Origin of the sequence: Pseudoalteromonas luteoviolacea S2607, assembly GCF_001625575.1 — a bacterium.
Lineage (GTDB): Bacteria > Pseudomonadota > Gammaproteobacteria > Enterobacterales > Alteromonadaceae > Pseudoalteromonas > Pseudoalteromonas luteoviolacea_E.
The window spans coordinates 1-45,533 of sequence record NZ_AUXV01000028.1; the positions used below are offsets into that span (position 1 = coordinate 1).

Genomic DNA, 45,533 nt, shown 5'->3' on the forward strand with positions numbered 1-45,533 from the left:
CCTGTGCTGCTTCCCTATGCCTTCTTGGCTCCTCTCCACCTTATCCCTCGGCGCTCCTAATCCTATGACATTTCCTATGTCTGCACATCCTGTGCTATGTCCTACCTGCTTGGTTCCTCTTCACCTTGTCCCTTGGCGCTCCGAACTTCCCGTGTATGTCTGTATCCTACCCGCCTTCCTAGCGTTTGAGTCCTCTTGAGTCCATTCATCCTTCAACACGAATAAGTTTAAGTGAATTAGCCTGAATAAATAGGAGACATTCTCAATAAAAATTATTAAAAACTACTGAAACAAACAATATAACCATTTAAAAACAACAGGTTAAATTAAAAAACAAGCCAAAAACGAGATGTACTTCCCAATAATACTTACATCTATGTAGGAAAAGTCTCACAGTGTTTTTTCCAATTTGTCAGTTCGAGGCTTAAACAACAATTCTCCAGATGCTGATTTAAACGTCAGTTGCTCAATAAGTTGATAACCGTGGGCTTCAAAAAAGTTGACCTGGTTACCTCTGGTAACAAAAACAGCTAAGCCAGAAACTTCAAGGTTTTCATTAACCAAGGTATCCAATGCATTTAGTAAATAATGTCCATAACCTAAACCTTGATAATGCGGGTCTACGGCAATAAAGGACAAAAAGTAATAGCTTTCATGTACGCTCAGTTTTGATTTTATTGTGCGCTCCTTTTCCAATAGCTGCCGCGTCTGCAATCGGCCTGCAGCCATCATCAGACGTAACCGCCAATTCCACCCCCGTGTAGCATCAATTTCTGATTGAGAGATAAAAACGCACGCCACAGCCACCAAATTACCACCTACATATACGCCAATAATTGGTTGCCCAGCTTTGCTAAAACTAGAAAGCTCCTCTCTAATAAGGGCTCTTAATTTAGACTCGAATTTACTGTCATTAGGTTCATTTAAAATATTAATAAGTAAGGGATCTTCATGGTATGCCTGATAAAGTAAACTGCCGGCCACATGAATGTCTTCGGGCGCTAAGTATTTCACGCTAATTTCGGTGTTAGATACCAGCTCTTCTGTCGTTGTCATCTTTATATCCCTGTTATCAAGTAAGGTATGTTGCGCGAATTTATTACAAGGCTGTCTCTTTCTTATTATAAATTCCGTCTGCTTCTACTATAGTTGTTGTATATTTCTTGTTCAACGAGACCTGTATGGATACCAGTTACCACTCTTTGAAGTCATTATTTGCGCAGTTAGGGCTAGAAAACAGTGATGAGCAAATATCATTGTTTATCGATGGCAATAAGTTACAAAGCCATGTGCTTATCAAAGATGCTCCTTTTTGGAACGAAGGTCAGAAACACTTCATTGAAGAATCACTTAGAGAAGATGCAGATTGGAGTGAAGTTATCGACGAACTGGATGCACTATTACGCTAGCTGAAGATAACGCTACACTTAAAATAACAAACCACTGTTCAGCTACTTTAAGCCATTTGGCAATCAGGTTAAAATAGTAAAATAATTTTTAGTTATTGGTCGTTTGTTATGCACCCAGCAGTTCAAAAAGCCATCCGAGTATTAGTTTCGGAAGGTAAAACACCAACCGTTGCCACCGTAAAATCTAAACTAACAGAAGCTGTGCCCATGCCTGTGATTATTTCGGCGTTAAGTGCATATAAAAATGCACCGGAATCAATTGAAGCTGAAGTGCCTGAGCAAGAACAGTCAAAACCGCAAACTCACTCCCAACTTGATAGAATTGAAGCAAAGCTCGACAAGTTATTAGCCATGTTAGAAGAGCGCAATTAGCATGTTTGTTGTCGACCTCACATTTGATTGCTACCAAGATACAACTTTGGATATGGCTGAACAGGCGATAAACCGTTTGGTTAACGCGCTGCGATTTAACGGCCAGATTATCGGCGATGAGTTCCCTACTGTGCTAAAAGACGGTTACTTCATTACCCGTGTCATGTGTCCACTAGAAGACTCTTTACACCCACTGCACCATAGCCCTTTTGTCAAACATGCAATTGAGCAGCTGCAACAAGCAGGGTTATTAGCCCCAAAAGTAAAGGTCATTGGTCAAGATATTCATGCAAATGGTGCAGATCAATGCCAATCTCCTTCAAGCTATATTCTTTACACAACCTACGTGCATACTTGCAGCCCTTTATATTGCGGAGATGATTTTTTACCCGTGCCGCTTTACAACATTCCAGCAATTGCCAACGGTGATTACAAAGCATTAATAAAATGGCAAGAAGACTGGCAGGCGTGCGATCAAATACAAATAAATGGTGCAACTCGCTGTGAATTTGCTGCATTGGAAGAGATAAGCAGCCTTTCAAGTGACCTTACGCGTCGCGGACTAGATTTAAGCAAACGCATTCGCTACCTTACAAATAAGCCTGTTTACTATTATTTGTATCGCGTTGGCGGAGCTTGCGTTGAAGCAGAACGACAAAGAAAATGCCCAAGCTGCAACGGAGATTGGGCATTAGACGAGCCTTGGTTTGGTATTTTTGATTTTAAATGCGATAACTGCCAGCTCGTGTCGAATATATCTTGGGATTTTCAGTAATCAAAAGTTCAGGCTTTCTATAAATCCTTCTAGGTTAGCCGCCAAAACATGGTGCGGTGGCTTTCCAACGTATTCTAAACACACCTCGCCTGTTTTCAGTTTTACAGTGATCAACAAATCCTCTTTTTCAGTAAGGCCGATGAATATCGTATCGTCTTGTTTTAGCCGGCGCTTCATCAACACATGGCCCGTTATATTTTGTTGCAAGTTAATAAAATCTTCTTCATTCCACACCTGCAATAGCTCAACTTCATTACCATCAACCTGGGCGATAATATTCCCGCCAAACATCGCACCATAAAATGCGTGTAGAGCGGCAGGAAATTCAGTTTCAAGTGCGGTAGCTAAATCGTCTAAGTTTTCCGCAGGTGTCCTAGGTATTGCCTGCCACTGAATTTGACCCTGAGCATCAGGCTGGCCTATTTCACATGGGCTGGGGTAGTCAACGTCGTGCTGAATCAGTGGACGGTGACCTTGGTTTTGTTCGATTGCCGACGCATATTGCTTATGGAGCGTCTCCATCAAGTTTGTAAATGAAGCCATACTGCCAATCTCATTTTAATTCGCTATAATTCGGGCCATTGTAACCACTATTGGTGAAACATGACAGATTACAACAATGCACCTGAGCTAAAAGCGTCAGTGTTAGGTAAAACAACCGAATATGCATCTCAATATGATGCGACTCTTTTGCACCCAATTGCTCGTAAGTTAAATCGAGATCAAATTTCAGTAGATGAAAAAAACCTACCTTTTTTTGGTGAAGACACTTGGACAGGTTATGAGTTGTCTTGGCTAAATAACAAAGGAAAACCCCAAGTTGCCGTGGCGACATTTACGTTTCCATGCCAGAGTTCTCATATTATAGAATCAAAATCATTTAAACTGTATCTCAACAGTTTTAACCAAACGCGCTTTGACTCGCAACAAATGGTGCAACAACATCTGAGCGAAGACCTCAGTGCAGCAGCGCAGTGCCAAGTCATCGTAAAGCTTTACGGACCGGACGAATTTAACTGTTTGCCATTTACCGCACTTCCAGGCACTTGTATTGACGACTTAGATATTGACGTCGATACTTACAGCCCCTCTGAAGACATGCTTCGCACCGAAAGCGATGAATGTGTCAATGAAACACTGTATAGCCATCTGCTGAAATCAAATTGTCTTATTACTTCTCAGCCAGACTGGGCAAGTATCGTCATTAGTTACGAGGGCAAAAAGGTATGTCGAGAGTCTCTGTTAAAGTATTTAATTTCATTTAGAGACCATAACGAGTTTCACGAACAATGCGTAGAACGTATTTTTTGCGATATCAAGCGCACACTGAACCCAAGTAAATTAGAAGTTTATGCGCGTTATACGCGCCGTGGCGGACTGGATATCAACCCTTTTCGCTCAACAGAGCAAGACACAACAAGCTTTAATATTCGCATTAATCGCCAATAATAAAGTGCAGAATAAGTGCTGGATCGCACAGCACTTTTCTACAAAACTTTTCTTCGTGTCGGCACCGCTATTGAACAAACATCTGCGTAATTTGGCGTAAACTTAAACCACTTCTCAGGTCGATTAGTTCTTGCAGCTATAAGCTCTTCAAAAAGCGGTGTATTGGTGTCAAACACTTCAAACTGGACACTATCTTCAGCGGCAATATCTTGAAGCACATCCACTCGTAAAATAGGGTTATAATCACGCTCAGGTGTTGGGCTGCGCTGTAATTTAAGCACATGTTCCATGCCCTCTAAGACACGCCCAAATACCGTGATATTACGATCTAAGTAACGCTGTGGAGAGAGCGTAATATAAAACTCCGTGCCTCCACTGTTAATTGCATTGCCGCGCGCCATAGCAAAGGCACCTGCACAGTGAGTCATCCAAGTTTTGGTCGCACCGGGATTCTGTCCTACCGCAAAACCATCTAAGAAGCCCGCTCTAAATGCATAGCCGTCAGAGCCATCAAGCGCAGTAATCATCAGTCGAGAAGCTGTTTTATATGATAACTCTGCATCAATTCTTTTTTTGCCATGCTGCGGGATTTTAGTATCGGTATGATCTCCTCCCTGAGCAACAAACCCTTCTACAAAGCGATAAACACTGAGGCCATTGTAGAACTTTTCCCTCGCCAATAGTTTAATGTTAGCGACATGATTTGGCGCAAGTTGCTCATTGAGCTCAACGTAGACGTGACCGGTTTCCAATGTGATACGTAAAATGTTTTCTTTGTCCACCTGTCGCCAATTTGACTGCGGTGCCGAATTAATGATTTCGCTTGGAGCGCGAACCTTTATTTGCGATTTATCTGACTGTTGCATACAACCGCTCAACACAAGCAGAGCGGAAGCTAAAAATACGTTAGTTTTTTTCATTTTTTATTTCTTGTTGATACCAAAGGTGCTGATTTTCTAAAGGTGCACTTGGTGGCAAGCGACGGTTTTTTAATTCTATTAAAGTGCGCCTTTCCAAGGCTAATTCACTCACGAGTTCATGAAAATATTGCTTAAATAACTTCTCAAACCGGCCATCCTGCAAAGCTTTGTCTAAGCCGCTAGATAGCACACTATGCAGTGTCTGGTCGGATTTTTCAACAAACAGATACACCGCCGATGGGTAGTAAAGCAACAGTTTTTGCTCGGCATATGTCTGGTACCTTTTAACGAGATCAGGTAGTTCTAGTATACTGATGGGCACAGCATCAAAGCGATTAGACTTGAGCATATTCAACGCACCAGTAAACGTCTTAAACTCATTCACAGACAACTTATTATCTATAAAAATACTGTGATCGGGCCAATCATAGCGCAACCCAAAGTGAAACTTTTCGAGCTGAGATATATGATTTAACTGACTAAACTTTGCTTGATTCTCTTCGTTTATGACGAGGATCCGATACCCCAATAACCCTTTGACGATTGGGACTCGCACTGCACGAGCAATGTTTTCCCGCTCTGAACTGGTTACTGACCAAAAGATATCAATCCCATTATCTTTACCCAATAACCTAATTGCACGGCTTTGCGTTGGAATGTTGTCGATGTAACGGAGTTTGTACGACTCTTCTTGATATGACAGTGCCAACTTGATCAAATCTACAACATAAGGGTGTGCGCCCTGAGTAACTCTAACAACTTTGGCTTCTTTTGCGACCGCGGTATGACAAAAAATCATAACGAGCAAAAAGCTCAAATAGCGCATCAATCACCCCAATCAAATTTATACAACAAGTCTATACTATCGTAGAGACCACTCGTAGCTTCAATATAAAGCTTTGAAAATATTCGATAACGTACTGCTATTTCACTCAAAGATGCAAATACACCAACTCGGTAACTAACCTGTACACTAGGTGTAATGTACCCTGAAAGTTCCACTTGTGTATCATCTCCACTGCCTTTTGCTGCTAGATTGACATCCTTAAGACCCAATTTTTTTCCTGCTTTTGTAAACAATCCTTTACTTTTATCGATGCTTTTTGACAGTAAGAACTGCGCCAACATCGTATTGTTAGAACTTTCTCCTGCTCCCAATGCCTCTCCATTGAGCAAATATGCAAGCGCTTTAGCCTGATCCATTGCTGGCTCCGAAAAGATTGTCAGTTCAGGCGCAGCAATACTGCCTTGCACAGCGACGCCTGCTATCACGCCATTTGCGGTTGTATCAGGGTTACGAATAGCTCGAATATTCAAATAAGGTTTGTCTAGCGGCCCATTAAAACCGAGCTGGCCCGTTTCAATAAATAGATCCTGTCCAAAGGCAGTATATTTCCCCTCTCGCAAAGACACTTCACCTGCAGCCAAAATGGCAGTGTCTAGCTGCTTTTCTAAAGATAGCCCACCATTTAAATAAGCGTCTAGGCCCAAAGCCACAACACGCACGTCATCCAACAAGTTAATATCGATGTCCGCCTGAAAATCCATTATTGCAGATTTACTTTGGGGTTCCTGCGCACCAATTATCATCTGGTCTTCACTAACCAAAATGGCTTCTTCAGGCAGCTCACTCAAGGTAAATCGCGCGAATGGTACATTTACTTCGCCCATAATATTAAGCTGTTGTTGAGAAAGCTGGACATGTAAATCTGGAGAAAGGGCAACTTGCGCACCCGCCATCGGCGTCATAAACAAACGTTGCCCTTTTAGACTAAGCTCAGCTACCAAATCAGGATACAACGAGGCTGTACCATGAAAATCCGCCAAACCAGATTCTGGCGTGCGTAACTTACCATTCAAAGTCACCAAATCGTCTTTTACATCAAGATCTAGATTTAGCTCAGTCACTTGCATAGGCAAATAGCTAGACAGTACAGATAGCTGTGCGACTTTAAACTGTCCGAACACACTCGGGTGAGTGATATTACCCGCCAGCTCAACTCGACCATTCAATTGACCTGCTAAAGTCAGATCAGGCCAAGTTAGCACTCTAACGTAAGGAGTAAACTCGTCAAGTTGGATTGCACCAATATCGATAAAGCCATTTACATTATTGGTGTTTGCAATATCAGGAAAGTGCAATGAGCCATTAACCCCTCCGAGCTTATCGAGCTGCACCTGCCAATCAACATTAGCAGTATCCGCGTTGCCATTGAGATCAATATTAAAGGACTCAATCGTCAATGCTGTTGGCAGTGCGTCAGGGAACTCTTTTGTATTCTCATTTGATTGAGTGAGCGCTACTTTGCCATTGAGTAAGCTGATTTTACCAACTAGTGCACTGAGGCGGTTATCGGCCCAATGTAACTCGCTCTGACCTGTAAGCGCCCCCTCGGCGGATACTCCGTCTGGAAACCATGAAGATGCAGTATCAAGTGGTATATCAATCAAGTTTACTTTGGCTTCACCTTGCTTATTTTGCTGGTGCGCCCATAGACAAGCTTGGCCTGTAGATACTTGCCAGCAATGCTGTGAAATGGATAGATTAGTATCCGACACCAAAACTTCTATAGGGTCATTAAGTGCTAGCTTGAGCGACGCTATGTCAACATCCGTCTTGTTAACTTGCGCTGTCCATTTTTCACCTTCTAGCTGCCCTGTGATTGCCATATGGGCTGAGGCAAGTTGGCTATCAAGCTTTAAATCCATACTATGACTGCTTCGGCTTCCATTGGCATTGAATGTTAATTTTCCTTTTTCTACACCTGGAAAATCAGCTTCTGTGATTTCCATTGAAAGGTTGCCAGCAAAATCCTTCGCGAAGTCGATATCAGACAACAACTGGGCATTTTTCAGTGCAATGTCATTGTACCTAAACGTAGATATTGCACTATTCGCAACCACCTTTGGTGTTGAAGCAAGTCCAGTAATACCAATGTCTCCAAGCAAAGTAATATCTATAGGTATATCAGGTGTTGCCTGTTGGTTGATATCAAGTTTCGCTGTCAAATCTAGCTCTTTACCGAGCTCGCCTAAAATTTGTATGGAACTCGCCCCATACTCTAATTTAGCTTGCTCCAAATATCCGTGTAGTTGTTCATTTACCTCGCCTCGCACCATCAAAGACAGTGATTGTTCTGCAATTTCTCCATGTAATTTAAATTGCTCTACATGGGCTTTCCATGTACTGTCTAATTGCTCAAACTGCACTGCATATTCGCCAGATAAAACGCCAAGAGGCATATTGTTTACACTTTGCGCTCCAGCCAACCGCATATTAGGGATGGGTAAGTTTTCCAATTTGCCACTGGCATTGAGGTTTAGTCCATCTTGCCAATCAATTTTAGCGGATAGTTCGGTGAAGGCTTTATCCACTTGAATACGACTGTTTTTCATTTCTAAACTGGACAGAGTGCCGTTCATTGTTGCTTGGATATGGGCTGGCTGAATTTGCCCATAAGCGCGGTTTAAATCGGCAACACCTTGTATTGAAAGGGTGTAATCGTTTGCTTTCCCCTGCCCCGTTAACTTGACTTTAGACAGCTTCGCGACTTGTGCTATCTCTGCGCGGCCGATCTGTACATCCAAAGAAAATGGCCAATTTTGTGTCGTAGGAGATACCGATAGTACAGCTTGGGCATGTAAACTTCCGGATACGTTACTTTTAATTTTTAGGCTCTCTAACCCTCCTTGAATGACTGCTGAAAGCGCTCCTTTGTCCTGAGCGACTGCAAGGCTGGCATGAATTGAATTTGAGCGTAAATCGTAATCTAAGACCGCATATGCGCTATTTTGTAAGTAGTTAAAAGCCAGAGACTCTACGTGAACGGTGTGCGACGCAACTGACAGTGACAACTCAAAATCAGTAACTGACATAGGCGCTTGTTCAAATGGTTGATAAACAATATTTGAGATTTGTAGCGCTGGTAAATCAACGTCGATAGGAATGTACAAGTCTGGCATCACAACTGGCGCGAGATTATCTGGTACTTTACTCGCCTGTTCCTCGGGCAATCGCAATTGCTCAATATGAATTGCCTCACTTTGAAGATGAGTCACTTGTATAAGAGAGTCGTGAACTTCGGCGCTTACATTTAGATCAGAAAGCTTGATAAGGTGATTGCTGGCCTCTAACTGAAAGGAAGTCACATGTAATGAAGCTATGGCGAAGGAAATTGGCAGAGATATTTGTTCTTGGCCGTGTTTGTCAACTTCATCACCTGACACAGGCTCCTCTTCTGAGCTGGTTTTTGTCTGCAAAGAGTCAACCTTTAAGTTATCCACTTTCACTGATAGGCAAACCGTTGCGCAGTCAAACCAAGTCAAATTTATACGCGCTTTATTCACCGCGATGTTAACCGAAGGAGACTGAAATTGAATAGAAGCCAACCCACCAGAGAGTAATTTACCCTCTTGCAGTTCAATGTTTACCGGTGGCACCAAATAGTTGATGAGCCCCACAAGCATTCGGTTACCTGTATGAGTTACAAAAAGCAATGTAAACATGACAAGCACTGCACATACGCTCATCCACAAGCGTTTTTTAAAATCGAAACTCACAGACTCTCCTGCCATTATATCTCTGGCCCTATAACAATACTTAAACGCGTACTACGACTGGGTTTACTTAACCCCCACGCATGGTCAACCCGAACAGGCCCAACAGGGGTCAAATATCGAAAACCAAAGCCAGCTCCAAGTGCCCACTTTTCACTAAAATCATTCGTTGCTGTGCCCACATCTACAAATAGTGCAGCACGCCAATTTGGCAAAAATTGATAATTGTATTCAGAACTCGCAGTAACTAAATACTTGCCGCCTGTTAACTGGCCCAACTCCCCTCTTGGGGAGATAGATTGAAATGCAAACCCTCGTACGCTCTGATCTCCACCAGCAAAAAAGCGCATATTTAATGGAGTTTTATCAAAATCACTCACAGCCATCGCGCCGAGTTCAGCACGCAGCAACACCATGTGACGCTGTTGATATTGTCGTAACCAAGCTTGTTTCCAATGAATTTTAAACAGTGACGTTGATGAAATAATACTCTGATGAGCAGCTTCTAAGGTAATTAGTTGCTCACTTCCCCAATAGGGAGTCATACCACCTCGGCTTTGCTTCTTTGCGTAACTGATACCAGGGATCAACATTTCAGTATCTAGGTTCAGACCGACTTGTTCACTTTTTTCATGCTCTCGCTTAAGGAATGCGGTTCTGACCCAATTGCTTTTCAGCAACCATTGCCTTTGCAACTGAATATTCCAAGAGGAGCTTTTGACTCCTTCGGTAAGCTCATCTTGCAGTTGATACCCCCCCAGCACGCGGTAAATATCTGAATTGGGGTCGCTTACGGGTATGGTGTAGGCCGCCGTAACATCCTGCTGACGTTGGGATAAATTGAGATCTGACACAAAGGAGTGTCCACCATCACTTACCCACGGTTTGCTCCATTTTCCGCGAAATTTTGCTCCGAGATCCGTACTATACCCTCCGCCGACCTCGAAACTATTCTCTGGCTTGTCTGAAACCTCTACACGGATAGGGACTTCGAATGATTTGCGAGACTTTAATAGCGGATATACTTTTACACTCGCAAAATAAGGCGTTTCACTTAGTGCCAGACTGTATTCGCTTAACAGTTTTGCTTGATAAGGCGTGTTTGAGTTAAACGGGGCAAGTTCTTTAATAAATCGTCGGGCTTTTGATTGACCTGTAAACATCAGCTCACCAAATCGATAACGCGTTCCTGACTCAACAACAAGTAAAGCCTGAGCCCAGTTTTGCTGTGGATTGACTTCCAATTGACGCTGTTGCCATGTGTAATCAAAGTAGCCACGCTCTAGCAGAGCACTCTCAAGCTGTGCTTTTGCGGCACTGTAAGTGTCATGGCGCACAACAGTATTAACACGCAAAGGAGTAGACTCAATAACTTGCTGCAAATTCACATCGTCTTGTCCAGCCCCCACAATTCGAACTTCTATTTTTTGCCACAAAATAGGCGCTTTAAGATCAAGCGCAACGTTCAGAGCATTTTTGTCTGCCTCAAACTCAACCACACTGGAATAATTGTAAAATCCTACAGCCTGCAATGCTGAGCGAATGTCTTTTTCAATCGCTTTCTTGCGGCTGTGTGTATACGCGATATTTTGGTATTTTGACAGGTATTGAGTGACATTCTCTGTCGCTGTATCAACTTTTGACTCGACGTTAATTTCGTCAATTAACTGTTCCGTATTTGCCAATGCTGGCTGCAAGCATAAGCTTAACAATACGATAAAATAGATGATTTTTTGTGGCACTAATGGACTCTTTGGTTTCGCTTGATTGTTATTTTGCAGCGTATTGCGTTGAATGTGGGTAAAATTAACACACCGCAAGCGTATTTAACGACAAAAACTTTACAGTGATGCTTTTTATTTCATCTTGGATAACGGACAATATAGGCAATTCTACTAATTGAGTAATGATATGCAATTTCCAAATGATGACAATGGTCAGCTGTTATCTGAAATCGCTGCTGCGGGTGTCGATCTTACGCAAATGCAAAAAATTGATTTTTATATCCTGTTCGAACAAAAAGACAACGCAGAACGTTTTATTGACACTATCAGCAAAGACGAGTTAGCACCTCAAACCAAATTGGGAAAATGCCCAGATACTGGTGTATGGGAAGTGCTAACCACAGTCGCTATGGTACCTGGACACGAATTACTTAGCCAGACAGAACAGTACCTAGAGTCTATCGCCAATGGCCACGAAGGTTATGGGGATGGTTGGGGGCTCATGGCTGAGTAAACCCGTATTGCAGGTCTAAGCAAGCATCGCTTAGACCTATAACCCCTAACTTTTGTCTGCAACCCGATAACTTCCATCATAATCAAATAACTTGTCACTAATTTGCCACCCATACTTTTTGTGTTGTTTCGCAATCACAAAGTCAGGGGGAGACAAGAGCGTGATGTTTACCTCTTCGGCATTTTTCCACGCGCCAACAGCACTACCGTTTTTTAATCGCTTAGCAAAATTGCGATGGAAATAATAACGGCTACCTTTGTTCGTGAAGTCGTAAACCTCACTGACATCAGCACCATCTTCATCGAAATACGTGACCTTAAGCACTTGAGGTTTTATGACTTCAGCGGTCATCCCACAGCACCTCAGCACCAATGCACTTTTTAAGTTTAGGGCATCCCTAAGCTTGTCATCAGGATCTGCCATGATTTCACCGCAACTGTGACATTGCCGTGCGGCAATGTCATTTTCTGCACCGCAATGGCTACACTCTTTAAACTTGAAGCGGAAATCACATTGCATTGACTCACCATCGACTTCATCTGCCAATATCCCCTGACAGCGCCTACCATAATGCTCAATGACCTTTCCCTGCTCATCGAGTTTGCCCCAAAATGTGTTAGCAAACCCACATCCAGGGCATAAAACCTGTACAGGTTCACTGTCTGAGTTGGGCTTTTTAGCACCTACCTCAGGATGAAATAAATCAAAGTCATTGCCTGCATAGTCAATAATTAGGCAATCATCCTTCCCTTCATCCAAACGTAGACCTCGACCAACAATTTGTTGGTACAAGCTAACCGATTCTGTCGGCCTTAATATCGCAATAAAATCGACATGAGGTGCATCGAAACCAGTTGTGAGTACAGATACATTGACCAGAAATTTGATTTCCTTGCTCTTAAACCGGGCAATAATATTATCTCGTTGCTTATTTTCCGTATCACCAATAACCAATTCGGTTTCGTTTACAGGTAAATAACTTACAATTTCTTTTGCATGCATCACCGTGGCTGCAAATATCATTACCCCTCGTCTTGAATTCGCCTGAACTAATATATGTTCTATTATGCTTTTAGTCGCTCTGGTGTGGCTATTTAGTAGATTATTCATGTCGCTTTCACTGTAGCGACCTAAGCTATCAGTAGCTAAAGACGAGAAGTCATAATGTTCAATTGCTGGATCTAATTTATTAGGCGGCGTTAAATACTGGTTGCTAATCATATAACGCAACGGCAATTCATAAATACACTTTGCAAATGGACTTCCCTCTTCTCCTCGTATAAAGCCATGGTAATGTTCACGGTAAATCCAGCCATGTCCGAGTCGATAAGGCGTTGCTGTCAAGCCTAACAGCATGAGTTTTGGGTTATATCTTTTAAGGCAGGAAATGACCTTCATATACTGGCTGTCTTGTGCAGTACTCACACGATGGCACTCATCAATAATAACCAATGAATAAAAAGTATTTAGCTTGTCTAAATTGCGTGCTAACGATTGAACTGAAGCGAAAGTGACTTGCTGATCTATCTCTTTTTTATTTAACCCAGCCGAAAACACACTCGCAGTGAGTCCATAACTTTCATACTTTTGGGCATTTTGCTCTACCAGCTCTTTGACGTGGGTTAAAACCAAGATTTTACGTCGTGCAATACGCGCAAGCTCAGCAATGACTAGACTTTTTCCCGCACCAGTGGGTAATACAATGACCGCTGGGCTATTGGTTTTTTTAAAGTGGGCAACCGTATTTGCAACAGCTTCTTGTTGATAAGGTCTGAGCGTATAAATAGCAAACCTCTTAATCTAAGCTACATGTTCGACAGGTACAAAGTATAACACTTTGTACACCCTCCGTACTACAAAGCTTTTTCTGCCTCACTCCCAACACAGAATTACAAAAATGTTAAATTTAAAGTGACTAGATGATTAAAAAATCAATTGAATTTTTTCTAACTTAATTAGATGTAATTGAAAGCGAACTTCACTTTAAAATTAAATAAAATCTATAGTGGTATAGTTAATAAGATGAAGAAGACTTAAGAAGAGGCAATTTTTGTAGTGATTTTAAAAACAGGCGAGGTATTATTAGTACCTCACCATGTCAACCGAATAGTTCCTTTCGCTTTAGATTACGATTTAAAATATTTTATATTTATATCTTATAATCATCTAAATTTACATTTGCGAACGCCTTTGGTGTTTTACCACGGCCTGTCCACTCATGCACTTTACCATCGATCTCAATTCGATATTTTGGACTGACTTTGCTGCGCTTGTCCGTAGCACCAGAACCAACTAAGTCATCTAGCGTTAATCCCTTTTCTTTAATCAAAGCTAGCACTTCTACTTTTGCCTGTTCTTGCTCTTGTTGCTGAGCAATTGCTTCTTGTAGTAGCTCATGAGCTTTAGTTAGATCATTGAAGCTAGCAGTTTTAATAAAAGACTTTATTTCACGCATTAGATTTCTCTCACAAAATGTTGATTACAAATTTCATTGAAGTATTAAAAAGCTCTAATACTGAGAGTATATTATATTTATATAATTTCAAATTAATAGCCATTATTTTGCAGACTTTTAATATTATTTAAAATAGGTACAGATTAACTATTTACTTATATTGTATTAATACAAATAATGTAAGGTCTCATAAAAAATTAATAAACACATGTTTATTAAGGGAATTTTTATTGGTATGCAATCAAAAACCAATCTTAAACAGATTAAACCTTGATATTTAAGTAGCTAATCAAGCTTGAGCCTTAGTGGCATGCTGCGCAGTATTACAATAAATTTGACCTGCTTGCTGATTAAAAGCAACTTCTGCTCAGCAAGACTTATCCATTTTATCCACTTAAGAGCAATGAACATGATAAGTGCAAATGGGAAGAAAAAAGATAAAACTAGGTTTAATTAAGTGTACGGGTGAGAAGCCGCAAACCCATACACTAAATAAAGGCTGGTTAGTCCGCTACTTGCCAATCAATGGTTGCACCGGCCTTAATTGGTACCACATTTGTGTCGCCAAGGGGGTATGACTCTGGCACTTGCCATGCATTTCTTTGTAATGTAATGGTGTCTGAATTGCGCGGTAACCCATAGAAGTCAGGACCAAAGAAACTCGCAAAGCCTTCTAACTTGTCCAATGCACCGGCATCCTCAAATGCTTCTGCATAAAGCTCAATTGCAGCATGGGCAGTGTACGCACCAGCACACCCACAAGCAGCTTCTTTTTTGTCTTTCGCATGGGGGGCTGAATCTGTGCCTAAGAAGAACTTTTTACTGCCACTTGTTGCAGCGTCTATTAACGCTTGCTGGTGAATATTACGTTTCAATATAGGTAAACAGTAATAATGTGGCCTAATACCACCCGCTAGCATATGATTTCGGTTGTATAACAAGTGATGTGCTGTAATTGTTGCTGCAACATTATCTGGCGCAGATTGAACAAACTCAACCGCATCTTTCGTCGTGATGTGTTCTAAAACAATCTTTAGCTTAGGAAACGCGTCTACAATTTTGGCTAACTTAGTTTCAATAAAGACTTTTTCTCTATCAAAAATATCAATTGAAGAGTCTGTTACTTCACCGTGGATAAGTAATAGCATACCCACTTCTTGCATCGCTTCTAACGCTGGATACACATTTTCAATGTCAGTTACGCCTGAATCAGAATTGGTCGTTGCACCCGCTGGGTAAAGTTTGGCAGCAAAGATATGGCCACTGGCTTTGGCTTTTCTAATTTCCTCAGGAGATGTGTTATCGGTAAGATATAACACCATCAACGGTTCGAAGCCCGCTTTAGGCCCAGCTGCCATAATTCGGTCTCGATACGCAAGCGCAGTGTCCGTACAAGTAGCTGGAGGTACAAGGTTTGGCATTATGATCGCGCGTCTCATATATCGACTAATATCACGAACGGTGTCTTTTAGAACATCACCATCTCTCAAATGAACGTGCCAATCATCTGGTCGAGTAATAGTAAGGGTCTGATTACTTGTCATTGCTATTTTCCACTGCTGAATTTGCCCGATCATAGGCCCTGCAAGGCGGATAGTAAAGTAATTCGGGTTATTTTATATATCTAATAGAGGCCTTGAGCCGCTTGGCGATGGCGAACCACTTGCACTTTAGTTGCAACAAGGTAAAGCTCTTAATTTATTTTAATTGTGCAACCTACCCTGACCACCTAATTTCAAAGTTTGGCTGTTGCAAAGCCCACTGTTGTCTTGTGCTATTTTTTTTACAGTTTGATGAAAGTTAATTTTCGACAATATTTGAGATTATTACTCTATCTAGGATAACGTGTGTCTATTGTACAACCGAGTCATGCCTATGCTGTCTGAAAAAAAACTAGAATCAAAAACCGAACAGTTAAGCATTATTAATCAGTTTTCATCCTCGCTATTGCAAATCACCCACTTAGACGAGCTGTTTGACTATGTCACCTCGCAAGTGGTTAAACGCTTAGGGTTTGTAGACTGTGTGATATACCTTACAGATCCAAACCAAAACCGGCTTGAAGCCGTCGCCTATATGGGAGTTGCTCAAGACACTGAACGTTACGAAGTCCTACAACAAAAAATCCCCATAGAAGCCGGGATCACAGGACATGTCGCACGTACCAAGAAGCCTTTTATTTCAGGTGATGTGTCTAAAGAGCCCATGTATATAGCAGACTCTCGACCTGCACTCTCTGAGCTGTGCGTACCTTTAGTGTATAAAGAGCACCTCATTGGTGTCATTGATTGTGAGCATCCAGAAAAAGATTACTTTAGTGCCAACCATTTGCAAATACTATCAACCGTTGCGCATTTACTTAGTGCCAAAATCCATCAAGTGAGAACTGTTGATCACTTAACCGCAACCGTCTCTCAGCTCAACGATGCGCAACTAATTGAAAAATGTATACTAAAAATTGCCAACATTACTTATCACTCCCGAGAATTAGACACTTTTTACGATGAGCTGTACCAAATAATCTATACGCTGCTGCCTGCCGAGAACTTTTTTATCGGTATATATGATACCAAGCAGGACATGCTAGAAATCGAGTACTTAATTGAGGGAGGTACGAAGTGCCCTGCCCAACAAAAAGTATCGAAATCTCAGCTGAAGCAAACAGCTTCTTACTATGTGATCCGTACTCAGTCCGCCTTATTATGCAATGGAGAGCAGTTTCAAAGCCATATCGACAAGGGTGATTTCAATATGGTGGGCCGTTCTCCACACGCTTGGCTTGGCGTGCCATTTGTCGTCAATGATCAATATCAAGGTGTCATCGTATTACAGAGTTATGAAGAAGAAGACACCTTTAGTAGCCAACACTACTCTATTTTGACTTATATTAGTCGCCAAATCAGTATGGCCATAGACCGTCGGCTGGCTAAACAGGCATTAGAACATCGCGCCTTGCATGACGAATTAACGGGCCTGGCCAATCGATATCTGTTAATTGAGCGTATGAAACACGCCATTTTGTCTTTAGGTAGAAGCCAAACAGCCAAATTGCACTGTCTAATATATTTAGATCTGGATAGGTTTAAGAGTATCAATGACTCTTTGGGTCATGAGGTCGGTGACAAATTCCTTATTGCTATTGTCGAGGCTATACAAACCTGTATTCGCAAAACAGACACATTTGCGCGCCTTGGTGGCGACGAATTTGCCATATTTATGGAAAATATAAATAGTGAAGTAGAAGTTGCACAAGCGCTTAATCGCATCACTGAAGCCATAGCAAAGCCGTTTATTATTGATACCCATATTCTCCAAGCCTCTAGTAGTATCGGCGTCGCGTTTACAGAGCGAGATTCGGACAACGCGATTACATTACTACAACAAGCCGATGCGGCCATGTATGAAGCAAAATCTGCGGGAAGAAGTCAGATCAGGTACTTTAACAATGCCATGCGTAGTAAGTTGAAACACCAAGCTGACATTGAAAATGACCTTCAACACGGTATTCAAAATGGTGAATTTGAACTGTTCTTTCAGCCCATTTTTACACTCAATGCACCTAAAGTAGTAAGCTTCGAGTCTCTTGTGCGCTGGCACCACCCAAAAAATGGCTTGGTCGCGCCAGATCAGTTTATTCCTATTGCAGAGAATACAGGCCAAATCATAGAGTTAGATTTGCATATCTTGGAGCTAGCAGCTAAGCAGCTATCAATCTGGCAACAACAAACTCTTCCTAGCGTAAAAGTAACAGTCAATGTGTCATCTCGACATTTTGCCAGCCTCGAATTTATTGATCACATCCATGCGTTATATGAAAAGTATGACTTGCAAAAAGGCAGCTTATGCCTAGAAATCACAGAGTCTGGATTAATCGAAAATTTGGGCCTTGCAACAAAAATCATTGAGGGAATAACTCCGTTAGGCGTTCAACTTTATTTAGATGATTTTGGTACCGGATACTCAGCGCTCGGCTATTTACACCAACTACCGATTCATGTGTTAAAAATAGATAAAAGCTTTGTCGATCAGCTTACAACTAAAGATACTCCTTTAATTGATGCGATTTTATCTTTGGCCAAATCATTACAACTAGAGGTCGTCGCTGAAGGCATTGAAACACCCAAACAATGGGCGCTTCTAAAACGAAAAGGATGTCAATTGGGACAAGGCTACCTCGTGTCTAAACCTATGCCTAGCACACAAGCGATGTCATTTTTGGTCGCGCAAAATTCACAAGACGCACATACAAGCGGCTAATGTGCGGGGCACTAAGCCTGTTGCAAACAGGCTTTGCAATTTTTATTTCAGCTCTGTACGCAATTCTTTCGCCGCCTCGACCATGTTGGCAAGCACCTCTGGTGTTTCTCTCCAAGCCCGCATTTTTAAACCACAATCAGGATTCACCCATAAACGCTGCACGGGAATTTTTTTGTAGCTTCGTGAATGAGCGCTTTTATCTACATGATTTCAGGCCCATTTGGAGCGTGAATATCGTAAACACCGGGGCCTATGCCGTTTGGATTTAATTGCCGTTTTTTACCCACTCGAATAAAACCTTAATTGTGAATAGTTGCCATGATGAACCTCTTCCTTAAGAGAATTTGGACGTTTAGATATCTACAAAACCAGGCTTTGAGTAGAATTTTCTCAATTGATCGATTCTCAAATCCAACTTGAGCAAAATTAAATTGTATTTTTTTTAAAAAAAGTTAAATAAATAATGACAACGCTGTCAAAAATAGTGTTATAGTGATTTAGTGAAATTTTGAGCAATCGCTGATGGATTTGTAGACGTCTAGACGTTGAATCGCCAGCCTGTACAGCGTAATATGGACGTAATCTGAGTTTTACTCACATTAAAAATGAGATTTATTAATGATGATAGACATAAAGCACTTAAAAACCATTGCTACCCTGAAAGATACTGGATCACTGGTGAACACCGCACGTGAGTTATTTTTAACTCAGTCTGCTTTGTCTCATCAAATTAAAGATCTAGAAAACAAGTTAGATTGTCAATTATTTGAGCGCAAAACGCAGCCTGTACGCTTTACACCTCAAGGAATGCTATTACTAGAGCTTGCCAGTGAAGTGTTGCCTAAAGTTGAAGCAACTAAGTGCCGTTTGAAAGAGAGCTTGAATCAGCCAATCTCCCAACTCAAACTGAGCGTTGAATGCCATGCTTGCTTTCACTGGTTGCTACCGACGATAAAGGAGTTCAATAATTTTTGGCCCGATATTAAGGTAGATTACGAGCAAGGCTTTAGTTATGACGCAATACCAGAGCTGCTAAATGACGAATTAGATATTGTACTGACTTCAGATATCAGAGAGCCAGAACATTTAGAGTATGCCCATGTATTTGACTTTAAACTGAAGCTGATTGTCGCACCGGATCATGAATTAGCTAAAAAAGCGTATGTCACCGCGCTTGATTTAAAAGATGAGACCATCATTTCTTATCCGATTCCCAAAGAAAGACAGGATATTTTCAAGCACTTTATTCAGAATGCTCGATTTGATGGTACGTTAAAATCAGTTGATCAAGGACTGCTTATATTTCAATTGGTCAGCGCAGGTATGGGCGTGGCAGCCCTACCAGATTGGCTTGTAACGCCTTATGAAAGCCAAGGTTTAATTAAATCGATTCCTTTAGGTGCATTGGGACTGAGCCGTCCTATGTACTTAGCAATGAAAAAGAGTATGAAAGACAACCCTGTTTATCGTCACTTTTTAAATACCTGCAAGCAATCTATTAGCAGATAAAAGCCACAACAGTTAATATAGCTCTAACTAGGACAGTTAGAGCTTGTTATGTTTGAATTAAAAAAAGTCATTGGTGGCTTGCTTATGCCACTACCAATCACACTCATATTGATTTTTCTATTACTGTTATTTATCAGTAAAAAAAACAAAAGCTACTATTTGTGCATGCTGAGTGTCGTAACACTGTGGGTGATCAGCACTCCTCAATTTGCGGATTACCTCATCACACCCAAAGAGCAAGCACAAACATTGTTCTCTCAGACTCACCATAAGCAAATAGACTTTATTGTCGTTCTCGGCGGTGGCTTGTCACCAAACGCCAACCTTCATGCCAATTTGCAACTTTCAAACTCTAGCTTAGTTAGGCTGGTTGAAGGCCTTCGCCTCGCCAACATTTACCCTGATGCTCAGCTTATTGTATCTGGCGCTGGCTATAAAGGGAGCCAAACCAGCAGTCATTTGCTGTCACAAACGGCTCAATCTCTTGGGCTGCAAGCTCAGCGTATTCAACTCAATCCAAATGCCCATGACACCGAATCTGAAGCGAAACATTTAGCACCAGTGTTGGTAGACAGTAAAGTCGTATTGGTCACATCGGCAAGCCATATGAAACGTGCACAAGACCTGTTTTCTGCACAAGGAGTAGACACGATAGCTTCGCCAGTAGAGTTCTATAATTACCACTCTACGCCTTTTATTAAACGCTACATCGCGTCGAGTTCAGTGCTATTATCCGTCAACCGATACGCCCATGAATGGCTCGGCACACAATGGATAGAGTTAAGGCGAACATTCGATAGTGGCTCAGTATAGTGAGTTGTACAAAAAAAGTGCTTAAATTGCACAAAGTTACATCTAACAAACCAAAGAACTGTGCTTAAAATCGCAAAAAATTGAAAAATTGTTCAAAAATAGGTATAAATGTCGTTTATCCTTAACCTGCGTATCCACGTACAAAACGACTGGGATCTACGATGAGTAAACTTGATAAGACTGAAGTTCTAAGCGCATTTGAAGCAGCTTATGAAGCGGTAAATGGCAAAAAGCCTGAAATTACAATTAAACCAGGCTGGTACAGCATTGACGGCGGTAAAAACATGCGTCTAGCTGATGTTGCAGCATTAACCGAAGAACTAACTTCAGGTAACGCTGGTGCTAGCAAAACTGAAGAAAAACCTGCAAAAAAAGCACCTGCTAAGAAAGCAGCGCCAGTTAAAAGCAGTAAAGTTGCAGCCTTCAAAGTTGTAAAAGCAAATGAAGATGGCTATACAGCTGAAGAAGCTTGGATTGTAGAGCTTGCAGAGAAAGACCACGATTGTCGTCTTCCTCGTGGTGTTGTTTAAACACCCGACTTTGTGTGGTGCCGTATAATCTCATCGGCACCCTCACATACTTCCTCATTGATAGTTCCAGTAATAACTATTCAGTACTAACAAACCGCTGTCTTGTCACTGTCCCCCAATATTCATCCTCATACTGATCTTCTCTCACACTCTCGCCAGGCAAATCCGCAATAGCACTTAGCCAAAAACGTGTCGCATACTGAGCCCCTGCAATTTGTTTTATTGTCCATAAGCCAGGCCTTTGCTGAAACAGCATATGTGCAAACTGAGTACCTAACTTCGTTTTTCTGAAAAAAGGCACAATATAAAACTCTGCAACTTCATTGTCACCGAGTGCTTCAGAATAAACAGCAGCAATCCCGGCTGGGGAACCCGACTTGTAACATATAAACCCAGTTACTTTTGCATCATCAAGATTGGTATCCAACTCAAACATCCCATTTGAGAGTGGTTGTTTAGCTGTTAACCCTGAAAACTCGGCTTCGTAAGCCTGAGCCAGATTGTTGTATACCGCCCGGTTTTTATCAGTCACGACAACAACTTTCATACATCACCCCAATCAATATCAATGAATGAAGCATACCAATTAAATACGATGCAATTGTGAAGTCCCCCGCTAAATGGGAGTGCCCACTTCATTGCAAGCAACCACTTCTTGTTCATTTAGTGCCTGAGAACACCATAGCTGCAATACTGGGCATTGCAGCGCATGTTCAATATATGCGTTCGCTTCTTCATTTAATTTTATTCCATACGTTTGAAACCTCAATACGACGGGTGCAAACATCGCATCTGCAATCGACCACGCTCCAAACAACCACCCGCCCTGTGCGCCAAACCTACTGTGTTGCTCAGAGAATATTTGTTCGATCCGACGAATATCTCTATTTATCTCATCTGTTCTGACAATTTGCCTTCTGGCTCTGATATTCATAGGCATCGCACTTCTCAATGCACTAAAACCACTATGCATTTCACTGCTCAATGCCCTAGCTTGCGCACGCAAATCCATAGCACTAGGCCATGCCTTGCCTGATAGATAAGCCTCATTGATGTATTCACATATCGCTAGAGACTCCCATATCACTGAATCGCCATCTTTGAGAGTAGGAACTTTTAAGGTTGGGCTGATCTTATCGACACTTTCATAAAATGACTTCGACCCTAGGTCCAATTTAACTTCGTTATAATTTAGCTTATACTTTTCAATCAATAGCCAAGCTCTAAGTGACCAAGATGAGTAGTTCTTGTTACCAATGTAAAGTTTCATATTATGCTCCTTCGTTTTCAAAACCATATTTATCCTAGAGCTTTAGAGAGTTGAGCACTAACGTAAAATTTGAATACAACACATAAGATATTTTGATATATGGATTTAGATGCATTAAGAAGCTTTCTTGCATTTGTCGAAACAGGCAGTTTTACACGCGCTGCGGCACAAATGCACAGAACACAGTCAGCCATTAGTATGCAAATGAAGAAGCTCCAACAAGATGTTGGTCAAACTTTATTTACTAAGGAAGGACGTCAATTAAACCTTACTGCCGAAGGCGTTGTACTTGCTGGATATGCGAGGCAAATAATTCACCTTCAAGAACATGCTATCGCAAACCTCTCCAGCGCTGCATTGCAGGTGGTGTTACGCTTAGGTTGTCCTGATGACTATGCCGAATCCATTCTGCCAGAGTTGGTGCAGTTACTGCATAAACATATTGAACATTTAGAGCTCAATATTACCTGCGCCTCCAGCTCTGAACTGCAACATTTGCTGGACCAAGGACTCTTAGATTTGGCTGTCGTGTCGCGAACGCCACTGTCTGAAGCAGGTTACCTACTTTGCCACGACAAAGGTACTTGGGTGGGTTTAGAACATAGCGACCTGTTATCACGACCTACTTTACCTATTGCAGTGTTCAAACGAGACTGTCGCTATCACCAAGCCGCTATTGAGGGCCTGCTAAAACAGAAACGTGCATTCAAAATCGTTGCGAGCAGTGGCAGCGCGAGCGCACTCAGGGGGCTTATCAAAAATGGATTAGCAATCGGCGCAATGGCCAACTTGAGTCGAAACAATTTACCCGCGTTAAATGACCCATTTCTTCCCTTTTTGCCCCATGTTGAGATCGTTCTCATTAAAAGCAATGCAAAAGCATGTGCAATTTCGGATGAGCGAGTTCAGTTTATTGCACAACGTTTTCAGCAGGAGATAAGCCCCGCTTAAAGCTATCACGCATAATCTCACCAACGCTTACATTTTCTGACAACGCTGACACAGACTCTCACAGGCAAGCGCTCTAAACTGGGTCCCAAGTTAACCAAATGGAATATGCGTAATGAAAACTTTATCTCTACTCTCACTAGCTCTGGCAGCCGTTACTTCTTTTTCGAGCATGGCGTCAATTGAGGATGACAAACATCGCGTTGGTGTACAAGCTTATGGTGGCTCAGCATCTTACAAAAGCTCAAGCCAAGACGGCGACGGTGTTGGACAACTCTATGTCTACTACAACTACCAATTCGATAAAACTTGGGCGTTGGAAGTCGGCTTAAATGGTGGTACGGATTCTGACGATTGGGAGTGTACAGATACCAACAACAGAAAGTTCACTTGTACTCAGCTAAACAAAACCTTGTTTGGTCTTGGTGCCAATGACTTGGACTACGGCAACCTTATCGTTGCGGCAAAAGGTCAATACCAACTGACCAAGCGCAACTCATTGTACGGTAAATTGGGCGCAAACTTTTACGACTATGAACTGAGTCGCGGTACTCAAAACCTTGTTGAAGAAGATGGTACCGGATTCGTTGCCGAACTAGGTTGGCAATATGACTGGAGTAATGGCATGGCAGTCAACGTCAGCTATCAATACCTAGACATGGGCGACCTAGATGTATCAAGTTTAGGTGTAGGCCTTAGCTACCGCTTCTAGTTTCTTCAAAGGGAATATATAGCGAGATAGAGACTCCTCCCATCTCGCTATGACTCGCGCCTACATTACCACCGTGGGCGCGAATAATTTGTTTACAAATCGCAAGGCCCAGCCCTGAACCACCATGATCTCGACTGCGAGATCCCTCACAGCGATACAATCGTTCAAATATCTTTTCTAGATCTTGCTCTGCAACACCCGGAAACGAATCTTCAACCGTCACCTTCATATGCGCTTCATTACTTTCAAAGCTCACCTGCGTTTGGCCTTCGTTGCTGGTGTAAAAGTGACTATTTCTCAATAGATTGAATAGCACTTGGCGTATTCTTGCTGGGTCGACAAAACACAGCGCATTGTTCGTACAAGCTGCAAATGATAGTGACTGTTGCTTCGTAGCATACATAGGCTGAAACTCTTCAACGATCTCTCCTATCAAGGCGTTGACATCAACGGGCTGCTTATCCAATGTCAGTACATCATTATCAAATTGTGCTGACTGGTAGATATCCTTTATTAAATTGTCTAAATGACTGATCTTCTTTTGTATCTTATCAAAACCTTTTTTGGGATCAGGCTCAATATTGTGCTGCATAGCCTCAACAGTCAGCTTTAAGGCTGCCAGTGGTGTCCTTAGTTCGTGAGATACATCAGCCAATAAACGGTTTTTTTGAGTTAAAGACTGCGCCATCATATCGGCTTCTAACTCAACATACTTTTGCTTTTGCTGCTGTCGTTTATAAATGTAAATAGCGATAGCCATAAAGCACAATAACAACGATACGCCCATGCCCCGTTGTAATTTTAGATTCTCTAACGAGGCTTGCTGCAACGCCTGCTCGTTCTGGATCAGTTTAAGGGCTTGCTCCTGACGAATAAATTCAACATTCTGGCGTAAAGTTAACGCCTGCTGTTTATCAAGATCTTGGTACAATATTGCTTTGATCTCAATGAATTGCTGTAAACTGTGTAAAGCGTTTTCAAACTCTCCGAGCTTTTCCTGTGCTTGTGCTTTGTATTGGTGCAGTTTAGCTAAATAAGAAGCACCGATACCCGGTAATGTCAGTACTTGATCTATGTCTACTAAGGCTTTTTCATAATGCCCTTGTACAAGCTCAATCTCAATAATTACCAATCTTACTGTGCGCTCTGTACGGCTCGCTTTTGCTGCAACCGCCAATGACAGTGCTTCATGTGCAACCGACAAAGCCTGAGAAAGTGCGTCCTGTGCAACATATATCTTTGCTAATATACTCAGTTGCCATGCAAGATCACTATTAGATCGACTGCTTCGAGCCAATTCAATTCCCGATTGACTATGACTCAGTGCCAACTCTATTTCGCCTTGTTGTAAATACACCTGGCTCAACTTTCCGTGACTATTAGCAATATGGATTGGATCGCCTAAAGATTTGTCGACTTCAAGTGCCTGCTTAAAGTGCAATAAGGCTTTGTTATACTTTTCCAAATCACGATAAATTTCACCAATATTATAGAGCGAGTTTGAAATGCCTTGCTGATTTTTAAGGCTTCTTTGTAATTTAAGGGACTTTTCGTGAAAGCGTAATGCAAGTTGCAAACTTCCCATGTAATCATAGATAACACCGAGTTGATTGTAGTAGGTCCCTAAACGCGCCTTATCATCAATAGGCTCCACCAGAGAAATCGCATCCTTTACCACTCTTTCAGCTTCTCTGTAACGGGCTTTATAACGTAAACCTCTTGCCAGCGAGTGTAATATATCACTGCGCAACACAACTAATTCCTTGGGCACTACGCCAAGCGCTTGTTCAAGCAGAGTAAAACTTGACTCGATATTACTTTGTTTCTGTTCAATTTGAGCCAGCAATAATTTAATCAGCGCAGGCGCTTCAATAAACTGTGCCATCACGGGCAAATACGACTCGAGCTGATAGAGGTGTTGTTTAGCATCTTGATATAAGCCGAGTTTTATTTCGGCTTTTGCTTCAATGATCTTTAATTCAAACCATAGGCGAGAACTTGGTTGAGGATGAATAAAAAACTGGTTGAGTTCAGACACTTTAACAATTGCTTGCTTGGGATCTTGGTCAAGCAGAATATTTAGCTCGGATAAAGACTTATCCAGTTGCCCCTCGTCGCTATGTACACTAGGTATGAGAAAAATAAATGATAGCAGGACTATAAGGCGGACACACAACACAATTCTAAGTGACTCTCAAATAATAACTTATCTATGGACAACTAAAGTGTAGCTAGAGTTCTCAATAAACACATATTAATTTGAACTTTCGCAATCAGGCAGACTAAATTAACCTATTTGCTCTAAATGTGCACCTTATGATTTGCAATAAACATATAACTAAAATAAAGGAAGGGAGGCTGAGGTTAATTGAGGACCCCAGCCTTTAATATCAAGATTAACTGTTAAGTAACTGCTGCTGTAGTGCCTGAATGTCATCTCGCACCTTGGCTGCTTTTTCAAATTCCAGCTCTCGAGCATATGTCATCATTTGCGTTTCTAACTGTTTGATCTGTTCCGTTAACTCCGCAGTAGACGCGCCAGCTGCTAGAACTGATTTAGCAGTCCCCTTCACCTTACCTGATGATTGAACTTCAGCTTCAGTTACCTCTTCTCCTAAGTCCATTACATCCGTAATTTTCTTAACTAACGCCTGTGGCACAATGCCATGCTTTTCGTTGTAAGCTTGCTGTATCGCACGTCTTCGCTCCGTTTCATCAATTGCAGCTTTCATTGAGCGAGTGATCTTATCCCCATATAAAATAGCTTTACCGTTGAGGTGTCTCGCTGCACGACCAATGGTCTGGATCAAAGAGCGAGTCGATCTTAAGAACCCTTCTTTATCTGCATCGAGAATGGCAACTAGAGAAACTTCCGGCATATCTAGGCCCTCTCTCAATAAGTTGATCCCGACCAAAACGTCAAAGACCCCCTTTCTGAGATCGCGAATGATCTCCATCCGCTCAACCGTATCAATGTCCGAATGCAAATAACGTACTTTCACATCATGATCATTCAAATAATCCGTGAGATCTTCCGCCATCCGCTTTGTCAAAGTTGTCACCAGCACGCGCTCTTTGACTTCAACTCTTTGGTAGATCTCAGACAACAAGTCATCTACTTGTGTTGTGACTGGCCTCACTTCCAATTCCGGATCCAACAACCCAGTCGGTCTGATCACCTGCTCTGCAACCTCCCCACTTGATCGCTCAATTTCATAATCACCAGGGGTCGCCGACACGTATATTGTTTGCGGGGCAATAGACTCAAACTCTTCAAACTTCAAAGGACGATTGTCCATTGCCGAGGGTAATCTAAAGCCGTATTCAACAAGATTTTCTTTGCGGCTTCTGTCACCTTTATACATGGCTCCAACCTGAGACACTGTCACATGTGATTCATCGATAATCATGAGCGCATCATTTGGCAGGTAATCTAGCAACGTCGGTGGCGGCTCTCCGGGCGCTCGCCCTGAAAGATAGCGGCTGTAGTTTTCTATCCCAGAACAAAACCCCAACTCTTGCATCATCTCGATATCATACTGAGTCCGCTGTGCAACGCGCTGCTCTTCGACTAGCTTGTTAGACTCCATTAAATACGCACGACGCTCTTTCAGTTCAACTTTGATTTTTTCAATCGCATCAAGAATTTTCTCACGCGGTGTGACATAGTGCGTTTTTGGGTAAATCGTAGCGCGTACTAAGTGTTTGTCTATTGCGCCGGTCAGAGGATCAAACAAACTAATCCGCTCAATTTCATCATCAAACATTTCCACACGCACAGCTTGGGTCTCTGATTCTGCTGGAAATATGTCGATGACTTCACCACGCACACGATACGTGCCACGTGAAAAGTCCATATCATTGCGGGTATATTGCAGTTCCGCTAAGCGGCGTAATAGCGCCCGCTGCTCGACGGTTTCTCCAACTTTCAGCAGTAACATCATTTTCATATATGAATCAGGATCACCTAGGCCGTAAATAGCCGATACCGAAGCCACGATGATGGTATCTCTGCGCTCTAACAAAGCTTTGGTTGCCGACAAACGCATCTGTTCAATGTGTTCGTTGATGGAAGCATCTTTTTCTATAAATGTGTCACTGGCTACAACATAGGCTTCAGGTTGGTAATAGTCATAGTAAGAAACAAAATATTCCACCGCATTGTTAGGGAAAAACTCTTTCATTTCACCATACAATTGGGCCGCCAATGTTTTATTGTGCGCCATGATAATCGTGGGTCGATTTAACTGGTGGATAATATTGGCCATCGTAAAAGTTTTACCTGTGCCTGTCGCACCGAGTAAAGTTTGATGTGCAAGACCAGCATCAAGACCATCGCATAGTTGCTCAATGGCGGTTGGCTGGTCGCCATTTGGCGAAAACTCTGATACTAGTTCGAAAGACTCACTCATGAAACCTTTACCTCAATGTCTCTTTGTTGCATACGCGCCAATGTTTTACTAAACCACATGTATGAAGATATTGCTGTAAACAAATTACCCACTGCGGCACCAATAAATAGCCCTGTTAACCCAGCTATATGTGAGCCCACATAGGCACAAGGAATATAGAATACAAATAACCTCACCACACTTAGGATTAACGCATTCATCGGCTTGTGTAACGCATTAAATGAAGAGTTTGTTAAAATAATCACCCCTTGCAAGCCGTAACTTAGCGGCAAGGTGTATATAAACAGTTTAATAATCGAGATAACTTCGGGTTCGTTACCAAATGCTTGGCTCACCCACGGCGCTGCTAAGATTAGCAATAAATAAGTAGCAAACTGCCAAGCCATAACAAACTTTAGCGTGGTGCGATATGCTTCTTTTACTCTGTCATAGTTTCCCGCACCATAGTTTTGACTCACAAAAGGCGGCAAGGTCATAGAGAGTGCAAGAATGACCAAACATGCGATCGATTCAATGCGGCTGCCAACACCAAATGCTGCAACCGCTTCAGCGCCATAAGTTGCCACAATGGCAGTCATCACAGCCATTGCGATAGGTGTCAACATATTTGCACCTGCAGCAGGTAAGCCGATTTTCATGATCTTTGAAACCGCGCCCCAAACACTTTGATTACCACTCGAACAGCTTAATAAACGCTTTTTAATGGCTAGTAAGTATATAATGACTACCACACAAACTGCCCACGCTAAAACAGATGCAACAGCAGCTCCCTGAACACCTAACTCAGGAAACGGGCCATAGCCAAATATCAACAAAGGATCTAATACTGCATTGATGAGCCCACCAAGTCCCATAATCATGCTCGGCGTTTTCGTGTCTCCTGAAGCTCTGAGTACTGAATTACCAATCATTGGCGTAATAAGAAATATGGAACCCAAAAACCATACATTCATATAGTCATGTATATAAGGTAGTGTTGTCTCGTCGGCTCCCAATAAGGTAAAGATTGGATCAGTTAATAAGTAACCAATACCAGCTAGAATAGCGACCAAGCAAGCAGCAAGTAATAAAGAGATAAAAGCATCAAACTTGGCCTCTTCGAGATTTTTACTGCCTAGCGCCTTTGCAATAACAGCGGAAGTACCAATACCCAAGCCAATTGCGAGGCTAATAATGGTAAATGTCACAGGAAATGTAAAACTCACAGCAGCTAAAGGCTTAGTACCTAATAAACTGATAAAAAATGTATCAACCAAATTGAAGCTCATCAACGTGATCATGCCGAAAATCATCGGAACCGTCATTCGCTTTAAAGTTGCGGGAATTGAACCGCTTAAAATATCACTGCTGGAATTGGATTGGCGCACTGCGGACATAAAACTTTATACCTCTTTTGACAGCCCATCATTCTAAATCATCACACTGGATGATGCTATGCTATTCTTTAATACGATTGTGATTAGAAAATAGCTGCGTAAAACGTTTTTAAAAGCAAAAATTGATTTTTTTAACCTATTTTCCTACAAACCACGTTCTGCACAAAAAATGTCAAATTTATTTCAAATCCTGTGTAACAGCGGCTCACTTTTTGCACACCACACAAACGATATTGAAATATTCCTGTAAAAATATACACAACACGCTCCCATTCAACACAAAACAGGTAAGTAGTTGTTTATTATAAAATTTAAAAAAGTTTAAAAAACTATTGCTTCTCTCCAATGCCACGGTTTACTTAGCTTTAGAAGAGTTCTTAAAGATTAATAAACAATGTTATCCACAGATTCCGTGGATAAGTTTGTAGAGCCTTTTAAAATAAAGGCCTAAGCAAGGATCTTAATGGCTGCGTAAAAAGCGTAAAATGATCTATTTATTTTACATCACAGATCTAAATAAAAAGCGTCTTATTTTGTTACTCAGCTAGACTATATTCACGATTACGCAACTTAATCCATAATAGAAACAAAAAACATAACCCATTATTTGCTAAGGAGTTTATAAAAACAAGCAGTAAAAATATGCAGTAACGCTATAAAATTTGAGTAAAATATTTACCATTATTTTGTCATTTCCTTTGCCGGGTACAAATATATCAAGATCTGATTGGTGATCAGAATCACCCAAAATACCGATCTTAAAGAAAGTGCAAAAAACAGCCCTTTCGAATGTTTTTAACGCACAAACGGCAAAAAATGACCAATATCTAATTTAATACACTCTATACTACTTATTGATGTTCTCTCATAAAAGCGTCAAAGGTCCTTAAATTAAGTGCTAGATCCCGACAAAAAACTATCCATAAATGAATACACCAGCCCACTAAGCTACCTTTTTCATATAAAGCTGATTAAAAAAGGGCTGAATTGTCGATTAATCCAGCGAACAAACAGTTTTTTTGCACTCTAGTGATTTTTATTGTTGACACTTTGCCATGTCGTCATTAATATTTCGCCCCGTTGAGAGACATGCTTCCCCCTTAGCTCAGTTGGTTAGAGCGACGGACTGTTAATCCGCAGGTCCCCCGTTCGAGTCGGGGAGGGGGAGCCAAGTTTCTGAACGTAATAACGATTCCCCCTTAGCTCAGTTGGTTAGAGCGACGGACTGTTAATCCGCAGGTCCCCCGTTCGAGTCGGGGAGGGGGAGCCAAATCGTTATATGTGTAGTTCCCCCTTAGCTCAGTTGGTTAGAGCGACGGACTGTTAATCCGCAGGTCCCCCGTTCGAGTCGGGGAGGGGGAGCCAAACACACATTACCTCTATATTGTTCCCCCTTAGCTCAGTTGGTTAGAGCGACGGACTGTTAATCCGCAGGTCCCCCGTTCGAGTCGGGGAGGGGGAGCCAATTCCCAGAATGTATTAGACTTTTTTCCATCAATGCTCTACTCTACAAGCACCTTTGTCGGTGATTTTTCACTATAATGTTAGAACCCATTTTGGCACTTTGATAGGAAAATTGTAGCGATTTACTTTCCTCTATGAATCCAATTTAGGTACTTTTTCAATTTAGTGGCTGTAATACTTCACATAACTTAGCACTTTTATATTGCTAGAAGGCAATTCTCCCATTTTCAGGTAGAAGATAAATAATGGCAGGCTTTAAAAAACTCATATTTTTACAATTTATTTCTTGGTTACTCTTCTCTGCGGCTGGCAGTTTTTTTGTCGCGTCAAGTTTTGACAGTGCCGTGAGCAAAGCACAAATGAGTGCCCAGAAAATGGTTAGCAACTATATTCAAGAAAAAACCATGACGGATATGACTCCTGAACATATTCGATTATCTCTAAGTAATGGAGATGTTTTTTCTACATTTATAGTACGTGATTTTGCTGGGCAAACAGTTTTACAACTTGGTAAACCAACACAACTGCCCTTTTTAGCAGACCTTATTGCCAACTCTTTTAACTCAATTCGACCCCAGTTCGCGGTAAACAAAACGAAAGACATCAAAATAGAGTTTGTTATTAACGCCCAAAGCCAAGCATCTCTTTTACAGCAGTCATTGCTATTGATGTTGCTTATTTCAGCGTTGGTAGCATTTATCCCTATCTTTTACATGCAAGCAATATACAAAAAGCTCAACCGCAACGTTAGTATGACCGTCGCCAATGCCGTTGACGTCTATATCACCCAGAACCAAGTAACCGAAAGTATTGAAGAGGACTTTAATACAGGTAAAGTTACAGAGTTGGGCGCAGAGCTTGCGCCTTCTTTTAACCGTTTGGCGCACTTTTTGAAGAGCAAACAAGAAGATATAAAATCTGCTGCACATTCCATTAAACAAGAAGCTTATAAAGATGTTGTTACGGGTCTTGGCAACCGCAACATGTTTGTTGAATATTACGAACATCAAATCGAGCAATCAAATAACAAGAGTTTTGGTACCTTAGCGATGATCCGCTGTAGTGAGCTACAGATGATCAACCAAACTCGAGGCTACCAAAAAGGTGATGAATATATCCGCGCCGTATCAGACATTGTCAAACATGTCAGTGGTACCTACACCGGCAGCCAAGTATTTAGGCTTAACAGTTCAGACTTTGCGGTGATTTTACCTAATGTACCTTCAAAAGAAGCTGAACAGTTTGGTGAAACATTACAAGCTAGATTTACTCAATATCAGCAAAATCAAGAACTTGCTTCAGTTGCAAATGCAGGGATCGTCTCCTATGAATCAGGTAAACCGCTCGGCGAGCTGCTTTCAGTTGTCGACAATGCAATGAGTATGGCGCAAAGCAAACAAGCCAATGCTTGGCATTTGCAACGAGAGAGTGACATTGTTAATAATGTTGGTGCAGGGTTTGGTAACCAAAACTGGCGCCGAGTTATCCGAGAAGTGATAGATAGCCGTCGCGTGAATCTTATGATGCAAAACATCATGCCAATAGGCAAGAATGTTAAAGCATATGCAGAGATCCAGTCTCGATTTAAGACAGAAGATAATCAAATGCTGCCAACTGCCTCGTTTTTGGCCATGGCAGAAAAGTTAGAAATGGCCATTGAAATTGACCAGTTAATCATTGATAGTTCTTTGGAATTAATCAAGACGCGCAACTTCAATGAAAAGTTTTTTGGTATTAACGTGACGGCATCTAGCGCCCACAGCGACCAATTTGTTATATGGCTAGAGCGGCGCTTGCTTAAAGATGGTAACTTGGCATCTAAGCTTATTTTTGAAGTAAGTGAATTTGGTTTACAACAAAACATTAAAGCCAGTAAGCGTTTTATCGATATGGTTCATAGAGTCGGCGCTCGCATAACCGTAGAACGATTTGGTGTAGGTCTTACCTCATTTAAATTTTTCAGAGATTTAAAGCCAGATTTTATCAAAATGGACGCCAGCTATACCCGAGGTTTAGAAGAAGACAAAAACAACCAGTATTTTATGCGCCTAATGGTTGATTTGGCACACCGAATTGGCGTCAGTGTTTTTGCTGAAGGTGTTGAAAGTCAAGAAGAAAAACACATTGTCGAAACACTTTGTCTCGATGGTGTACAAGGTTATTACATCGAGAAACCTAAAGAGATTTAAACGTACCAAGTTGGAGAGAGTCATACTCTCTCCATTTTTTGTCAACATTCCCTACCAAAATCCCCTATCAACCCAAATAAAGTGTACTAAATGTTGTGATCTCGACGATGAAAATTGTTAGAATTTCCAGTCTTATAACACGTTGAGAAACGATGATTGCGAGTTAAGGGGCATAAATGACAGAGTATATGTTGTTGCTTATCGGCACAGTGCTGGTAAACAACTTTGTATTAGTACAGTTTTTGGGTCTGTGCCCATTTATGGGCGTTTCAGGAAAGCTAGAAACCGCCATCGGCATGTCGTTAGCCACCACTTTTGTACTTACTTTGGCTTCGGTAACCAGTTACTTGGTCAATCAATATATTCTAATACCACTAGAACTCACCTTTTTACGCACCATGAGTTTTATTCTGGTAATTGCAGTAGTTGTGCAGTTTACAGAGATGGTAGTCAGAAAAACGAGCCCTACCCTTTATCGTTTACTTGGCATCTTTTTACCACTGATTACAACGAACTGCGCAGTACTAGGCGTTGCACTTCTCAACATTACTAAAGAGCATACTTTTATCAGCTCTGCTGTGTATGGTTTTGGTGCGGCTGTTGGCTTTTCACTTGTTTTAGTACTTTTTGCAGCCTTGAGAGAAAGGCTTGCGGTTGCCGACGTGCCTGTACCTTTCAAAGGCGCTTCAATCGCAATGATCACAGCAGGTCTCATGTCACTTGCATTTATGGGCTTTTCTGGATTGGTGAAGATTTAACATGACGCTAATTTATGCTCTTATAGCGATAGGTGCACTCGCACTCGTTTTCGGGTTAATTTTAGGCTACGCCGCAATTAAATATCGGGTAGAGAGTAACCCCATTGTTGAACAGCTTGATGCCGTTTTGCCACAAACCCAATGTGGCCAGTGTGGCTATCCAGGCTGCCGCCCCTATGCCGAGGCAATCGCCAATGGCGATGAAGTTAATAAGTGTCCGCCAGGCGGTGAAGCCACCGTTAAAAAGCTCGCCGATTTAATGGGAGTCGAGGCGAAACCGCTCGCCGGCGGCGAAGAAGCCGAACCGGTAAAAAAAGTTGCGTATATTCGTGAAGACGAATGTATCGGCTGTACAAAGTGTATTCAAGCCTGCCCTGTCGATGCCATCGTTGGTGCAACACGCCAAATGCATACCGTAATTGCTGATGAATGCACAGGGTGTGATCTATGTGTTGAACCCTGCCCTGTAGACTGTATAGATATGATCCCAGTCGCCGAAACAAAACAATCTTGGAAATGGCAAATTAATGCTATTCCAGTGAAACAACTTGACTGAGAGGTTTAAGTGGAAACATTACTTGAACAAATAGAAAGCGGAAAACTGTGGCAATTCCCTGGTGGGATCCATCCTCCCGAGCAAAAGTTCGTTTCAAATCAGATTGGTATTGGTAACTTACCGTTACCTGAATACTTAGTGCTTCCTCTAAAACAGCACATTGGTGCCAATGGGCAATTACTGGTAAATAAAGGGGAGCATGTTTTAAAAGGGCAAGTACTGACACGCCCAGGTACCAACTGGTCTCTGCCAATACATGCGCCAACTTCAGGCACAATTACAGACATCAAACCAATGCCTTCCGCGCACCCTTCGGCGATGCCTGAACTGAGCATAATCTTGACGCCTGACGGCGAAGACAAATGGTGCTCACTTACTTCGAGAGAGTCTATTGAGGACCTAGACAACAAGGCGCTTATTGATATTCTGCACCACGCTGGTATCGCGGGTATGGGAGGCGCGGGCTTTCCCACCTATGTAAAAGCGGATAGCGCCAAACAGATCGAGTATTTAGTCGTCAATGGCGTGGAGTGTGAGCCATACATTACCGCTGACGATATGTTGATGCGTGAACACGCAAAAGAGATCATTTCTGGTATAGAAGTTATGATGTCGATTTTATCTGTGCAACGCACGTTGGTTGGTATTGAGGACAATAAGCCACAAGCCATAGAGGCAATGCGAGCCGCAGCCAGTCACAACGATAAAATACTGATCCGCGCTATCCCTACTAAGTACCCTTCTGGGGGCGAAAAGCAACTGATTAAAGTACTTACCTCAAAGGAAGTACCAAGCGGTGGTATCCCTGCAGATGTAGGTGTGCTAGTTCAAAATGTCGGCACCTTATATGCGGTCAGTGAAGCGGTGTATCAAGGCAAGCCGCTGATAGAGCGTGTTGTAACTGTCACAGGCAACACCATCCACACACCGCAGAATGTTTGGGCATTATTGGGGTCAGAAGTTAAGCACTTATTGCATAGTCAGGGGTTTACACCGGTTGACGATCAACGCGTGATCATGGGGGGACCCATGATGGGCTTTACTCTGCCGACCGTAAGGATCCCCGTGGTAAAAACCACCAACTGTATTTTGGCACCAGATAATCAAGAGCTGGCAGTTGCAGGTCAGGAGCAAGCTTGTATCCGCTGTAGTGCTTGTGCCGATGCCTGTCCACAAACACTGTTACCTCAGCAGTTACAGTGGTTTGCGAAAGGCAAAGAATACGAAAAGTTAGAAGAATATAATCTATTTGATTGTATTGAATGTGGAGCGTGCTCTTATGTTTGCCCAAGTGAAATCCCATTGGTGCAATACTACCGTGTCGCCAAAGCTGAGATACGCGAACAAAAGCTAGAGAAAGTTAAAGCCGAACGGGCAAAAGAACGCTTCGAGGCGCGTAAAGCTCGTTTAGAGCGTGAACAAGAAGAAAGGCAAAACCGTCACAAACGACCAGCTCGCACAGCCCCAGCAAAAGACAAAGCTAAAGTCTCAGAAGCTCTAGAAAGAGTTAAAAGCAAACGACCAGAGCAATCTGCTGTACAAGCCGCTATTGAACGCGCAAAAGCGAAGAAAGCTGACGGTGATACATCGACGCTTGAGCCAGATAATAGTGCCGTCGCACTAGAGCGTGCTAAACGTAAAGAGCAAGCGAGAAAATATAAAGAAGAAAAAGCTCAGTCAAGCGATGATAGCGCATCTAAAGATGCCGTCGCAGCAGCGATAGCGCGTGCCAAAGCGAAGAAAGCAGCTGCTAAAGCGGCACAAGAAACAAATGCACCAGAGCAAAAAGACGCAAAGAAAGCTGCGGTCGCTGCCGCAATTGCGCGCGCCAAAGCCAAAAAAGCTGGCCAAAGTGAAGCATCAGGTTCTGAGACCGCGGCAACAAGTGATAATGATCCGCGCAAAGCGGCGGTTGCTGCAGCCATAGCTCGCGCTAAAGCGAAAAAAGCCGCTAAGGCCGATGAAGAGCCGCAGCCGCATTCAGACGAATCTGCCGAACAAGCTGTCGCCGAGCCTGAAGATCCGCGCAAAGCGGCGGTTGCAGCAGCCATAGCCCGTGCTAAAGCGAAAAAAGCCGCCAAAGCCGCTGAAGAGCCACAGCCGCATTCAGACGTATCTGCCGAGCAAGCTGACGCGGAGCCTGAAGATCCGCGCAAAGCAGCGGTTGCAGCGGCCATAGCCCGTGCTAAAGCGAAAAAAGCCGCTAAGGCCGATGAAGAGCCGCAGCAGCATTCAGATGAATCTGCCGAACAAGCAGCCGCCGAGCCTGAAGATCCGCGCAAAGCGGCGGTTGCTGCAGCCATAGCTCGCGCTAAAGCGAAAAAAGCCGCTAAGGCCGCTGAAGAGCCACAGCCGCATTCAGACGAATCTGCCGAACAAGCAGCCGCCGAGCCTGAAGATCCGCGCAAAGCGGCGGTTGCTGCCGCCATAGCTCGCGCTAAAGCGAAAAAAGCCGCTAAGGCCGATGAAGAGCCGCAGCCGCATTCAGACGAATCTGCCGAACAAGCTGACGCGGAACCAGAAGATCCGCGCAAAGCGGCGGTTGCTGCCGCCATAGCCCGTGCTAAAGCGAAAAAAGCCGCCAAAGCCGCTGAAGAACAACAGCCGCATTCAGACGAATCTGCCGAGCAAACTGACGCGGAACCAGAAGATCCGCGCAAAGCAGCGGTTGCTGCCGCCATAGCCCGTGCTAAAGCGAAAAAAGCCGCCAAAGAAGCAGAGCAACAAACTGAAGTAAGTGGCAACGCAGAAGAAGCATGCCCACAACCTGATTCAGAAACAGCTCAACTCAGCCCTGAAGACAAAAGAAAAGCGGCAATAAAAGCAGCTGTTGAGCGTGCAAAAGCAAAGAAACAAGCTCAAGAACAAGAAGGAAATGATCTGTCATGAAATTAACCATGGCTTCCTCGCCTCACAATCACAGCCTCAAATCTGTCAACAAGTTAATGACTTGCGTGATGCTAGCTTGTGTACCTGGCATTTTAGTACAAAGTTACTTCTTTGGAATTGGCGTACTTATCCAGCTCGCTTTAGCCTTAATTTGTGTCAGCGCGGCTGAAGCTGCAATTCTAAAAGTTCGAAACCGCCCAATCTGGCCAACCTTAAGTGATGGTAGCGCTTGGTTAACAGGGGTGCTTATAGCTGTGAGTATTCCGCCGCTCGCCCCATGGTGGGTCGTTGTTATAGGCAGTGTGTTTGCAATAATTATTGTGAAACAGTTATATGGCGGGCTAGGTTTTAATTTGTTCAATCCGGCAATGGCAGCGTACGTATTGCTGCTCATTTCATTCCCAGTACAAATGACTGCATGGCAGCCCATAAATGACTTATTAGCAGCCCCGCTCTCTTTTGTTGACCAACTAAGCCTAATATTCACAGAGACAACACGAGCAGGCATCACCTTAGATGTTGCTAGGCAAGTCATTGATGGCGCAACAGGTGCAACCCCACTGGATCATGTGAAAACGGCGGTGTCTCAAAATATGACTACAACAGAAGCCATGGATAACATCGCTTTCAGCCGCTTTGCAGGCGAAGGCTGGCAGTGGGTAAATCTCGCTTACTTACTGGGTGGACTTTATTTATTAAAAGCAAAAGTGATTAATTGGCATATTCCTGTTGCAATGTTAGCGTCTTTGAGTATCTGTAGTGCCCTAGGCTTTGTATTTGGAGGACACACAGGACTCGCGTTTCATTTATTGAGCGGTGCAACGATGATCGGGGCTTTCTTTATTGCGACGGATCCGGTGTCGGCTTCAACAACCAATTTGGGTCGCTTAATCTACGGTGCTTTGATAGGCCTACTTGTTTATTTAATTAGGCAGTTTGGGGGTTACCCAGATGCGATTGCATTTTCAGTATTGTTAATGAACATGGCTGTTCCTTTGATTGATCACTATACCCAGCCACGTACTTATGGACATGGAGCTCGTAAATGATATTAGCCTCAATGAAGAAAAATGGCGCTATTCTCACCGCATTTGCGCTGGCTACAACAGGAAGCGTGGCGCTAGTGCAGCAATTAACTGCACCTCGTATCGAAGCTCAAGAAAAAAACCACCTAATGCAAACGCTGACTCAGGTTATTGCTTCGAATAAGTATAATAATCAACTTTACTTAGACTGTATTGAGAGCAATGTGCCAGAACTTGGGCCAAATGGCCCGCACCGAATTTACCGTGCAAAGCTCGATGAAAAGCCAGTTGCCTTGCTGGTTCAACATATCACTCCTGAAGGTTATAGCGGCAATATAAACATACTCACTGCGGTATATGCCAATGCTACTATCGCTGGGGTTCGAATTACGCAGCATAAAGAAACACCCGGATTAGGTGATAAAGTAGAAACCAAGAAATCTGATTGGGTTTATTCATTTAATGAACAACAAGTCACAAGTGACAATGACGTCCGCTTTAATGTTAAAAAAGATGGCGGTGTATTCGATCAGTTTACTGGCGCAACAATCACACCAAGAGCGGTAGTCAAATCTGTAAGCTCAGCCACATGGTATGCACACCAAAACTTTGATGCGCTCTTTGCGCAAGACAACCTATGCCAGCAGGAGACGCTATGAGTGAGTTCAAAACCCTAGCACACGAAGGGCTATGGAAAAATAATGCAGCCTTAGTACAGCTACTGGGCTTGTGTCCCCTGCTCGCTGTAACCAGTACAGTGACTAATGCGCTCGGTTTAGGAATAGCGACCTTACTTGTTTTAGTTGGTTCAAACGTGACAGTCTCAGTCGTCAGAAATTGGGTACCAAAAGACATTAGGATCCCTGTATTTGTCATGATCATTGCCGCATTTGTAACTATCATTGAATTATTAATGAATGCTTATACCTTCGGCCTCTATCAATCATTGGGGATCTTTATTCCTCTGATTGTGACTAACTGCGCCATTATTGGACGAGCAGAAGCCTATGCATCGAAAAACTCACCACTACTGTCAGCATGGGATGGCATCATGATGGGGCTGGGATTTGCTGCTGTACTGGTGATTTTAGGGGCGATGCGTGAATTAATTGGCCAGGGGACGCTATTTGATGGAGCAGAATTGCTCTTGGGCGAATGGGCAACAATGCTGCGTATTTCAATCATCGATTTTGATAACCAATTCTTAGTGGCGATATTGCCGCCCGGCGCCTTCTTAGGCCTAGGGCTCATCATTGCGGTTAAAAACTATTTTGATGAACGCCAAAAAACGAAAACTCAACCGGATCCAAGCCCCGAAAAAGCGCCACGCGCACGCGTTACAAGCCTTACTTAACACAAAAACTAAAACACCTACCCAACCGTCAATTGAGTGGGTGTTTTAACTAGATGTATTGACTATGTCTAATAACTTGCAAGTAAACCGTCATGAATAAAACAAAACGTCTTGAGATTCTCTCGCGGTTACGCGACGACAACCCAAACCCTAAGTCAGAGCTCGAATACACGACCCCGTTTGAGCTGTTAGTCGCCGTAACCTTATCTGCGCAAGCCACCGATGTAGGCGTGAATAAAGCTACGAGAAAGCTCTTTCCCGTTGCAAATACCCCAGAAGCCATTGTTGCTCTCGGTGTAGAGGGGCTAAAAGAGTACATAAAAACCATAGGCTTATTTAACTCCAAAGCCAATAATGTACACAAACTGAGTCAGATACTCATCGACAAGCACGGTTCGGAAGTACCGCAAAACCGCGAAGCACTCGAGGCACTGCCAGGCGTAGGCCGGAAAACCGCAAATGTCGTATTAAATTGTGCATTTGGTTGGCCAACAATCGCCGTTGATACACATATATTTCGCGTATCCAATCGCACTAAGTTTGCCATGGGTAAAGATGTGGTCGCGGTGGAAGAAAAGCTCGAAAAAGTAGTGCCTAAAGAGTACAAAGTGGATGTACACCATTGGTTGATCTTGCATGGTCGCTACATATGCACAGCCAGAAAACCTAAATGCGGTAGCTGTATTATTGAAGACTTGTGTGAATTTAAAGATAAAGCGGAATAATTAAACTGCTACTTCTAATCCTAATTTATTGGACTGAATTACAACTTTAGAATGGAACTTTTTAACGTTTGAATTTGACATTAATAAACGGCGAGATAGTTTATCAAATTCGTTCATATTCTTGACTACGATGATTAAAACGAAATCAACTTCGCCTGCAGTATAATAAAATTGTTGCACTCGCTTTTCTTGATTAAGGCGTTCGATAAAATCATCTAATGCTTTTTCTCCGCCTTTTTCCAGACATACATCTACAATTAAAGTCGCAAAACCTTCTAACTTGTCTCGGTCAATTATCGCGACTTCTTTTTTGATAATACCCCAATCTTTAAGCTTTTTAATTCTTCGCTGACAGGCTGACGCAGACAAACCTATTTGATGACCAATGTCTTCGGTACTGACTCTGCTATCGAATTGAATAATATTTAAAATCTCTCTATCAAAATCATCCACGCCCACAATCCTTCATATTTTAAAGAATAACGCCTAAAACAATGCACTAAGAAGTTAATTTAGCAGCGATACTAACTTAACTTATACCTAAAATAAACATTGTACTTAGCTGAGAATAAAAAGAGGTTAAAGTGAATAGAATTTTATACAGTGGTAATAGGAACGCATCTAGCTGGGCATTTCGCGCATGGCTGGCTTTAAAAGAGCAAGATATTCCTTTTAAAGAAATTATTGTCGATATTCGTAGACCACAGCGCTGGAGCAACCTAGCAGAAATTGGCAACTTCTCACCTGCTGCAGCCATCCCTGTTCTAGATGATAATGGATTTATTATTTTTGACTCAAATGCCATCATGGAATACGCCAGTGAATTAGGCACAAACGCCCTGCTCCCTGAAGATATAAAAGCTCGAGCGAAAGCCAGATCATTAGTGGCATGGCAACATTCAACTTTTGGTCGTATATGTCCTTGTTTATTTTTCGAAAGTGCCTTTTATCCAGAAAAAAAAGCTTTATCTGATGCCGAAGTAGCTGCAATAGAAAACGTCTATTCGATTTGGGAAGATTCTATTACGCTATTTAAAGGAAAGTACCTCGTCGGGAACTACTCTTTGGCCGATATTATGTTTGTACCTTCAGTAGTTCGATTTACTTCTCACTATCAACCAGATGAAAGGTGGCCAAATGTTCAGAACTGGACAAAAATCTTACTAAGCCGCCCTTTTGTAAAGGAATGGCTAGATGAGGCTTCTCAACTAGAACCCATTTACTTACCTGGTTATAGAAACGATCCATAACCTCTACCTTGACTATCTTTCGACTGGCCAACAATCGCCGTTGATACGCATATATTTCGCGTATCCAATCGCACTAAGCTTGCCATGGGTAAAGATGTGGTCGCGGTGGAAGGAAAGCTCGAAAAGGTAGTGCCTAAAGAGTACAAAATAGATGTGCACCATTGGTTGGTCTTGCATGGTCGCTTCATATGCACAGCCAGAAAACCTAAATGCGGTAGCTGAATTATTGAAGATCTGTGCGAGTTCAAAGAAAAGACCGAATAAAGCGTATAGCTTGCAGTAGAAAACATGCTTCCACTGCAAGTCGCTCATCGTCTCACTAACCAATCACCTTTCATTTAATAGCCGCCTAGCGTCGACAAACTTTCTTACCAGTAAGCTCTTTCCAAGCGTGTGGGTTAATTGGTGATACCAGCCGGTAAACAATACTCTCAGCAGCCAATAAAAAAGAATGCCTATCATTAAGTAAATCAGCGCGTTGCTATCAATAAAATCAGGCCAGCTATCCGATGTGTTCGCCGAGAAAGACATGACCGCCCCTAACATTGCGTAACACGCTCTCCATGTATGTCTGACTATACGGTGCTTTCCTGAAATACCACCATTTATGATCATCTTGAGATCTAAACAGGCGGACATTGCAGCTACAGAGGCATGAATCGTCAAAATCATTTTAAAGGTTTCTGGAATATCGGCAGTAGACACAAAATAAAAAAGGCTGATACTGACATAGGTAATAAGACACATAGACAGTATGTCAAATATCCCTACTGTGTTCTCTTTTCTTAATACCACGGCCCACGCAGTCACACCATAATAAAAAGTCAACATTGCCATAGTCGCTCCACCATTGAGCAATGCTGCTGTCCCAGCCATAACTAACATTGTTAAGAAAAAAAGACTTCCAGACCATCTGTGCTTAGTTTTTCCCTTCGCAAAACTTAAAGCCCCTATACCAAACAACAACAACAATGAACCCGCTATAATATGTAACGTAAGCATTATACCTCCTTGTATATTATTTAACGTGCTAAATTAGCAGCGCCTCAGCCAAATGGGTTTGACTACACAAATGCGGCCTAACAATTTGTTCAATAACAACCCAAATGTTAACCACTAATTGCGGTTATAAAGTGACATAGTGTTGATATTCTGAATACCACTGAAATGTTACAAAACGTTATGTGTAGTCGTGCTAAGGAAATTTAATGACCTGCTGCAAATTCATTATACTGTGAACATGTGTATGACTTTAAGCAAAAGCCTCTCCCCGTATAAACACATCTACAAAATCTATGTCGTCGCGATGGTCACTTTGATCTGACAATGACACTGTGACTGTTCTGCTTTGGTGAAAGACAGGGTGCGCTGGAAAAAGTATGGCTTTATCACAAAAGCCATACTTACTATTTAACGCTGAAACTTAGCAATAAACTGATCAACGAGAGATTTTTGATCTGCAAGTGCTTTTTGTGTGTTTGCCATGGTGGCTAATGAATTATCAGAACTCTCTAAAGAGTCCGTCGCTAGTTGTGAAATCGTAACGGCATTATTATTAAGCTCATTACTTACTCCTGACATTTCTTCTGTTGAAGTTGCAATTTGATAGTTCAAACTTGAAATGTCGTTCACAATAGCATTGATACTGTCTAATGATGCTTTAGTTCCTTCGGCTTTCTCAACACATTGGCTAGACTTTTCAACACCATTCTGGATAGCCTGCACAGCTCGCTCTGCCCTTTGTCGTAAATTCGCGACAATGTCATCAATCTCTTTTGTAGAATCTTGAGTTCGCTGCGCTAATGCCCTAACTTCATCTGCAACCACCGCAAACCCTCGTCCTTGCTCGCCAGCTCTTGCAGCCTCGATTGCAGCATTTAAAGCTAACAAATTAGTTTGCTCTGAAATGCCTCTGATCACGTCAACAACCCCACCTATATTGACCGTTTGCGCATTCAGATCCTCTATATCGGATTGCGTTTTTGTCAGCTCTTCAGAAAGCGTGTAATTGGTCTCCATATTATCGTTTACCGCCGTACTGCCTTCTTTCACTGACTTTAATGCAGCTTCTGATTGCTGAGCTGCATTGTTTGTATTTGAAGCAATCTCTTGAATTGTCGCTGTCATTTGATTAATCGCTGTAGCCAGTGAGCCTGTTTGCGCTTGTTGGTTGTTTAGTAGCTGGGCGCTTTTATCACACTCATCAACAGTTTCTTTTGCATGTCCCCTCACCGTATCACTGGCGTCTTTTACTCTTCCTAGCACTGCTCTTAATTCAGACTCTCGCGCCAACAGCGCCAGCTCAATTGCTGCAATATCGTTTACTTTATCAATATAGATTTTTTGCATCAGCGGGTTATCGTAGACCTTGCGCGCTTTTTTGCTCAGCTCCCTAACAGGTGAAAGACGTTGATAAGTTAAAATGAGAGTCACTACCACCAATACAGTTTTTAAAATGTATGACCAAGGAGAAGGTAGCGAGGTAAGTACCATACTCAGTATGTAAAATACGCCAATAATGAGCATCATTTGTGTCGGCAGAGACATAGATGCGCGTGTAAAGCTCTCCACCGAGGCTCCATCGTTGAGTTTTTGGTAAATTTTTTCTGCGCGATTAATTACTTTGCGATCAGGTTTAGTTCTAACCGATTGATATTCAACTGTTTGTCCAGAGCCATTCGTTATAGGTGTCACATATGCGTTCACCCAGTAGTGATCTCCGTTTTTACAGCGGTTTTTAACCATACCCATCCATGGCTTACCTGACTCTATGTAATTCCATAGATTTTGAAAAGCTGCTTTTGGCATTGTAGGATGCCGTACAATGTTGTGTGGCTTACCTTCTAACTCGTGTAATTCAAATCCAGCGACCTCACAAAACTGCGGATTTGCATACTTTATTTGCCCTTTTGTATTTGTTGTTGACAATAAATTGTAGGAGCTGGGGTAGTCATACTCCCGGTTTGTAAAATTAGATCTTCCTTTAGCCATGGCAACTCACTCTAAATAAAAAAGCAATAATAAATTATTACTTCTACGCGAGCATGACAATAGTGATGAAAAATTGTTCTAAATCAAAATATTGAATGAACTAAACTCGTTTTTACAGATGTTTCTGCTAAACCATAACGTTATTATTTATTCAATTTAGTAACAATAGAACAGATAAATAGACATTTTAACTTTTAAAGTCGCCTATAGATTTGCCAAAATTCTCAGCGCAGCATCAAAGTAAAAGTTAGCAAAGGCTTGTTAATTAGCAAGTAAGAAGGAAGTAATAGAACTACATAGAAAAGAAAATGGCGTCCCCTAGGGGATTCG

General features: G+C 42.3%; 38 protein-coding genes, 4 tRNA genes and 1 pseudogene. 25 read left to right on the forward strand and 18 right to left on the reverse strand.

The features are described 5' to 3' along the window. Nucleotides 1-390: 390 nt before the first annotated feature. Nucleotides 391-1,056, reverse strand: a complete 666-nt coding sequence (locus N480_RS14475; protein WP_063373200.1) for a GNAT family N-acetyltransferase — start codon at nt 1,054-1,056, stop codon at nt 391-393. A 125-nt stretch (nt 1,057-1,181) separates the two neighbouring features. On the opposite strand from N480_RS14475, the gene N480_RS14480 reads away from it, so the two are divergent. From N480_RS14480 to N480_RS14490, 3 genes are all read left to right on the forward strand, one after another. After that, nucleotides 1,182-1,409 carry a DUF2789 domain-containing protein gene (locus N480_RS14480; RefSeq protein ID WP_063373201.1) on the forward strand — a complete coding sequence of 76 codons (228 nt, stop codon included), beginning with the start codon at nt 1,182-1,184 and terminating at the stop codon, nt 1,407-1,409. Between the two features lie 108 nt (nt 1,410-1,517). Beyond that, a complete protein-coding gene (locus N480_RS14485) occupies nt 1,518-1,781 on the forward strand; it encodes a hypothetical protein (RefSeq protein WP_063373202.1) in 264 nt (87 codons plus the stop codon). 1 nt (nt 1,782) lies between these two features. Further along, nucleotides 1,783-2,556 carry a Zn-ribbon-containing protein gene (locus tag N480_RS14490; RefSeq protein WP_063373203.1) on the forward strand — a complete coding sequence of 258 codons (774 nt, stop codon included), beginning with the start codon at nt 1,783-1,785 and terminating at the stop codon, nt 2,554-2,556. Here the strand turns inward: N480_RS14490 and syd are convergent, their stop codons facing one another. Beyond that, nucleotides 2,557-3,099: a SecY-interacting protein gene (gene syd / locus N480_RS14495; RefSeq protein ID WP_063373204.1), complete on the reverse strand. Its 543-nt coding sequence runs from the start codon at nt 3,097-3,099 to the stop codon at nt 2,557-2,559. A gap of 60 nt (nt 3,100-3,159) precedes the next feature. Between syd and queF the strand changes: the two genes are divergently transcribed. Next, on the forward strand, nt 3,160-4,005 hold the full coding sequence (queF, locus tag N480_RS14500; protein ID WP_063373205.1) for an NADPH-dependent 7-cyano-7-deazaguanine reductase QueF: 846 nt from the start codon (nt 3,160-3,162) through the stop codon (nt 4,003-4,005). A 38-nt stretch (nt 4,006-4,043) separates the two neighbouring features. Here queF and N480_RS14505 read toward each other — a convergent pair whose 3' ends face one another. The 4 genes from N480_RS14505 to N480_RS14520 are packed head-to-tail and all read right to left on the reverse strand — an operon-like array spanning nt 4,044 to nt 11,224. Beyond that, nucleotides 4,044-4,925 (reverse strand): peptidylprolyl isomerase, encoded by an 882-nt coding sequence (locus N480_RS14505; protein ID WP_063373206.1) that lies wholly within the window; start codon nt 4,923-4,925, stop codon nt 4,044-4,046. After that, nucleotides 4,912-5,751, reverse strand: coding sequence for a transporter substrate-binding domain-containing protein (locus N480_RS14510; protein ID WP_081231884.1), 840 nt, complete (start codon nt 5,749-5,751; stop codon nt 4,912-4,914). The genes N480_RS14505 and N480_RS14510 overlap by 14 nt, the downstream gene beginning before the upstream one ends. Continuing rightward, a complete protein-coding gene (locus N480_RS14515) occupies nt 5,751-9,485 on the reverse strand; it encodes a translocation/assembly module TamB domain-containing protein (protein WP_196761499.1) in 3,735 nt (1,244 codons plus the stop codon). Before N480_RS14515 ends, N480_RS14510 begins: the two co-directional genes overlap by 1 nt. A gap of 14 nt (nt 9,486-9,499) precedes the next feature. Then, on the reverse strand, nt 9,500-11,224 hold the full coding sequence (locus tag N480_RS14520) for an autotransporter assembly complex protein TamA (RefSeq protein ID WP_063373208.1): 1,725 nt from the start codon (nt 11,222-11,224) through the stop codon (nt 9,500-9,502). A gap of 169 nt (nt 11,225-11,393) precedes the next feature. On the opposite strand from N480_RS14520, the gene N480_RS14525 reads away from it, so the two are divergent. Next, nucleotides 11,394-11,720: a ribonuclease E inhibitor RraB gene (locus N480_RS14525; protein ID WP_063373209.1), complete on the forward strand. Its 327-nt coding sequence runs from the start codon at nt 11,394-11,396 to the stop codon at nt 11,718-11,720. Between the two features lie 45 nt (nt 11,721-11,765). Here the strand turns inward: N480_RS14525 and N480_RS14530 are convergent, their stop codons facing one another. The 3 genes from N480_RS14530 to pyrC all read right to left on the reverse strand — a co-directional run bounded on the left by N480_RS14530 (nt 11,766) and on the right by pyrC (nt 15,719). Next, entirely contained in the window at nt 11,766-13,505 is a 1,740-nt protein-coding gene (locus tag N480_RS14530; RefSeq protein ID WP_063373210.1) for a DEAD/DEAH box helicase, read from the reverse strand. A gap of 364 nt (nt 13,506-13,869) precedes the next feature. After that, nucleotides 13,870-14,175, reverse strand: a complete 306-nt coding sequence (locus N480_RS14535) for an H-NS family nucleoid-associated regulatory protein (protein ID WP_063373211.1) — start codon at nt 14,173-14,175, stop codon at nt 13,870-13,872. Nucleotides 14,176-14,678: 503 nt separating this feature from the next. Further along, nucleotides 14,679-15,719: a dihydroorotase gene (gene pyrC / locus N480_RS14540; protein ID WP_063373234.1), complete on the reverse strand. Its 1,041-nt coding sequence runs from the start codon at nt 15,717-15,719 to the stop codon at nt 14,679-14,681. A 331-nt stretch (nt 15,720-16,050) separates the two neighbouring features. Between pyrC and N480_RS14545 the strand changes: the two genes are divergently transcribed. Further along, a complete protein-coding gene (locus N480_RS14545; protein WP_063373235.1) occupies nt 16,051-18,432 on the forward strand; it encodes an EAL domain-containing protein in 2,382 nt (793 codons plus the stop codon). 42 nt (nt 18,433-18,474) lie between these two features. Here N480_RS14545 and N480_RS26005 read toward each other — a convergent pair whose 3' ends face one another. Then, on the reverse strand, nt 18,475-18,594 hold the full coding sequence (locus N480_RS26005; protein ID WP_419554945.1) for a hypothetical protein: 120 nt from the start codon (nt 18,592-18,594) through the stop codon (nt 18,475-18,477). Between the two features lie 459 nt (nt 18,595-19,053). Here N480_RS26005 and N480_RS14550 point away from each other — a divergent pair, with 459 nt between their 5' ends. The 3 genes from N480_RS14550 to N480_RS14560 all read left to right on the forward strand — a co-directional run bounded on the left by N480_RS14550 (nt 19,054) and on the right by N480_RS14560 (nt 21,284). Continuing rightward, nucleotides 19,054-19,941, forward strand: coding sequence for a LysR substrate-binding domain-containing protein (locus N480_RS14550; RefSeq protein WP_063359753.1), 888 nt, complete (start codon nt 19,054-19,056; stop codon nt 19,939-19,941). Between the two features lie 48 nt (nt 19,942-19,989). Then, entirely contained in the window at nt 19,990-20,754 is a 765-nt protein-coding gene (locus N480_RS14555; RefSeq protein WP_063373212.1) for a YdcF family protein, read from the forward strand. A gap of 161 nt (nt 20,755-20,915) precedes the next feature. After that, nucleotides 20,916-21,284, forward strand: a complete 369-nt coding sequence (locus N480_RS14560) for a hypothetical protein (RefSeq protein ID WP_063373213.1) — start codon at nt 20,916-20,918, stop codon at nt 21,282-21,284. Between the two features lie 76 nt (nt 21,285-21,360). Here N480_RS14560 and N480_RS14565 read toward each other — a convergent pair whose 3' ends face one another. Both N480_RS14565 and N480_RS14570 read right to left on the reverse strand, forming a co-directional pair. Then, complete coding sequence (locus N480_RS14565) at nt 21,361-21,831, reverse strand: hypothetical protein (protein WP_063373214.1); 471 nt, start codon at nt 21,829-21,831, stop codon at nt 21,361-21,363. Between the two features lie 69 nt (nt 21,832-21,900). Then, nucleotides 21,901-22,554, reverse strand: a complete 654-nt coding sequence (locus N480_RS14570) for a glutathione S-transferase family protein (protein ID WP_063373215.1) — start codon at nt 22,552-22,554, stop codon at nt 21,901-21,903. Nucleotides 22,555-22,653: 99 nt separating this feature from the next. Between N480_RS14570 and N480_RS14575 the strand changes: the two genes are divergently transcribed. Together N480_RS14575 and N480_RS14580 are read left to right on the forward strand one after the other, a co-directional pair. Beyond that, on the forward strand, nt 22,654-23,505 hold the full coding sequence (locus N480_RS14575; RefSeq protein WP_063373216.1) for a LysR family transcriptional regulator: 852 nt from the start codon (nt 22,654-22,656) through the stop codon (nt 23,503-23,505). Nucleotides 23,506-23,617: 112 nt separating this feature from the next. Continuing rightward, entirely contained in the window at nt 23,618-24,214 is a 597-nt protein-coding gene (locus N480_RS14580; RefSeq protein ID WP_063373217.1) for a porin family protein, read from the forward strand. Here N480_RS14580 and N480_RS14585 read toward each other — a convergent pair. The 3 genes from N480_RS14585 to N480_RS14595 form a co-directional block, all read right to left on the reverse strand. Continuing rightward, nucleotides 24,198-26,252, reverse strand: a complete 2,055-nt coding sequence (locus N480_RS14585; RefSeq protein WP_155732858.1) for an ATP-binding protein — start codon at nt 26,250-26,252, stop codon at nt 24,198-24,200. The two genes, N480_RS14580 and N480_RS14585, sit on opposite strands and share 17 nt — an antisense overlap. Before the next feature lie 358 nt (nt 26,253-26,610). Beyond that, nucleotides 26,611-28,626, reverse strand: a complete 2,016-nt coding sequence (uvrB, locus tag N480_RS14590) for an excinuclease ABC subunit UvrB (protein ID WP_063373219.1) — start codon at nt 28,624-28,626, stop codon at nt 26,611-26,613. Next, a complete protein-coding gene (locus N480_RS14595) occupies nt 28,623-30,002 on the reverse strand; it encodes an MATE family efflux transporter (protein ID WP_063373220.1) in 1,380 nt (459 codons plus the stop codon). The genes uvrB and N480_RS14595 overlap by 4 nt, the downstream gene beginning before the upstream one ends. A 1,094-nt stretch (nt 30,003-31,096) precedes the next feature. Here N480_RS14595 and N480_RS14600 point away from each other — a divergent pair. The 12 genes from N480_RS14600 to nth all read left to right on the forward strand — a co-directional run bounded on the left by N480_RS14600 (nt 31,097) and on the right by nth (nt 40,962). Beyond that, nucleotides 31,097-31,173 (forward strand) — tRNA-Asn (locus N480_RS14600). A gap of 22 nt (nt 31,174-31,195) precedes the next feature. Beyond that, a tRNA-Asn gene (locus N480_RS14605) sits at nt 31,196-31,272 on the forward strand. Between the two features lie 18 nt (nt 31,273-31,290). Continuing rightward, nucleotides 31,291-31,367 (forward strand) — tRNA-Asn (locus N480_RS14610). 23 nt (nt 31,368-31,390) lie between these two features. Further along, a tRNA-Asn gene (locus N480_RS14615) sits at nt 31,391-31,467 on the forward strand. A 244-nt stretch (nt 31,468-31,711) separates the two neighbouring features. Beyond that, nucleotides 31,712-33,655 carry an EAL domain-containing protein gene (locus N480_RS14620; RefSeq protein WP_063373221.1) on the forward strand — a complete coding sequence of 648 codons (1,944 nt, stop codon included), beginning with the start codon at nt 31,712-31,714 and terminating at the stop codon, nt 33,653-33,655. Between the two features lie 176 nt (nt 33,656-33,831). Further along, entirely contained in the window at nt 33,832-34,413 is a 582-nt protein-coding gene (gene rsxA / locus N480_RS14625; RefSeq protein ID WP_063373222.1) for an electron transport complex subunit RsxA, read from the forward strand. A gap of 1 nt (nt 34,414) precedes the next feature. Further along, complete coding sequence (rsxB, locus tag N480_RS14630; RefSeq protein WP_063373223.1) at nt 34,415-34,969, forward strand: electron transport complex subunit RsxB; 555 nt, start codon at nt 34,415-34,417, stop codon at nt 34,967-34,969. Nucleotides 34,970-34,978: 9 nt separating this feature from the next. Then, a complete protein-coding gene (gene rsxC, locus N480_RS14635; RefSeq protein ID WP_081231885.1) occupies nt 34,979-37,858 on the forward strand; it encodes an electron transport complex subunit RsxC in 2,880 nt (959 codons plus the stop codon). Continuing rightward, a complete protein-coding gene (rsxD, locus tag N480_RS14640; RefSeq protein WP_063373224.1) occupies nt 37,855-38,907 on the forward strand; it encodes an electron transport complex subunit RsxD in 1,053 nt (350 codons plus the stop codon). Before rsxC ends, rsxD begins: the two co-directional genes overlap by 4 nt. Further along, complete coding sequence (gene rsxG, locus N480_RS14645; protein ID WP_063373225.1) at nt 38,904-39,542, forward strand: electron transport complex subunit RsxG; 639 nt, start codon at nt 38,904-38,906, stop codon at nt 39,540-39,542. Before rsxD ends, rsxG begins: the two co-directional genes overlap by 4 nt. Then, nucleotides 39,539-40,237 (forward strand): electron transport complex subunit E, encoded by a 699-nt coding sequence (locus N480_RS14650; protein ID WP_063373226.1) that lies wholly within the window; start codon nt 39,539-39,541, stop codon nt 40,235-40,237. Before rsxG ends, N480_RS14650 begins: the two co-directional genes overlap by 4 nt. Nucleotides 40,238-40,329: 92 nt before the next feature. Continuing rightward, nucleotides 40,330-40,962 carry an endonuclease III gene (nth, locus tag N480_RS14655; RefSeq protein ID WP_063373227.1) on the forward strand — a complete coding sequence of 211 codons (633 nt, stop codon included), beginning with the start codon at nt 40,330-40,332 and terminating at the stop codon, nt 40,960-40,962. Here the strand turns inward: nth and N480_RS14660 are convergent, their stop codons facing one another. Then, nucleotides 40,963-41,415: an Lrp/AsnC family transcriptional regulator gene (locus tag N480_RS14660; RefSeq protein ID WP_063373228.1), complete on the reverse strand. Its 453-nt coding sequence runs from the start codon at nt 41,413-41,415 to the stop codon at nt 40,963-40,965. Nucleotides 41,416-41,546: 131 nt separating this feature from the next. Between N480_RS14660 and N480_RS14665 the strand changes: the two genes are divergently transcribed. Next, the gene (locus N480_RS14665; RefSeq protein ID WP_063373229.1) at nt 41,547-42,212 is read left to right on the forward strand and encodes a glutathione S-transferase family protein; all 666 of its coding nucleotides are present in this window, start codon (nt 41,547-41,549) and stop codon (nt 42,210-42,212) included. A gap of 15 nt (nt 42,213-42,227) precedes the next feature. After that, nucleotides 42,228-42,434 (forward strand): annotated as a pseudogene (locus N480_RS25770) (endonuclease III); the annotation flags it as partial. Nucleotides 42,435-42,539: 105 nt separating this feature from the next. Here N480_RS25770 and N480_RS14675 read toward each other — a convergent pair. Together N480_RS14675 and N480_RS14680 are read right to left on the reverse strand one after the other, a co-directional pair. Beyond that, a complete protein-coding gene (locus N480_RS14675) occupies nt 42,540-43,214 on the reverse strand; it encodes a hypothetical protein (protein WP_063373231.1) in 675 nt (224 codons plus the stop codon). 408 nt (nt 43,215-43,622) lie between these two features. Continuing rightward, entirely contained in the window at nt 43,623-45,203 is a 1,581-nt protein-coding gene (locus tag N480_RS14680) for a PAS domain-containing methyl-accepting chemotaxis protein (protein WP_063373232.1), read from the reverse strand. Nucleotides 45,204-45,533: the final 330 nt, after the last annotated feature.

Bases quoted from the DNA above. Each gene is read 5' to 3' on its own strand.
- N480_RS14525 (WP_063373209.1), top strand. From the start codon at position 11,394: ATGCAATTTCCAAATGATGACAATGGTCAGCTGTTATCTGAAATCGCT.
- N480_RS14545 (WP_063373235.1), top strand. From the start codon at position 16,051: ATGCTGTCTGAAAAAAAACTAGAATCAAAAACCGAACAGTTAAGCATT.
- rsxB (WP_063373223.1), top strand. From the start codon at position 34,415: ATGACGCTAATTTATGCTCTTATAGCGATAGGTGCACTCGCACTCGTT.
- uvrB (WP_063373219.1), bottom strand. From the start codon at position 28,626: ATGAGTGAGTCTTTCGAACTAGTATCAGAGTTTTCGCCAAATGGCGAC.
- N480_RS14675 (WP_063373231.1), bottom strand. From the start codon at position 43,214: ATGCTTACGTTACATATTATAGCGGGTTCATTGTTGTTGTTGTTTGGT.
- rsxG (WP_063373225.1), top strand. From the start codon at position 38,904: ATGATATTAGCCTCAATGAAGAAAAATGGCGCTATTCTCACCGCATTT.
- N480_RS14510 (WP_081231884.1), bottom strand. From the start codon at position 5,751: ATGCGCTATTTGAGCTTTTTGCTCGTTATGATTTTTTGTCATACCGCG.
- N480_RS14480 (WP_063373201.1), top strand. From the start codon at position 1,182: ATGGATACCAGTTACCACTCTTTGAAGTCATTATTTGCGCAGTTAGGG.
- queF (WP_063373205.1), top strand. From the start codon at position 3,160: ATGACAGATTACAACAATGCACCTGAGCTAAAAGCGTCAGTGTTAGGT.
- N480_RS14475 (WP_063373200.1), bottom strand. From the start codon at position 1,056: ATGACAACGACAGAAGAGCTGGTATCTAACACCGAAATTAGCGTGAAA.
- N480_RS14570 (WP_063373215.1), bottom strand. From the start codon at position 22,554: ATGAAACTTTACATTGGTAACAAGAACTACTCATCTTGGTCACTTAGA.
- N480_RS14595 (WP_063373220.1), bottom strand. From the start codon at position 30,002: ATGTCCGCAGTGCGCCAATCCAATTCCAGCAGTGATATTTTAAGCGGT.
- nth (WP_063373227.1), top strand. From the start codon at position 40,330: ATGAATAAAACAAAACGTCTTGAGATTCTCTCGCGGTTACGCGACGAC.
- N480_RS14580 (WP_063373217.1), top strand. From the start codon at position 23,618: ATGAAAACTTTATCTCTACTCTCACTAGCTCTGGCAGCCGTTACTTCT.
- pyrC (WP_063373234.1), bottom strand. From the start codon at position 15,719: ATGACAAGTAATCAGACCCTTACTATTACTCGACCAGATGATTGGCAC.
- rsxA (WP_063373222.1), top strand. From the start codon at position 33,832: ATGACAGAGTATATGTTGTTGCTTATCGGCACAGTGCTGGTAAACAAC.
- syd (WP_063373204.1), bottom strand. From the start codon at position 3,099: ATGGCTTCATTTACAAACTTGATGGAGACGCTCCATAAGCAATATGCG.
- N480_RS14555 (WP_063373212.1), top strand. From the start codon at position 19,990: ATGTTTGAATTAAAAAAAGTCATTGGTGGCTTGCTTATGCCACTACCA.
- N480_RS14490 (WP_063373203.1), top strand. From the start codon at position 1,783: ATGTTTGTTGTCGACCTCACATTTGATTGCTACCAAGATACAACTTTG.
- N480_RS14485 (WP_063373202.1), top strand. From the start codon at position 1,518: ATGCACCCAGCAGTTCAAAAAGCCATCCGAGTATTAGTTTCGGAAGGT.
- N480_RS14550 (WP_063359753.1), top strand. From the start codon at position 19,054: ATGATAGACATAAAGCACTTAAAAACCATTGCTACCCTGAAAGATACT.
- N480_RS14650 (WP_063373226.1), top strand. From the start codon at position 39,539: ATGAGTGAGTTCAAAACCCTAGCACACGAAGGGCTATGGAAAAATAAT.
- N480_RS14505 (WP_063373206.1), bottom strand. From the start codon at position 4,925: ATGAAAAAAACTAACGTATTTTTAGCTTCCGCTCTGCTTGTGTTGAGC.
- N480_RS14565 (WP_063373214.1), bottom strand. From the start codon at position 21,831: ATGAAAGTTGTTGTCGTGACTGATAAAAACCGGGCGGTATACAACAAT.
- N480_RS14680 (WP_063373232.1), bottom strand. From the start codon at position 45,203: ATGGCTAAAGGAAGATCTAATTTTACAAACCGGGAGTATGACTACCCC.
- N480_RS14575 (WP_063373216.1), top strand. From the start codon at position 22,654: ATGGATTTAGATGCATTAAGAAGCTTTCTTGCATTTGTCGAAACAGGC.
- rsxD (WP_063373224.1), top strand. From the start codon at position 37,855: ATGAAATTAACCATGGCTTCCTCGCCTCACAATCACAGCCTCAAATCT.
- N480_RS14535 (WP_063373211.1), bottom strand. From the start codon at position 14,175: ATGCGTGAAATAAAGTCTTTTATTAAAACTGCTAGCTTCAATGATCTA.
- N480_RS14620 (WP_063373221.1), top strand. From the start codon at position 31,712: ATGGCAGGCTTTAAAAAACTCATATTTTTACAATTTATTTCTTGGTTA.
- N480_RS14560 (WP_063373213.1), top strand. From the start codon at position 20,916: ATGAGTAAACTTGATAAGACTGAAGTTCTAAGCGCATTTGAAGCAGCT.